The sequence below is a fragment of the Streptomyces sp. NPDC002324 genome (assembly GCF_053593335.1).
Genome location: NZ_JBSFCF010000053.1, coordinates 1 through 56,134 on the forward strand (window position 1 = coordinate 1; position 56,134 = coordinate 56,134).

Here is a 56,134-nt window from a genome sequence, read left to right on the forward strand (position 1 = left end):
GGCGAGGAGGGTGGCGGGGACAACGGCCGTGTGACTGGTGGCGGCCGCGCAGGCGGCGCAGGCGTCGGCGAGACGCCAGGTGCGGCCGCTGCGGTTGCGGGTGCGGGGAAGGAGCACCGGTCCTGCACAGCCGCGGTGGCGGGGATGCCACTGGCAGCCGCGTGCCCTGCACCGGCAGGTGCGCGGATGCTCCGGCAGAGCGTCGGTCAAGGACGGCATTCCCCGTGACTGAACGGCATGTGCCTGGTCGCCGGTGGCCACGGGCACCCCGCGCGGGCCGGTCGCGGCGGAGCTTTCCTCACTGGTCAAGGGGGTGGGACTTCGGACATTGCACGGAGAGGGCCGCGATGTCGTCGTCCAGCCTTCCGCCGCTGAAGCGGAGCAGGTCCTGGTGAAGTCGGTCGAGCAGTCCGTGGGGTGACACCGGGTTCTGCTGCCGCATCCAGTCCTGCAGTGGAAAGAACTCGCCGGCGTAGTCCCGGGTCTCCGTCACGCCGTCGGTGTAGAGCAGGAGCTGGTCGCCCGGGGCGAAGGGCACGGTGTCGGTGCGGTAGTTGTCTTTGACGAGTGCCGCGAGGTTGAGAGGTGGCGAGGTTTCGCTGGGCTCCAGGACGTGCATCTCGCCTTGGTGCACGAGAAGCGGTGGGGGGTGCCCGCAGTTGAGGAGCTTGACGTGGCCGCCGCCGCGCGGGATCTCGGCGAGCAGAGCGGTGGCGAATCGCTCCGGAAGGTCCTGGGAGGGGTAGGCGGCGCTGTGGCGGCCGATGCTGATCTCCAGGCGCTGGATGACGCCCGTCAGGTCGGGTTCGTCGTGTGCGGCCTCCCGGAAGCAGCTGATCAGCGCAGAGGCCGCCCCCACTGCGGACATGCCCTTGCCCCGTACGTCTCCCAGGAGCAGCCGGACGCCGTGAGGTGTCTCGGCCGCCTCGTAGAAGTCGCCGCCGATCCGGGCCTGGGCCTGCGCCGCGACGTACAGCGATTCGATCTCGAGCCCTCCGAGGCGGCTCGGCAACGGTCGCAACAGGACTTGCTGGGCAGTGTCGGCCACGAGCCGGATCTGGAGAAGTGCCTCCTCCCGCCGGAGCCGGACATGGCTCGCGTATGCGGCCGCCAGGGTGACGGCGGCGATTGCGGCCGCCGTGTAGGGAGTCCCCAGGTCGGTGTAGACGAGGCCCAGGCCGAGCATGATCAGCGCGCAGAACACGCCCAGGAGGATCGTGGGGAGCACGGGCCACATCGAGGCGGCCAGAGCGGGCGCGGCAGGCAGGAGGCGGCTGATGGCGATGTCCCTCGGTGTCGCGAACGCCAGCGCGCCGATGAGGATGGTGAGGATCACCGGTGACAGCCGGACAGCGTCCCATCGGTCATCGGGTGGACGACGGCGTCGCTGTCGCCTCAAAGTAGGCACGAATGAATCGTAACTACAGCAAAGCGGTCATAGGGGCAGGCGCGTGGGCTCGGGCGAGGCTGTACAACCCTCCCCGATGCGCGCCCCGCCGAGTGGTTCACGCCCGGCTCAATGCCATGATCGCCGGACGGAGTGCCCCAGCAGCGGGGAGACCTGGTACAGGCGACCCGCCCACGTGAGGACGCCGGGAACGCCCGCCTGGAGCAGGAGAACGCGCAGCTGCGGCAGGCCGTCGACTCCTACGCGACGGTTGACCAGGGCCATCGTTGTCCTTGTCGCGAGATACCAGCTCCCGCCGGCCGCCGGATTCGACGTGCTGCGTGAGGTGTCCCAGCACACCAACACCCAGCTGCACACGGTGGCTGGACGGTGATCGCCTGGGCGCTGGGGGAGCCGCCGCCGGAGCCGATGGGGCGGGAGCTGGACGCGGCCGTGCAGCGGCGCTCACGCCGGCGGAATGCCCCGGACGCGGAAGCCGGGTAGAGCGCGCGGCCGGGGCGTGGATCAGGGGGCCAGGGCCGGTTCGACGGTGGGACGGCAGCCGATGACCTGGTCGAGGCCGACGAGCTCGAGGATCCGCAGCATCGAGGCCTGGGACCACCTGACTGAGGCGGGCGGAGGAAAGGGCGAGTTGCCCTGGCGAGCCTCCCTCGATATTGCCGGACGAGGGCGCATCGATGAGGAACACGGTGATCAGCAGAGGGACTCCGGATTCTTGAGCGGCCGGTTGCCGTGCGGGAGGGGGCGTTGCCGGTCCGGGCGAGTGCGGTGTACGCGGCCCAGGCGTCCAGGAAGGGCGGGACGACCGTTCGGCGGGGGCCGACGGCGGTGAGCAGGAGGGCGGACCGGACGTCGGCGGGTGGGGCGGCGGGGAAGGCGGACAGGAGCAGCGCGACGGCGCCGGCCACGAACGGGGCGGCCGCGCTCGTGCCGGTGACGGCCAGCGGGCGGCCGTCGACGCCGAGGCCGACGATTCCCTCGCCCGGAGCACCGAGGCCGCGTGCGCCGATCGAACCGCCCAGATTGGAGAGGTTCATCGGCCGGCCCCGCCGGTCGTACGCGACCACGGGGACGGTCCACGGGTGGCGGGTGAGGACGGAGGTGCCGACCGCGCCCTGGTTCCCGGCGGCCACGATCGTGATCACGCCCCGGTTGGCCGCGTGTTCGAGCGCCCACTCCAGCTCGCGGTGGTCCGTGCTGGAGGGGCGGTCGGGCGCGACGCTCAGGTTCAGCACCCGGGCGCCGGCGTCGACGCACTCGACGATGGCGGCCGCGAGGTCCTCCGGCCGCGCGGCCGGGGTGACCGGGACGGCGGGGGCGGCGGGTCGGCCGGTGACGCGGCCCGCCGCGAAGATGGGGCGCAGCAGGAAGGTGCAGCCCGGACAGATGCCGGGCGGCCGCGAGGTCCGGCCGGCGCCGAGGAGTCCGACGACGTAGGTGCCGTGGCGGCAGGACGCGTCGTCGCCCGTCGGGCGGCAGGGATCGTCACCCTGCCCGCCCTGGTCGCCGGCCCCGCCTGGCAGCACGCGCAGGTGTCCGCCGGCGAGTCCCGGGTGGCCGAGGGCGACGAGGCCGTCGACCACCGCCACGACGATATCCGGCCGGCCGGCGCCGCGCGCCATCAGGCGCGCGAGCCCGGTCTGTTCCAGCGGTTCGGCCATCGCACCGCCCTCGGTGTGTCGTCATCCTCGGGCCGTCCAGGCCGTCCTCACCAGACGTTCACGGCGACGCGACGCGTGAACGGTCCGTCGGAGCCGGGATTGTTGCACTCATGACGGCAGTCCTTCAGGCACTCCTGGCACCGGAAGCCGTAGGGGTTGCCACGGCACGCCGAGCGGCAGATGAAGGGGCACTCCACCATGCTGCAGAATCCCGCCGAATCGTCCTGCGGGATGACGGCGGACAGGCGGCCGGCACGGCCACCGCCGGATGTCCGATAGTGTCCGCCGGTCCGCTGGAGCGCCGATTCGGCGGTGAAGCCCGGAACGCTCATCTCTCACACCTCCTTGGTCCCGCGCAGGTCGGGCGGCACGGATCAACGGTCGTAGTAGGGAGCGAGCTTGTTCACCAGGAACGGGAAGACTTCGGTCACGTCCACCCGGACGAAGAACTTCTCGGTCACGTCCGTCTGGCGGCCCGTGTAGGAGAGCACGACGTCGAGGACCCGGCGGGCACCGCTCAGCCGGGACTCGCGGAAGACGACCCCGCTGAGGCTCGCGTCGGCGGCGAACGCCTCCACCGTCTTCTCATAGATGCGGGGGTACCGGACCGCGAGGTAGTTGATGGCGCGGTGCTCGTCGGTGTCGCCCGCGTTGTCCCCCAACTGCATGACACGGCGCAACAGTTCGTTGGACGAGCGGGTGAACCACTCGTCGCTCGTCCCCTCCGGCTTGCCGATCTCCGCGATCAGTTCGTCGCTTGTGAAGGAGTAGACCTGCTCGAAGGCCACGACCGGGAGGGTCAGGCCGTTGCAGAGCGACGGCGGGGCGAGTGGCCCCCGGTGTCCGATGACCACATCCAGGTCGGTGCCCTTGGGTTCGGGGCGGACGGCTTCGACGAGCCGGTCGAAGTCCACCGGATCCCGCGGCCGGAGGATGTACGTCTCCATGCCCTGGACGCTCAGCACGTAGCACAACTGCCGTGCGAGGTAACGGTTCTCCGGCCGCGCGATGGCCGCGCAGACGGCTTGCCGGTCCGTCAGGTTCGCGTTCGCGGACCGGGCCACCGCCTGGGCGACCTCCTTCTCGACCGCCAGGCTCGGGAACCGGAAGTCGACCTGGCCGAGCACGTACACGTAGTTGTTGGCGGTGTCCGGTGCGACCTGCTCCGTCCGCGCGGCCCCGCATTCGGCACAGGCCGGGACGATGGCGGCGTCGGCGGCGGCCAGCGCGAGGACCGGGCTCGGATGCACTGGGTGTCCCTGGGCGATCGGCGAGTCCGTCGCGGGACCGGTCCCGGGACCGGTCGGGAGGTCCGCCGGGAGACCTGTCGGGGGACTTGTCGGGAGGTCCGCCGCGGATTCCGTCGGGTGGTCCATGGGTGACTCCTTGTGCCTTGCGGGGCTCGTGCCGTACGTGCCGTGGGCCTCACGATCGGTGACCGCGCCCCGTCGAGAACACCAGCCATCGGTTGAGCGCGGCCGCGCGTTGTTCGCAGCCGCCGCGGGGCTTCCTCACTCCCATCGTGCTCGTCACGCGCTTGACGGCGTCCCCGAGACCGATGATGGACTCATCCGTGACGAAGCCGGGAAGGCGCACCCGGTGCGGGCGGTGTTCGCCGGCCCGGGCGGTGCGTCCTGCTTCTCACCCTCGGTCATCCTTCTCACCCCTCGGGTGGCGGGCGGTCGCGGCCCGCGGCAGCCCGGCCGGGAGAACTGCCGGAAACGACCGGGTAGCAACCGGAGATCCGGGAACGGACAGTGACGAACAGTGGTGGGGGATGGGCAGTTGGGCACGAGGACTCACACACACTGCGCTGATTCCAGACTGCGCCAGCCCGCTCCGTCGTGCACCTTGGCGCGCGCACCCTGCGCGTAACCTGGACAGTGAGGGCTGCTCGCTCGGGGGCGTCGGCCGACCTGCGGTCGGCGCGGCCTGCTCGTCCGGATCACCCTGACGGGAGCGACACCATGACCATCCCCGGTTTCCACGCCGAGGCGGCCGTCCGCCGGATCTCCGGCCGGTACACGACAGGCCGGCCCACTCGGAGCCTGCGCCGCGCCGCCGCCGAGCGGATCGTGCCTAGCTTCACCGAGGAGGAGCGTCAACAGCTGATCTTCTGCAACCAGCGCGTGGACAACTGCCTGCGCGACTGCGAACCCCTGGCGGACAACTTCTACGAGTGGCAGCGGTGCAGCCAGGCCTGCTGGGAGTACTACGACCAATGCGTCGCCGATCCGCCGCTCGAATGGTAGGCGCCCGTCGCACCCGCGTCATGGCGGGGCCGGCAGTCCGGCCGCGGCCCTGACGATGGTGTTCAAGCTGGTGGAGTCCGCGCAGGACCGCTGGCGCGGACCTACCGGAGCCCACCTGGTCACGCTGGCTCCGTTCCGGCGCCAAGTTCGAGAACGGCGTCCTGGTCGAACGCGAGGAGGTCGCCGCAGCCTGACCATGCGTCAACCGATTCACGACTATTGACAACTGCTCGACAGGCGGCCGTGCAACGGTACTTCGGCTTCGCAGGCACCGGCTGGGGGCCGTGGACGGCAGTGTCGATCTGCTGATCGGCGCCTGCACCATGGAGGCCGAGCCGTTCATGGGCTCGCCCGTCTTCTCCCGCCGTTTCGAGACTCTGGCCCGCCAGGCGACGGGCGAGCGCGCCTGGGACCGCCTCCTGAAGGTCTACGAGGACACATCACTGCCCGGGCATGCCACCCTCAACGACGTGCTCAGCGGCTGGTTCGTCGTGATGCCCTCGGTGTGGCTGGCCGAGTACGCCCACCGGGCCGGAGCCCGGGTGTGGCAGTACACCTTCGACTACGCGCAGGCCGGCCCCTTCGGGGCCACGCACGGCAGCGACGTCCAGTTCACCTTCGGCAACTGGGGCCAGGGCGACTTCACAGGGGCCGCGCCGGCCGACCTGCCGACGGCCCAGGCCCTGTCGGCGAAGATGGTGGACTCCTTCGCCTCGTTCGCCCACCACGGATCGCCCGCGACCCGGACGCTGCCGCACTGGCCGGCCTTCACCCCTCGCGGCCGGGCGTGCCTGTCGTTCGATGTGGAGCCGCGTCTGGTCCGGGACCGGCTCGCCGACGCGCGGCGCGAGGCGTGGGACGGGGTCGATCCCTTCGCCGTCTGCTGACACCTGATGCTGCTGTGGGAGCCGTCGTCCGTTGCGTGACGGCGGCTCCCATGCCGTTATCGGGCGACATAGCCGCCGTCGACGGGGAGGGCGACACCGACGACGAAGCTCGCTCCGGGGCTGCACAGCCACAGGACGGACTGGGCGATCTCCTCGGTCGTACCGAGCCGGTTGATGGGCTGGTTGGCCTCGGCTTCGGCACGGTCGAGTTCCCCCTTGGTGATCATGTCGCGGACCATGGGGGTGTCGATGGTGCCGGGGCAGACGGCGTTGACGCGGATGCCTCGCGGGGCGTATTCCAGGGCGGCGCTGGTGGTCAGGCCGATCACGCCGTGCTTGGAGGCGTGGTAGGAGGCGCGGCCGGGGAGGCCGACCAGGCCCCCGAGCGAGGAGCAGTTGACGATGGCGCCGCTGCCCTGGGCGCGCATGTGGCGCAGTTCGTGCTTCATGCAGGCCCACACGCCGCGGAGGTTGATGGCGTTGACGCGGTCGAACCGTTCGGCGGGTTCGTCGGCGGCGTCGCTGGGCGGGATCTGGATGCCGGCGTTGTTGTAGGCCATGTCCAGGCGGCCGAACGTCTCGACGGTCCGGTCGACCGCGGCGGCGACCTGTTCTTCGTCGCTGACGTCGCAGGTGAGGGCGAGGGCTCGGTGGCCGGAGCCGGTGAGTTCCTTCACGGCCGTGCTCAGGGCCGCTTCGTCGATGTCGGTGAGGGCGACGGCGGCCCCGTATTCGGCGAAGGCGCGGGCGGTGGCCAGGCCCATGCCGGAGCCGGCTCCGGTGACGAGGGCGACCTGGCCGGTGAAGTCGTAGGTGGGGTTCACGTGTTCTCTCCCGTTGAGGGTGGGCCGGGTCAGGAGGCGGCTTCGATGGTGACCTTGGTGGCGGTGGCGAGGGGTTCGCTGTCACCGTTCACGCGCCCGAGGATGATCAGGCCGGCGTCGCTGGAGCCGCTGCCTCGGTAGAAGAGGGCCAGGTTCCCCCAGGGCGCGTAGTACGCCAGGTCACCGGGCTCGGCTTCGGCGGCGTCCGGGGCGCCGGAGGTGGACAGCCGACGGGGAAGGTCGGCGGTCTTCTCGGTCTCGTGGAAGTCGCTCAGGTCCAGGGTGAGCGGGAGCAGGTCGGCGAAGTCGCGGGCCGTGGCGCTGTCGTTGAGGGTGGCGTCGACCCGGTGGCCGTCGATGGTGAGCCGAATCTTCATGGCGGTGTTCCTGTCGCCAGGGGGTGAGGCCGGTGCGGTGGCAGTCGGCGTTCGCTGTGTCGCGGAAGCGGAGGGCGGGGAAGACGGAGAGGGTGGTGGCTCGTCGGTACAGGCGGTCGCCGCCAGCAGCAAGGCGGCCGGCACGGCGCGGGCCAGTCTGGAGCGGGTGGTCGCAGTCACGGCATCGTCCAGGGGTTCGGCGTAGTAGCGGTGGCCGTCTCGCTCGGTGTGGATGTCGTACAGGCGTCGTGCCAGGGCCTCGGGGCTGCTGTGCTCGGCGTCCGGCCGGATCGCGCCGGGGACGATCAGCTGCGCGGCGTGGATGTTCTCCGGGGCGAGGGTGTGGTGGAGCATGCGGACGTACGCGCTCTCGGCCGCGAAGGCGACAGAGGTGCCGGCCCGATCGGGGTGCGAGCGTACGGCGCTGCCGCCGTTGACGAACAGCAGGGTGCCGCGGCCCAGGGCGCGCATCCCGGGCAGGACCGCGTGCACCGCGGTGACCGGGCCCTTGACCGAGAAGGCGAGGGGCGCGTCGAGGTCGTCCGCGCTCGTGTCGAGGACCGGCTTCATGAAGTCGGCGCGGGGCACGGGGCTGTACTGGAGGATCTCGATCGGTCCGAGGGCCTTCGCGGCCGCGTACAGAGCGGCGTCCAGGGACTCGAGGTCGAGGACGTCGGCGGTGAAGCCGCGGGCCTGGATGCCGTCGCGGGTGAGGTCAGCGGTCAGCACGTCCAGTTTCTCGGTGCCACGGGAGATCAGGGCGACCGTGTGGCCGGCGGATCCGAAGCGGCGGGCGGTGGCGAGTCCCAGACCGGGGCCGGCCCCGACGAGGGCGAAGGTCGTCATGTGAGTCCTTGTCCGAGGCAGGAGTGGTAGGTGGTCGGCCGGCTGTCCATGACCGGCGCCGGGTGCGGGGCCGTCAGCGGTCGGGGCGTGTGGCCCTGCCGACGGGGCGCTCGGGAGCGCCGCGCGGGCGGGTCGACGACGAGCGTCAGTCCGCGTGGCGACGGCGGGTCCGGCGCGGCTGCTCCGTGTCGAGCCTGCCATGCGGCGGGAAAGGCGAAAAGCGGAGAAAGACATCCGGGGAGAGGCTCATCCTGGGAGGAAACTCTCCCTCCTTCCTCACCGGCATCGGTGTCATGCTCGGCGGTGTGACCAGCAATGTTCCCCTCAACGAACTGGGAGAGTTCCTCAAGAAGCGCCGCGCCGAACTGAGCCCGCGCACCGTCGGTCTGCCCGACACCGGTCGGACCCGCCGGGTGGCCGGGCTGCGCCGCGAGGAGGTCGCCCAGCTCGCCAGTATCAGCACCGACTACTACACCCGACTCGAACAGGGCCGTATGCAAGCCTCCGCGCCCGTTCTGGACATCCTCGCCCGAGTACTCCGCCTGGACGACGACGAGCGCGGTTACCTGTTCCAGCTCGCCGGCAAGACCACCACTCGGCCTCGGAGCCGAGGCCGGCAGAGGGTCCAGCCGCAGTTGCAGCGGGTGCTGGACGATCTCACCGCGACCCCGGCCATCGTGCAGGGGCGGCGCGGGGACGTCCTGGCCTGGAACGCGCTGGCGGCCGCGCTGGTCACCGACTTCGCCCGCATCCCGGAGAAGCACCGCAACTACCCTCGGCTCATCTTCACGGATCCGGCCATGCGCACCCTGTACGCGGACTGGCAGGCCTCCGCGCAGATCGCCGTGGCGCAGGTGCGCATGGAAGCGGCCCGGTACCCCGAGGACCCCCGCCTGATCGAACTGGTCGGCGAACTGTCCCTGCGCGACAAGCAGTTCGCCCAGTGGTGGGGTGATCACCGGGTCGCGGCCCGCACCGTGGGCACGAAGACCCTCAACCACCCGGTGGTCGGCGAACTCGTCCTGGACTGGGACACCCTCACCGCCAGCACCGACCCCGACCAGCACCTGACCGTCTGGACCGCCGCCCCCGGCTCCCCCACCCACGAGCGGCTGCGCATCCTCGCCTCCTGGGCCGCCGAGCACAACGTGCCCGCCTCGCCGCCTCCCTCCTGACCACGCGCACCGTGTCCGCAGAGCGGCGGACGGGGTCACGCCCCGGGTCTGGACGGGTGACGACGCGGTCGCGATCGGCTCTCTGCCGCGGTGATGCGGGCGGGGCGCGGGTTCCGCGCTCCGCTCCACCGTCGGCAACCGTCTACCCTCCGATCGCGGACATCGGCCGGTCCGGCTGGACGAACATCGGGTCGTCCAGGCCCGCGCCCGCCTTCTTGCCCCACATCGCCAGCCGCCAGATGTGGGCGATCTCCTCGTCACCGGCGCCGGAGCGGAGTGCCGCGCGGAGGTCGGTCTCCTCGCGGGCGAACAGGCAGGTCCGGATCTGGCCGTCGGCCGTCAGGCGGGTGCGGTCGCAGGCCGCGCAGAAGGGGCGGGTGACCGAGGCGATGACGCCGACCACGTGCGGGCCGCCGTCGACGATCCAGCGCTCCGCCGGAGCCGAGCCGCGTTTCTCGGTGCCCTCCTCCGTCAGGTCGAAGCGGGTGCGCAGGGAGGTCAGGATGTCCTCGGCGGTGATCATGCCGTCGCGCTTCCAGCCGTGCTGGGCGTCCAGTGGCATCTGCTCGATGAAGCGCAGTTCGTAGTCGTGCTCCATCGCCCAGGTCAGGAGGTCCGGGGCCTCGTCGTCGTTGAGGCCCGGCATGAGGACGGAGTTCACCTTGACCGGGGTCAGGTCCGCGCTGTGGGCGGCGTGCAGGCCCTCCATGACGTCCCGGTGCCGGTCCCTGCGGGTGAGGGTCTTGAAGACGTCGGGGCGCAGGGTGTCCAGGGAGACGTTGACCCGGTCCAGGCCCGCCGCCTTCAGCGTGGGCGCGGTGCGCTCGAGGCCGATGCCGTTGGTCGTCAGGGATATCCGGGGGCGCGGGCTCAGGGCGGCGGCGCGTTCGATGATGCCTGCCAGGCCGGGGCGGAGGAGCGGCTCACCGCCGGTGAAGCGGATCTCGTCGACGTCCAGGGAAGCGACCGCGATGTCGTCAGGCGGACGATCTCGTCGTCGGTCAACAGGTCGGGCTTGGCCAGCCACCGCAGGCCTTCCCCGGGCATGCAGTACGTGCAGCGCAGGTTGCACCGGTCGGTCAGCGAGACACGCAGGTCGGTGGCCACTCGGTCGTGGGTGTCGATGAGCACGTGGTTCCTGTTCCGCTCACGCCTTCAAGGGCACGTCCGAAGCAACCGCCCCGGAAACGCGGTGGATCGGACCGGTGACCCGGCTCAGGGGCAGGCCGGTGCTCCGGTTGGCGTGGGCGATGATCTCGGCAGTGATGGAGATGGCCGTCTCCTCGGGTGTGCGGGCGCCGAGGTCGAGGCCGATCGGGGAGCGCAGCCGAATCAACTTCCCCTCGGTGACACCGACTTCGCGCAGACGGTTCAGGCGTTCGTCGTGGGTGCGGCGGGAGCCCATGGCGCCGACGTAGCCGACCGGCAGGTCGAGGGCGAGCCGCAGCAGCGGGATGTCGAACTTGGCGTCGTGGGTCAGTACGCAGACCGCCGTCCGGCCGTCCACGGCCGTCTGTGCCAGGTAGCGGTGGGGCCAGTCGACGATCACCTCGTCGGCGTGCGGGAAGCGGGCTTCGGTGGCGAAGACGGGGCGGGCGTCGCAGACGGTGACGTGGTAGCCGAGGAACCGGCCGGCCTGGGCGAGAGCGGCGGCGAAGTCGATGGCACCGAAGATCAGCATGCGGGGGCGGGTGGCCGCCGCGTGCACGAGGACGGAGAGCTGCTCGGGGCAGGTGTCGGCGTCTCCGCCGAGGGAGAGGAGCGCGGTGCGTCCGGAGCGGAGTTGGGCGGTGGCCCGGTCCGCCACTGCCCGGCCGGTCGGCCCGTCGCCGAGTGTGCGGTCGGCGATCCAGCTGTCGCCGAGCACGCTCAAGGTGGCGCCGAGCAGTTGTTCGGCCCCTTCCACGACCTGGGCGACGGCGGCGGGCCGGCCCTCGACCGCTTCGGCGAGTGCCGCGCCGAGATGCGGCTGGGCGGCGGGGTCGATGCGCTGGACGAGGACGTCGAGTTCGCCGCCGCAGGTCAGTCCCACGGCGAAGGCGTCGTCGTCGGAGTAGCCGAACCAGGCCCGCTGGGCCGGCCCTTGGTCGCGCAGCACCTGCCGGCACAGCTCGTACACGGCGCCCTCGACGCAGCCGCCGGAGATGCTGCCGACGGCGTTGCCGTCCTCGTCCACCGCCACCGACGTACCGATGGGGAGGGGTGCGCTGCCGGTGACGTCGACGACGGTGGCCAGGGCGAAGGGGCGTTCGTCGCGGCACCAGCGGTGCAGTGTGTCCGCGATGTTCAGCATGGGGGGCTCCAGAGCAGACGATCGCTGTCGTAGAAGGTGAACGGGCCGCCGCCGCGCCGATAGGGGTGCGTATGCGCGGCGGCGGCCCGGGAGGACCCGGCAGCCGTACGGGGGGTTCGGCTGCCGGACCCGGCTATGGAGATGGCGGTGTCAGAGCAACGCCTCCGCGGTGATGGGGAGTTGGCGGATCCGGCGGCCTGTGGCGTTGAAGACCGCGTTGCCGATCGCGGCCGCCACGCCCACCTGGACGACCTCGCCGAGTCCCTTGACGCCCAGCAGGTTGCCGGCGTTGTCCTCGCCGTCCAGGTAGATCGCCTTGATCTCGGGGACGTCGGCGTTCACGGGTACGAGGTAGTCGGCGAGGCTGGCGTTCACGATCCGTCCGTCGCGGTGGTCGGTGACCGTCTCCTCCAACAGCGCCTGGCCGATGCCGCCCACGATGCCGCCGACCGCCTGGCTGTCGGCGAGCTTGGGGCTGATGATCCGTCCCGCGTCGTACACGCCGAGCATCCTGCGCACCCGCACCAGCCCCAGGTCCGCGTCCACCGAGACCTCGGCGAAGGTCGCGCTGTAGGCGAAGTAGGCGGAGCGCTCGGAGCCAGGTCCCTCGTAGGAACCGTTCGCCTCCAGGTGGGAGCGGTCGTTGCGAGCCAGCAGGCTCTTGTACGTCTCCCCGCGCGTCGTGTTGTTCCGGTCGTGCAGCCGGCCGTTGCGCACGACGACGTCGTCCGCGTTCACGCCGTACAGCGGCGACTCGCGGTCCTCCACCGCCAGCTTGATCGCCTGCTGCCGCACCTTGTTGCAGGCGTCGACGACAGCCGAGCCGACACTGGCCATGGTCGACGAACCGCCGTGCGGCGAGGTGAACGGATACTCCGAGTCACCCAGCCGGAACGTGACCGTGCGCATGGTCAGCCCGAGGGCGTCCGCGGCGACCTGGGTCTGGGACGTGTACGTGCCCGGCCCCATGTCGGTGGTGGCCGCGTCCACGACCGCCGTGCCGTCGGCGTCCAACCGCGCCCTGGCCTGCCCCGGATACCGTCCGCAGTCGTAGGCCCCGGCGGCCATGCCCAGGCCGATCAGCAGGTTTCCCTCCCGTGTGGAGCGCGGCTCGGGGTTACGGCGGTCCCAGCCGAACTCGCGGGCGCCGACCGTGTAGCACTCGCGAAGGCGCCGGGTGGAGAACGGCTCGTCGGTCGACTCGTCCTCGGCCGGTTCGTTGCGCTGGCGCAGCTCGATCGGATCGATGCCGAGTTCGTGCGCGAGCTCGTCCATCGCCGACTCGATCGCGAACGAAGCGGGGGCGAAACCGGGCCCGCGCATCCAGATCGGAGTGTTCACGTCCAACGGCACCTGCCGGTACGCCTGGCGGACGTCGGGCATGCTGTACATCATCTGGCCCGTGCCCAGGGCGGCCTCGAAGAACGTCTCGTACGACGAGGTCTCGTGGTCGATGTCGTGGATCGCGGCGTTCAACTTGCCGCGCCGGTCGCTGCCGAGGCGCAGCCGGTACTCGTAGGCCGGCCGGAAGCCGGTGCCGAAGTACATCTGCTTGCGCGACAGCACCAGCTTCACCGGGCGTCGCGTCACCCGCGCGGCCAGCGCGGCGACGATCGTGTGCGGCCAGCAGCGCAGTCCGCTGCCGAAGCCGCCGCCGACGAACGGGTTGATGACCCGCACCGCGTCCGTCGGCAGGTCGAAGACCGCGGCGATCTCGTCGCGCGTGCCCATCACCCACTGCGTCTTGTCCCACACCGTCAGCCGGTTGCCCTCCCAGCGGGCGACGGTGGCGTGCGGCTCCATCGGGTTGTGATGGTTGCGGGCCAGTTCGTACTTCAGGTCCAGCCGTACGGCCGAGGAGCGCAGCCCCGCTTCCGCGTCCCCGCGCGTATAGGGCGTCGGCTCGCCCGGCTTGGCCTTGGTGATGTCGGTCGAGGGCTTTTCGGCGTCGTAGCGGACCTTGACCAGGCCGGCGCCGTGCTGGGCGGCCTCCAGGGTGGTGGCCACCACGACGGCGACCGGCTGGCCGTGGAAGAGCACCTGGTCGTCCTGGAAGACCCGGAGCCTGCGCCCTTGCGGGTTGTTGGAGCCGGTGTTGTCGCGGTAGGGCAGTTTCGGGGCGTTGCCGTGGTGGATCACCCGCAGCACGCCCCTGTGTTTCTCGGCTGCGCGTGTGTCGATGGACCTGATGCGGCCACGCCCGATGCTCGCGTCGACGATGACGGCGTGGACGACGCCGTCGAGGTCGTGTTCGGCGGCGTACTCCGCCTTGCCGGTGACCTTGAGCCGGCCGTCCACCCGGGACAGCGGAGCGCCTACGGCTGCCTGCGGCTGACGGCTCATTCCATTTCTCCTACGGTGCGCAGCTGACGTTCGACGGTCCGCTTCAGGAGCTCGACCTTGAACCGGTTGTGCTGAAGGGGGCGGGCGCCGTCGGCCGCGCGGCTCGCGGCCTCGGCCCACAGGCGGTCCGAGGGGCGCTCGCCGATCAGGGCCTCTTCGACGTCGGACAGCTTCCACGGCACCGTGGCCACACCGCCGGCGGCGACCTTCGCCTCCCGGATCACCCCGCCGCGCACATGCAGGGCGACGGCCGCCGAGGCGAGACCGAAGGAGTAGGACTGCCGGTCACGGAGCTTCAGGTAGGCCGACTTCAGCGGACGCGCGTACGCCGGTATCTCGACCGCTGTGATCAACTCGCCCTTTTTGATGGCCTGTTCGCGATGCGGGGTGCTCCCGGGACGGAGCAGGAAGTCGGCGAAGGGGAGGCTGCGCTTCTTGCCGTCCGGAGCCTGGAGGTGGACGCTCGCCTCCAGGGCGGTGAGGGCGACGGCGAAGTCGGAGGCGTGCACGGCCACGCAGTGGTCCGAGCCGCCGAGGATCGCGTGGCCTCGGTTGTAGCCGTTCAGCGCGGCACAACCGGATCCGGGCTCGCGCTTGTTGCAGTCGGCGGTCACGTCCCGGAAGTAGGTGCAGCGGGTGCGCTGCATGATGTTGCCGCCGATGGTGGCCATGTTGCGCAGCTGGGCCGAGGCTCCCCGCAGCGCCTGGGCGGCCACCGGGAAGAGACTGTTCAGCTTGGGGTCGGCGGTGGCCACGGCCATCGGGACCAGGGCGCCGATGCGGATGCCCCCGCCCGCGGTGGCGGTGATCTCGCTCAGGGGCAGGGCGCTGATGTCGACGAGTGTCTCGGGGGTTTCGACGGTCTCGCGCATCAGGTCGACCAGTGTGGTGCCGCCTGCGATGTAGCGGCCACCGCGTCGGCCGGCGTCCAGGGCTTCCCGGACGCTGCTGACGCGGGTGTAGGAGAAGGGATGCATGGGGGCCGCTCCTTACTTCCGGGCGGCGGTCTGCTCGACCGCGCGCACGATCTTGACGTAGCAGCCACAGCGGCAGACGTTGCCGCTCATGTACTCCCGGATCTCCTCCGGCGAGTTGGTTTGGCCCTCCTGGATGCAGCCGACCCCGGACATGATCTGGCCGGGCGTGCAGTACCCGCACTGGAAGGCGTCCTCGTCGATGAACGCCTGCTGCAACGGGTGTAGTTCGTCGCCCTTGGCCAGGCCCTCGATGGTGGTGACCTCGGCGCCCTCCAGCCGTACGGCCAGTGTCAGGCACGAGTTGACCCGCTGTCCGTCGACCAGCACGGTGCACGCGCCACAGGCTCCGGCGTTGCAGCCCTTCTTGGAGCCGGTCAGGTCGAGGTGCTCACGCAGCAGGTCCAGCAGCGAGGTCCGGTTGTCCACCGTCACCGTCCGCCGGGTGCCGTTGACCGTCAGGGACACACGGCTGGCGGGCGCGGCCCCGGCTGCGGACGCCTCCTGGGAGGCTGCCAGGAACGTTCCTCCGGCCACCACGACACCGCCCACCGCGGCGCTGGTGGCGATGAAGGTGCGCCGCTTGGGCCCCGATGTGGACTCACTGGCTCCGGTGGGGGGAGAGACAGCAGATTCAGGGAGTTCAGAGGACATAGGTACGCCTTTGCATCACGGGCGGATCAGCCGCGCACATCAGCGGGGACAATGCACGGGATCAACACCACCGCGGGAACCGGGCAACCGCACACCTCGACAGGCGGCTGGTCAGGCGCGAAGTCTTGCACCGCCGACTCCCCCCATGACAGGGAGAGTTTTATCCCCCCTTGTTTACCCTTTGACTTTGCCTTGGTTTTTTCGTTGTAAGGAGGCGATAAGCGAGCCTGCTCCTGCCAGAAACAGGACCACTGTCGCCACGTATGCCGCCCCCGCCGCCGAGGCCCCGCTGGAACGGACCACCATCGAGCGCCGCGAGGTCGGCGAGCACGAGGTTCTGATCGACATCAAGTTCGCGGGCATATGCCACTCCGTCGGCAGCTGCCCCACATCGGCACCGTTGCCGGGAAATCAGGAGCGCACCATGACCGAACTCGACATGGCCGAGCCGGCGTTCAACGGATTCGTCGGGCAGTGGACGGAAGGCACCACCGCCGGTCGACGCGCTCCCCTGCTGCGCCGCCATAACTCGGGGGCTCCACCGTCGCGGACGACCGACCCGTGCGGATGATGCCGGTGCCTCGGCCGAGACGACGTCGGCACCGGCGGGAACGGTGATCAAGCCAGGCCGGTCGAACAACCTGACCACCCGCCAGCGGGCGGCCTCGGTCTCGCCCGGATGCAGGCGCATCGGCAACCTGCCTCCGGAGGCGAGGAGGCGGGTCCGGCCTGCCCGGACGGTCCACCGGTCGCCTGCCCCCATGGCCGTCCAGCCAGAGCAGGAACAGGCACCGAGAACCGTCAGGCAGAGCTGCCGCTGGTCGTGTGGCTGGGGTCGGCGGCCCAGGACGCCAGCATGCGCAGGCTGTCGTAGGTGGGCGTGCCGGTTTCGGCGGTCCAGACGATGATCTGCAGGTCGGGGTCGGCGGCCCAGGTGACGGCGTTCCAGTCGAGATGCAGATCCCCGGCCACGGGGTGGCGCAGGTGCTTGGTCCCGGTGTCCCGGACGGCGACGTTGTGGGCGCCCCACCACTCGCGGAACTGCTTGTCGCGGGCCGAAAGCTCGTCCACCAGAGCGGTCAGCTGCGGGTCCCCGGGGTTGTTCGCGTTGTGCATCCGCATCTGGGCGATGGCCAGCCGGGTGACGCCCTCCCAGTCCGCGTACAGCTCGCGCATCGTGGGATCGGTGATGAGCAGCCTGATGAAGTAGCGCTGCTTCTCCGGGATCTTTCCGAAGTCGGTGATCAGGGCCGCGCCCATGGCGTTCCAGGCCACGATCTCGGTGCGCGGTCCGATCACGAAGGCGGGGGTGTGCGCCATGTCGTCGAGCATGCGCTGCAGCAGCACCTGTGCCTTGGGGCGGGGCTGCCGACGGGGAGGACGGAATTCGTCCCTGGCCGCGAGCTCGTACAGGTAGGCACGCTGGTCGTCGTCCAGGCGCAGCACCCGGGCCAGGGAGTCCAGTACGGACTGCGAGGGCTGGATACGGCCCTGTTCGAGGCGGGCGTAGTAGTCGGTGCTGATGGCCGCCAGTACGGCGATCTCCTCACGGCGCAGGCCCGCGACGCGACGCGGGCCGCCGTCGGGCAGGCCGACGGCGGCCGGGTCGAGTTCGGCCCGGCGCGCCTTGAGGAATTCCCCCAGATCATGGCGGTGAGGATCGCGGTTCATGCCCTCACCCTTGCATCGGCGAGCAGTGTTGTCAGGGGGAGAGTTTTCTCCCTGGAAGCTCTTACTGCCCAGGTGACACGTGACCTGCGGCCGTCACCAGGAGGGTTCAGCGGACGCGGCTCCACTTCCCGTGGAGCTGGACGAATTCTCCGCCGATGACGGAGCTTGCCATGCACGTGCCCTCGGTGTAGTCCTCGATGTGGGTGACGTGGTCACCGGCGTCGGGCTCGGTCCAGCGCACCACGTACAGGCCGTCGCGGAGCTGGGTGGTGGTGTACTCCATCGTCTGCTTCCGCCCCTTGATGGCACCGCCGGTCACCTCGAAGCTGACCTGGGTCGCCGAGTCGAAGGTGATCTCCACCGTGAAGTGGCCGAGCGGCGTGTCCGTGCCGAGGTCCGCCAGCCAGGTCTGCCCCACGCTGGGAAGGGTCGCGTTGCTGTCCATCAGTACTGCCTCTTTCTGTGTTCTGTGACGGTTTTCCGTGTCGGTGCCGGGCGTCAGCCCAGCGCCTTGACGACTTCCCGCGCGAGCGGGACGGCGGAGGCCGGGTTCTGGCCGGTGATGAGGGTGCGGTCCACCTCGAGGTGGGGGGCGAAGTTCTCCTCACCCTTGCGGTAGTCCGCGCCGACGTCCGTGACGAGACGGTCCTGGAGCAGCCACTTCGCACGGTCGGCGAGGCCGTTCTGGATCTCCTCGGAGTTGGACAGTCCGGTCAGGCGGTAGCCGTGGAACGGGGACTTGCCGTCGGCGTCCACCGTGGACAGCAGCGCAGCCGGGCCGTGGCACACCAGCGAAACGATCTTGCCGGAGGCGAGCCAGTCGCTCAGCAGCTTGCCGGCCGCGGGGTCGTCGGACAGGTCTTCCATCGGCCCCCAGCCGCCGGGGACGAAGACGGCGTCGTAGTCGTCGATCCTGACGTCCTCGACGCGGATCGGGTTCGACAGTTCGGTCGCTTCGCGCAGGGCGGTCCTCATCTGCTCGGCGCCCTCTTCGCCGCCGTTGAAGTCGGGGGTCAGGCTCAGTGCGTCGGCGGTCGGCGGGACGCCGCCCGGGGTGGCCGCGGCGATCTCGTAGCCGGCCTCCTTGAAGACGCCGTACGGACCGATGGCCTCCTCGGCCCAGAAGCCGGACGGCTGCTCGAAGCCGTCGGCCAGGGTCCAGTGGTCGGCGGCGGTGATGAGGAAGAGGATCTTCGCCATGGGGTGCTCCGTGGGGTGAGTGCGGGCGGTCAGTTGTTCGCGGCCTGCTGGACGACGTGGCTGTCGGCGGCCTGGATCAGGTGGGTGAGCTTGCCGTCGCCCACCGTCCACAGGTGGATGAAGCGGGCGTCCGACTCCTCGCCGGACTTGGACACGGCGTGGTAGTGGCCTCGGACGAAGACGTGGTCGTCGGCGTCGTAGAAGTCCTCGGCCACCGCGCCGAAGGAGGTGAAGTTGGGCGCGAGCCGGCCGAAGAAGTCGGCCCCGGCGCTGGCCCAGGTCTTGTAGACGCCGCCGTAGGGGAAGCCGGGAGTGATGTCCCAGACGATGTCGGGGTGGATGACCTCGGCGACCACGTCCGGGGCCATGCCGGAGTCGTAGAGCCGACGGACGAGAGCGAGGTTCGGGGAATCGGACATGGTGCTGCTCCTTTTCAGGTCAGGCTGCGGGTGCAGTTCTTGGGTTTAGGCGGCGAGGGCGGCGCGGCCGGCGCGGAAGAACGCGGTCTGCTGCGCGACCCGGGCGCCGAGGCCCTCGGCGGTGGCGATGTCGGATTTGTGGACCGCCTCCGGGCCGGCATCGATCGGAGTCTGCGCGCCCGCACCGACGAAGTAGCCCAGACGGTTGACGTCGTCCTCGCTGCCCTCGGTGGAGGCCCAGCCCGGCTGCACGCCGAGGCTGACCCAGTGCATGCCGTGCTGGGCGGCCATGGTGAAGAAGTAGCCCAGGGTCGAGGACTTGTCGCCGTTCTTGGCACCGGAGTTGGTGAAGCCGGCGGCGATCTTGTCGGCCCATGTCTGGGTGTACCAGCGCTTGCTGCTGGCCTCGGCGAAGGCGTGGAAGGCGGCGGAGGCGGTGCCCATGTAGGTGGGGGCACCGAAGATGATCGCATCGGCGGCGTCCAGCTGCGCCCACTGCTCGTCGGTGATCTTGTCCACAGGGACGGAGACCACCTCGGCACCGGCTTCCGCGGCACCGCGCGCAACGGCCTCGGCGATGACAGCGGTGTGGCCGTAACCCGAATGGAACGCGACGGCGACGGTGGGGCGAGAGGTGGAGGACATGAGGGTATTGCTCCTGGAAAATGCTGGTGCGAATCGTGCTCTGGAAGCATGGCACGGAATTCAGCGGCGAAGGTAGGAAGGATTTCTCCCTGGTCAGAATCTGCTCCAGGCCGGGAAGGAACACGCAGAGTGGCATGCCGGAGAATGCAGACGCTATTCCCACGGGGAATCTCCTGCCATTCCCCGTACCGGCACGTAAGGGAGGACGCAGCCGTCAGTCGACGGTGTCGGACACCGAATCGTCCCGCCGGGTCGCCGCCCAGGAGGAGAGGAAACGCAGACCCTCGTAGGCGCGCGAGTCGGGCTCGGCGCTCCAGACGATGAACCGCTGGTCGGGGTCGGCCCCGCAGGCAAGGGCGTCCCAGGCGAGGGTGAGGTCACCGGCGACCGGGTGGACGAAGACCTTGGTGCCTCCGCTCCGGGGCGCCACATGGCGGCCTCCCCACCACTGGCGGAACTGGTCGTCCTGCACCGACAACTCTCCGACGAGGGCGGTCAGCGTCCGGTCTCCGGGGCAGGCCGCGGCCTGCTGTCGCAACACCGCCACGGCGTTGCGGGCCGATGTCTCCCAGTCGGCGAACAGCGTCCTCATGGCCGGGTCGCTGAAGAGCAGCCGGATGTAGTTGCGCTGTCGCTTGGGGACCTGCGCGAAATCGGTGTTGAACAGGGCGGCGGCCATCGGATTCCACGCCAGGATGTCCAGGTGCCGGTCCAGGATCATGCCGGGGGCCAGGCTGAGCTCGTTCAGCACGGTACGCAACCGGGGGTTCGCCTTCCGCGGAGGCCGCCGCCGAGCCCCACCGGCGGCCTCCCTGCCGGCCAGCTCGAACACATAGTCCCGCTGGTCGTCACTCAGGTGCAGGACCCGAACCAGCTCGGACAGCACGCACGCGGAGGGGGTCATACGGCCCTGCTCCAGGCGGGTGTAGTAGTTGGTGCTGACGGCGGCCAGCACGGCCACCTCGTCCCGGCGCAGGCCGGCCACGCGCCTTCGCCGGTCGGTTTCGGGCAGACCGACCGTACGGGGGCTGAGCTCAGCCCGGCGGGCCTTGAGGAATTGGCCCAGCTCCTTACGGTGCGCACTGCTGTTCATACTGGCCAGTGTGCGCCGTCCGCCACTTCGCCGGGTAGGAAGGTTTTATCCCTGGATACTTCTGCCCCGGGGTGGAATTCTCCTGTCTACGGGCCCTGCGGGCGCTGACGGAGTCAGGAAATCGGCAATGGCTTTCACAGGCCGTCGACCCCATTGACCGTCGTCGAGGAAACCGGATATTTCCGGGTGACATCGCTGCCCCGGCATCAGCACTACAGCGACACACGAAGAGAATCACGATGGAACTCCTGAAGCGGCACCGACCGGCAAGGGTCCACTCCCTGCACGAATAGCCCACCCTCGCCCGAGCCACCCCTATCCGAGAAGCGCATCAGGAGAAGAGACATGCGAGCAACCGTGATCCACGCCCCCGGTGACATCCGGGTGGAAGACGCCCCCGAGCCCACGATCATCGAGCCGACGGATGCCATCATCCGTACGGTCGCCACCTGTGTGTGCGGCTCGGACCTGTGGCCCTACCGTGGCGCGGAGCCCGTCACCGAACCCCACCCCATGGGCCACGAGTACGTCGGCATCGTCGAGGAGGTCGGCAGCGGAGTCACCAACGTCCAGCCCGGCCAGTTCGTGGTCGGCTCCTTCGCCACCTCGGACAACACCTGCGCGAACTGCCTGAACGGCTGGCAGTCCAACTGCCTGCACCGCGAGTTCATGAGCACCTGCCAGGCCGACTACGTCCGCATCCCCAACGCCCACGGCACCCTGGTGGCCACCGACGAGCACCCCGGCGCCGAGTTCGTCCCCGGCCTGCTCGCCGTCTCCGACGTCATGGGCACCGGCTGGTGGGCCGCCCTCGCCGCCGAGGTCGAGCCCGGCTCCACCGCCGTCGTCGTCGGTGACGGCGCGGTCGGCCTGTGCGGCGTCATCGCCGCCAAGGAGCTCGGCGCCGAACGGATCATCGCGATGAGCCGCCACGAGTCACGCCAGAAGCTGGCCCTGGAGTTCGGCGCCACCGACATCGTCACCGAACGCGGCGACGAAGGCATCGCCCGCGTCAAGGACCTCACCGACGGCATCGGCGCCGACAGCGTCCTGGAATGCGTCGGCACCGCCGAGTCCATGCGCCAGGCCCTGCACTCCACCCGCCCCGGCGGCAACGTCGGCTTCGTCGGCGTCCCGCACGAGGTGACGGTCGACGGCCAGGAGCTGTTCTTCTCCCACGTCGGCCTGCGCGGCGGCCCCGCCCCTGTGCGCCGCTACCTGCCCGACCTGATCGACCGCGTCCTGTCGGGCCACATCGACCCGGGCAAGGTCTTCGACCTCATCCTGCCCCTGGACCAGGTCGCCGAGGGTTACAAGGCGATGGACGAACGCCGCGCCATCAAGACCCTCCTGACGCCCTGAACGTCGCCCCGTGGGCGTGAGCTGCCCCAACCGCGCCCACGCCCACGAGAGCACACCCACCGCACGGTCGTCACCGCACGGCTGTGACCGCACGGTTGTCGAGGAGGCAAACCCGTGACGACCTGGACGAACGACGAGCTGACCCGAATCGGGCACGCCGAGGAGCTTCGGATGGCTCCCTCGCGCGGCGACGGAACGCCGCGCACACCCGTGCCGATCTGGGTCGTCCGGGACGGCGACGACCTCTACGTCCGCTCCTTCCGCGGCAGCGCCGGCGCCTGGTACCGCGCGGCCCGGGCGAGCCACGAGGGCCGTATCCGCTCCGGGGGCGTCGACAAGGACGTCACCCTCGTCGAGGTCACCGACCCCGGCGTCAACGACCGTATCGACGCCGCCTACCGCACCAAGTACGGCCGATACGGCGCGAGTTACGTCGATCCCATGGTGGCCTCGCGGGACACCACCCTGAAGCTCGTACCCCGCTGAACAGCAACCCTTTCACCCCTTCAGGAGAAACACCTTGCTCGGTCTCGAACTCGTCGTGGTCCTGGGCGTGGCCGTGCTGGTGGGCAACGCCGTCGGACAGCGCCTCGGCATCGCACCGCCCATCGTCCTGCTCGTGACGGGTGTGCTCCTGGGGTTCGTTCCGGCAGTGCGGGAAGCACAACTTCCCCCGGAGGTCGTGCTGTTGCTCTTCCTTCCGGTGCTGCTGTACTGGGAGAGCCTGACCACCTCCCTGCGGGAGATCCGCACCAACCTGCGCGGCATCCTGCAGCTGAGCACCGTACTCGTCATCCTCACGGCCTGGGCCGTCGCGGCTGCCGGGCATGCCCTCGGCCTGCCGTGGGGACCGGCGTGGGTGCTCGGCGCGGCCATGGCACCCACGGACGCGACGGCGGTCGGCGTCCTCGCCCGCGCCCTGCCACGCCGTCAGGTCACCGTGCTGCGCGCGGAGAGCCTGGTCAACGACGGCACGGCCCTGGTCATCTACGGTCTGGCCGTCGGCATCACGGTCGGCGAGGAGCACCTGAGCATCCCGCACGTCGGAGGGCTGTTCCTGCTCGCGTACGGCGGCGGAGCGGCGGTGGGCGTGGCGGTCGCGTGGGTCAACATGAACCTGCGGCGCCGCCTGACAGACCCCCTGCTCGGCAACCTGGTCATGATCCTGGCGCCCTTCACCGCGTACCTGCTCGCCGAACTCATCGAAGCCTCCGGCGTCCTCGCGGTGGTCGTCAGCGGCCTGATCATGTCCCAGGTCGCCCCGCGCATCATCCAGGCCGAACACCGCACGCAGGCACTGGCGTTCTGGCCGCTGGCCACCTTCATCATCAACGGGGCGCTGTTCGTCCTGGTCGGGGTCGAGCTCCAGTACGCGGTCCGTGACCTCGACCGTGCCGATCTCCGGGACGCGCTGATCGCGGTCGGCGCGATCTGCGTGGTGCTCGTCGCCGTGCGCTTCGCGTTCCTGTACACGTCCACCTACCTGGTCCGCGCGCTCGACCGCAGTCCCCGGCAACGCATGCTCCGCGTCGGTCACCGGACCCGGGTGGTCAGTGGGCTGGCCGGCTTCCGGGGCGCGGTCTCGCTCGCGATGGTGCTCTCGGTTCCGCAGATACTCGATTCGGGCGAGCCGTTCCCCGACCGCAGCTTCATCGTCTTCGTCACCTCCGGCGTCATCCTGGTGACGCTGGTGGTGCAAGGGCTGCTGCTGCCGGTGGCGGTGCGCTGGGCGAAGCTGCCACCCGACACCTCGGTCGACGAGGAACACGACCTCGCCGAGACCACCGCCATCGAAGAGGCGATCGAGGCGCTGCCCCGGCTCGTCGCCGACCTGCGCAGCGATCCGAAGATCGTCGCGTGGCTGCGGCAGGAGTACGAGGCCCACCTGGCGTCCGTCCGGGCCCGCAGCGTGGGCGCCCACGACGACCCCGCGGTGCTCCAGCACCAGGACTACCTCGCACTGCGCCTGGCCCTCATCGCCAACAAACGCGCCACCGTCGTACGGCTGCGCGACGAGCGCCAGATCGACGACACCGTACTGCGCCGCCTGCAGGCCGCCCTCGACAGCGAAGAGATCCGCCTGTCGGGCGGCGCGGCGGGCGAATGACCATCCCTGAGGAAGGACTTTCCATGAAGGCCATAGGCCTGACTGAATTCGGCGGGCCCGACGTACTGCGGGTCCTGGATCTTCCGGTCCCCGAGGCCGGGCCGCGCGAGATCCTGATCCGGGTACACGCGGCGACGGTCAACCCCGTCGACACGTTGGTGCGCCGCGGAATCGCCTTCGTCTCCGACGCGGAACCGCCCTACGTGCCGGGGATGGAGGCGGCCGGCGTGGTCGAGCAGATCGGCGAGGGAACCGGCACCGATCTCACCGTCGGCGACCACGTCATGGCTGTCGTGGTGGTCTCCGGGACGCACGGCGCCTACGCCGAGTATCTGGTCGTCCCGGCCGAGTCGGTGGTCCGCGTACCGACGGGCGCCACCGACATCGAGGCCGCCACGCTGCCGATGAACGGTCTGACAGCCCGAATGGCGCTGGACCTCCTCGAACTTCCAGCGGGCGCCACCATCGCGGTCACCGGAGCGGCCGGCGCGGTCGGCGGCTACGCCGTCCAGCTGGCCAAGGCTGACGGGTTGCGGGTGGTCGCCGACGCGGCGCCGAAGGACTGGCAACTGGTGGAGGAACTCGGCGCCGACGTGGTCCTGCCGCGCGGCGACGCGTTCCCGGAACTGGTGCGCAGGGAGATACCCGACGGTGTCGACGGGCTCGTCGACACCGCGGGCGTCGCCGGCCTCGCCATCCGCGCGGTCCGGGACGGCGGCCGGATGGCGTCGTCGGTCGGTGGCGTCCAGGTGACCGCCGAACGCGGCATCGAGACCCGCAACACGTTCGTGCCGCAATACGCACGCGAACACGCCAAGCTCGACCGTCTACGCGAACTTGCGGAGAAGGGCGGCATCACCCCGCGGGTCGCTCGGACCTTGCCGGCCGAGCAGGCCACCGAAGCACACCGACTGCTTGAGGCCGGCGGCCTCCGGGGACGAGTAGTGCTCACCTTCTGAGAGAGTCAGCCGCCAGGACTCACTGATAACAGCCCAGCACGCACCGCAGTTGGCTTACTTGCCAACACTCAGAGAGGGGAATCGGCGCCGAGGCAGACACGGTGCACGGCGGACACAACCAGGCGTTTTCCGTGATCGCAGGAGCAGCCTCCACGTCGTTTGTCGACCAGGATGCTGCTGCTGGTCCCCTCGAAGCCGGATGCCTTTCACTCAGCCACGCCTTCACCACGCTCGGGGACACCCGCCGCGCGAACGAGAGCCAGGAGCGTGCTTTGGAGCTGTCCGCGCCGACCAGCACCATGACGCGCACCCTGCCGAACATCGACGCGGCGGCGTGCTCCCATCACGACGGCGACACCGGGCAGGCGTGCCGTCGTACGGTCAACACCCTGACAGCGCTGCCCGCGGAGTACCGCACCGGCCTGGTCCGCCGCCGCGCCCTGGACCTCTACGAGGCGATCCCCGCCCAGCACCACCGCGAGCGCGCTGTACGGGAACTGTGCGACGTCGTGGCCGGCTGACAACGACTACGCCCACAGCGGGCGGGCCAGGCCGGTCCCGCCGCAGTGACAGCAGTCGCCCTCCTCGGGCCGCTCGATCGGTGCGGCTGTCGGCTATCCGATCGTGTGGGGGAGGACCTGGATGGAGGAGGCCACGTCGTTGCAACCGTTGCCCGGTTGAAGCTGATGGACATGTCGGGCAGGAGGGCCACGGGCACTCCCTTGAGTCGTAATCGGGGTAGATCCGGACGAGGAAACGGCTGTTGTTGACGGGGGAGCTGGTGACATCGTTGAAGTTGTAGTCGCTGAGGTTGGTGATGTCCTCGGTGTTCCGCAGGAGGCGGGAAGCGGTACACCGTCTGGGAAACCCTTAAGGCATCCCCGTCTCGATGGCCGGCCTCAACCCGATGGTCGCCGGGATGGTCCGGCTGGACCCCGTCTACACCCCGGCCCACCTCCGCGACTGCGGCTACGCTGCCGCCGTGACCGCCGTGACCGCCGTGACCGCCGTGACCGCCGTGACCGCCGAGGTCAGCCGAGCCGCACCGGCCGCGGGCGCCACGGAGGTCGTGCTGTTCACGGACGCGGGCAACCCCACCAGCAACGCCCTCTATCAGCGTCTCGGCTACCGCCGGATCACCGATCGGCTCCCATACGACTTCGCCTACGCCGAGCCGAAAGCCAACCAGGAACGCGGAACACGACAGGCACAGCCAACATCACACTGACTGACTGTCTCCGACCTGGGCATACGCCATCTCCTTGAGTGGTTGTGCGGGCCGGTTTGCGCCGCTGTTGACCGCTGCTTTCCGCTCTTGAGGGCACGCTATGGGCACGAAGCACCGAGGAGGATCCGTGGCCTGCCCTGTAGCCCCGGCAGGCATGCGGGGAGGGCATTGCTGAGGTACGCCGTGATGCGGCGTTGCGGCATCACATGTCCGGCCCGGGAGCCCCAGCACGAGACGCTGCCGGGGAGGTGCGGTCTGCTCGGCGCCAAGGGATACCGGAGCCGCGCCTGCGTCGGAGGTGTCAAGTTCCCTTCAGCTCATCGGGGTCCAGCGGCACGTCATCGAGGATCTCCGCCGTCCAGGTCTCGGGTCCATGCCCTCAGCCCGTGGGTGAACGGTCCGCCATGACGACTCATTCTTGTTGCCGGCGTACGCGGCGCGGTCTACCGGCCGAGGAGCTGGCTGTCACCTCAGTTGCACCCAGGCGACCCGCTGCGGTGCTCCAGCAGCTGGAGTGAGAAGTCGAGTGCGCGGTCGGCCCGTTCCTGGTCTCCGGACACCAGGAGATCGAGCTGAAGTCCCCGTACTTGGGCGAGCAGGAGGGTGGCCAGGGCAGAGGCTTCCTCGGGGGGCCGTCCGTCCTGCGTGAGCCGGTCGGTGAGGACGTCGACCCAGCCGCCGATGATCGACTGCGCCAGGTCCCGGTCACCTTCGGGCTTCCAGCCGTGCCGGCCGACCAGCTCGAACAGCAGGAGGAACTGCCTCTGCTCGTGCGGCTCGCACAGTCGCTGCCATACGGCCTTGATCAGCTCGGCCGTGGAGCACGCCCCGTGGTACTCCGGGGCGGAGGTCAGCTGCTCGGCCAGGTCGGTGCGGATCTTGTCCAGGACTTCCAGGATCAGCTCTTCCTTGGACGAGAAGTGCCGCAGCAGCGTGGCGTGGGTTACGCCGAGAGCCTGGGCCATCGGGCGCAGTGACAGGTCACTGACGCCGTGCTCCAGAACGTACTCGGTGGCCGCCGCCAGCAGTTCCGGCCTGCGGTGCTGGAAGCGAAGCGTCCGCCCGTCCACCCGTGGAGTGCTCAACGCTACCGTGCCTCACTCTCTGCCAGATGAAAATAAGCGTACCATTTGGTTGTCCTAACCGATTGGTACTGCTAATTTCTCGTTCATCGGGCCTCTGCCCCTCCGCAATGTCACTCCTTGGCGCGCGACACCCCCGCGACAAGGACCGAAGAGCCAGACCGGCCGAGCTTCCCCGCCGCCGTAGGCCTCCTCCTCCCCTCCCCTTCTCCTGAGCGATTGAAGGACCACGATGACAGCTCAGCAGCCGCAGACTCTTGCCGAGATCGGCCTTTTCACCGGTGTGCCGCAGCACGAGAACTTCTGCCGGATCAAGGACCTGGCGGACACCCGCGAGATGGCGCCCGCGCCGAAGCCGCACCCCTGGCCACTGGGCGAGGCGACGACCCTGCCCGCCACTTACCGGTTCGACGACGCCGTCCGGTCGACCGAGGAATTCCTGGCGGACACGGACACGTCGGCGCTGCTCGTGCTGATCGACGGCGAGATCCGCTACGAGCGGTACCTGCTCACAGGAGGCCCGGACGTGCCGTGGCTGTCCATGTCCGTGGCCAAGAGCTTCATCTCCGCCCTCGTCGGCATCGCCGTCGAGGAGGGCCATATCCGCAGCATCGACGAGCCGATCAGCGTTTACGTCCCCGTCCGGCCCGGCTCCGCCTACGACGGCATCGCGATCCGGGACGTGCTGCAGATGTCGTCCGGTGCCCGCTGGAACGAGGACTACAACGACCCGGCCTCGGACATCTGGCTGCTCAGCATGGCCACGTTGGGCATCGACGGCACACTCGACGACTTCGTCGCGAACATGGCACGCGAGAGCGAGCCCGGCACCGTCTGTCGCTACAACTCCGGCGAGACCCAGGTGTTGGGCGCGCTCGTGGCCCGGGCGACCGGCCGCACGGTTGCCGACTACATGCGGGTGAAGCTGTGCGAGCCGCTCGGCATGGCCTCACCCGGCCGCTGGGTCCTCGACCCGGCCGGGACGGAGATGGCGTACGGCGGGCTCAACCTCACCGCGCGCGACTACGCCCGGATCGGCGAGCTGTACCGCAACGGTGGTGTGTGGCAGGGCGAGCAGGTCGTGCCCGCGCAATGGGTGCGCGACTCCGTGACCGTCGCCGCCCCGCACCTGGAGCCCGGCTGCCCGATCGTCGGCGGCCACCGGCTCGGCCTGGGCTACGGCTACCAGTGGTGGATCCCGGACGGAGACCGCGGTGAGTTCAGCGCCATCGGTGTCTACAACCAGTTCGTCTACGTCGACCCGACCGCCCGCACCACCATCGTCAAGCTGTCGGCCAACCGCAGGTACGGCACTTCCACGGAGGAGTCCACCAACCGCGAGATGGAAACCGTCGCCTTCCTGCGCGCGATCGCCCAGCACGACCACTGAGGCGGCGCAGTCACCCGGGCCAACGGCGTCCGCGGGTGGCCGCCCGTGTCCCGCGCCGGCCGAGAAGGCCGGGCTGACGACGGACAGACGAAATCCTCTTCAGCCGCCACCCGGCCGTCCTCACCGGTCAGGAAGAGGGTGGTGTTCCGCGTCTGCGCCGGCGGAACTGAAGGCGGAACGCGCAGCCCCTGCCAGACGTCCTCGGGCAGGACGAGGGTCTGGCCGGGGATGAGCGAGGCAGGCAGTGCGGGCTGTGTAACGGCTACAGGAGACGGTCCTTCCGACGTCTCTTGCTTCCAAACGGCGAACGGCTTGATCCGGATGGTCGCCTGGGCCTGAGGCCGGGGCCGCGCTTCAGCGAGGCAGCATGACCTCAACCTGCCCCCGGATGTCCTGCACGATCTCCTCGACGCTCGAGGCGATGTTCACGCTCACCGCCATGCTGAGGAACATCACGGCGGACACGATGTGTGCCAGCGTCGCGGCGTCGCCCTGTGCGACCCGCTCGTCTCGGCGCAGCACGGCGGCGACGGCCTCCTCGGTCTGCGCGACGATGGCGAGTGCCGCGCCGTGCCGGGGCTCCTCGGGGTCGCCGAAGACCATCTCTCGCAGGTAGGTGCGTCCGTTGTCGACCTGGACGCGGTTGCACTCGACGATCGGCCGGACGATCGCCAGCACCGCGTCCAGCACGCCTGGGACGGTCTCGGCGTCCGCCCGGCCCCGCTCAAGTGCTTCGACGTACTTGGCGTTCTGGACAAGGAGGAGGAGCTCGCCCTTGGTCTTGGCATAGAGGAACAGGGTCCCGGTGCCGATGTCGGCCTTGTCAGCGATCTGCTGGGTCGTGACCTCGTCCACGCCGTGTGCGGCGAACAGTTCACTGGCGGCAGCGACGATGCGGTCGAGTTTTTCTTGCTTGTTCCGCTCGCGCCGTCCGACCGACTGGGAGGCGACAGACATGGGTGGTGTCCTCGTGCGTTTGTGCCGCCCCTCTCGGTTGCGGCGGGTGGGCTGGGTCAGCTGTTGCCGATGACGGCCTTGCCGCGGATGCCGCCCTGGGACAGGGACTGCAGCGCCTGGGGGGTCTGGTCGAAGCCGAACACCTTTCCCACGACCGGGCGCACCGCGCCCTGGTCGATGAGGGTGGTTATCCGGCGGAGCTGGTCGCCGCTGGCGCGCATGAGCATGAACTCGTACGTCACGCCGAGCTTCTTCGCCTGCTTGCGGATCTTGCGGCTCAGGACGGCGACCCCCAGGCGCAGCAGCGGGTTGAGGCCGGCCTCGCGCGCGAAAGTGGGCTCCGGGGGACCAGCGATCTCGATGGCTTTGCCGCCGGGCTTGAGCACCCGCAGGGACTTCTCGAGGGTCTCCCCGCCGAGGCTGTCCAGCACCAGGTCGTAGCCGGTCAGGAGCTGTTCGAAGTCCTGGGTGCGGTAATCGATCACCGTGTCCGCGCCGAGCGCGCGCACGAAGTCCGCGTTGGAAGCGCCGGCGGTCGTGGCGACGTGCGCACCGAGGTGCGCGGCGAGCTGGATCGCGATCGAACCGACTCCGCCGGCGCCGGCATGAATGAGAACCTTCTGCCCGGGCCGCACCTTCCCGCGTTCCACCAGCGCCTGCCACGCCGTGAGCGCCACCAGCGGCAGCGAGCCGGCCTCATTCATGCTGATCGAGGCGGGCTTGAGCGCCAGGTCGCCCTCCGCGACGGCGATGCGTTCGGCGAACGTGCCGATGCGGTCCTGGTCGGGCCGACCGTAGACCTCGTCTCCGGGCTTGAAGCCGCGAACCGCCGTCCCGACGCCGATGACAGTGCCCGCGACATCGTTGCCCAGGATCAGCGGCAGCTTGTAGGGCAGGATCTGCTTCAACTCACCGGCGCGGATCTTCTCGTCCAGCTGATTCAGCCCGGCAGCCTCCACCCGGACGAGCACGTCGTGCTCCCCCACGGTGGGCTCGGGGACGTCCGCCTCCTGCAGCGGCTCCTTGTACTTGGTGATGACGAACGCTCGCATGGGGCGTTACTCCTTGTTCTCATCCTGTTTATCCAGGCGTGAGGCCAGATCGGCCAATTCGGCGTGGCATGGGGCCTCGCCTCACTCACTCAACCCGAGTGCACTCAAGTATGAGTCTGCTCAGAATTGTTCAACCGAGGGCGTCCTGGGCCCGCAGCGCGCCCTCCCCGGTGCCACGTACCGGCCGCGAGCACCCGCCGGCAGCAGCAGGCCCCGGCCACCACCGAAGACGCCCCTCCGGCGCGAGCCGCAGCCCTGCCTCCGCCCCCGTGCGAGCTGCCCCGGCCGTCACGGAAGCACCCCCGCGAGCCGCAGCCCCGCCCCTCCGAAGCCCCGAGCCGCAGTTCCGTCCTGTCCGGCCGTGCCCGAAGGTCCGCCCCGTCCCGTTCGGCCGCGCCCGGAGCCCTGGGACCGGTCGGTCCCGGGGCTCCAGTCCCGCTCCACCTGCCCGCAGCCGACCCGGCCGGGTCGGCCGGCGTCAGGCGACGCTCAGGACGATCTTCCCGGTGGTGCGGCCCTGCTCGCCGATCTCGTGCGCCTTCGCGGCCTCGGCCAGCGGGACGACGGTCTCGACCACGGGCGTGAGCGCGCCCTGCTCGGCCAGGGCGGTGATCTCGCGCAGGCCCAGGTGGTCGGGCTCGACCAGGATCCACACCGCCCGCACGTGGTCGGGGACGTCGGCGGGGACGTCGTCGGGGCCGGGCAGGGTGATGAGCCGGCCGCCCGGGCGCAGTACCGTCAGGGACCGCTCGGCGTTCTGGCCGCCGAGCCCGTCCAGCACCACGTCCACGTCCCCGACGGCGTCCTCGAAGCGGACCGTGCGGTAGTCGATCACCTCGTCCGCGCCCAACTGCCGCAGCAGATCGTGCTTGCCGGCACTCGCCGTGCCGATGACGTACGCGCCGCGGGCCTTGGCGATCTGCACGGCCAGGTGGCCGACCCCGCCGGCCGCCGCGTGCACCAGCACCCGCTCACCGGAGCGCACCCCGGCGGTGTCCACCAGGGCCTGCCAGGCGGTCAGCGCGGCCAGCGGCAGCGCCGCCGCCTGCACGTGGGTGAGGTTCGCCGGCTTGGGTGCGAGGTGGCGGGCCGGGGCGACGACGTACTCGGCGTAGGCGCCGGCCTGCCGCGGGAACAGCGGCATGCCGTACACCTCGTCCCCGGGGCGGAACATCCCCACGCCCGGTCCGACGGCCTCCACGGTGCCGGAGACGTCCCAGCCGACCGCCGGGACCTCGCCCCACTCGATCAGGGCCCCGCTGGCCCGGGTCTTGAAGTCCACCGGGTTCACACCGGCCGCGTGGACCCGCACCAGGACCTCGTTCAGTCCCGGCTCGGGCCGGGCGACCTCACGCTCCACGAGCACTTCCGGTCCGCCCCACCGCTCCACGACCACCGCACGCATGCTGTCCGCCTCACTCTTTTCCGTCTTGATCGGATTCCGGCCGCCCGGGTCCTTCCCGGTGCGACGCAGTCCACGATCCGGCACCCGCCCCCACCATGGTGTTGGCCGTCTGGCCACTATGTGACAGGATCTGGCCATGAGTGAGACGCAGTGGCCGTGCACCGACCCCCGCCCCGACCCGAGCGCCGACGCGGCCGGGCGGCACCGCATCGCCGTCCTCGCCCTGCCTGGCGTCCCGCCCTTCGAACTCGGCATCCCCTCCCGCGTCTTCGGCAGCGTCCTGGACGCCGGCTCACGCCCGCTGTACGAGGTCACCGTCTGCACCGCCGACGGCGCCCCGGTCCTCAGTGACGCCGGGTTCACCGTGCAGCCCGCGGCCGGTCCCGAGGCCCTGGCCGCCGCGGACACCGTGATCGTCCCGCCCACGCACGCCATGCCCGAGCTGGGCCGCGGCGGCCCGCTGCCGCCCGAGGTCACCGCGGCCATCGCCGGCATCCGGCCCGGCACCCGCCTGGTGTCCATCTGCACCGGCTCCTACGTCCTGGCCGCCGCGGGCCTCCTCGACGGCCGGCCCGCCACCACCCACTGGAACCTCGCCCCCGAGTTCCGCCGCGCATACCCCCGCGTCAAGGTCGACGAGGAGGTCCTCTTCGTCGACGACGGCGACGTCCTGACCTCCGCGGGCGTCGCCGCCGGCATCGACCTGTGCCTGCACATGATCCGCCGCGACCACGGCGCCGCCGCCGCCAACCGCGCCGCCCGCGCGTGCGTCGTCCCGCCCTGGCGGGACGGCGGCCAGGCCCAGTACATCGACCGCCCGGTGCCCGAACCCACCGTCGCCACCACCACCGCCACCCGCGCCTGGGCCCTGGAACACCTCGGCGAACCCCTCTCCCTGAACCGCCTGGCCGAACACGCCCGGATGAGCCTGCGCTCCTTCACCCGCCGCTTCCGCGACGAGGTCGGCATGACCCCCGTGCAGTGGCTCACCGCGCAACGCCTGGAACTGGCCAAGCAGTTGCTGGAGACCACCGACCTGTCCATCGACCTGGTCGCCCACCGCTGTGGCTTCGGCTCCGCCAACTCCCTGCGCGCCCACATGCGCACGGCCTTCGGTGTCTCACCCGCCTCCTACCGCCGCACCTTCCATACCGACGACCTGGTGGAAGCGGGCGTCTGAGGACACATCAGCGCCGCACGTACCCGCTCCGTGGGCCGGCCGGGATCCGACTGATCATCCGCTGACGGCCTGCCACTCGGTCGGGTGAAGACACGGCAGCGGCGGAACCTACCCAGGGACGCCGGGGTAGTGCCGTACACGGACCCGATCCACGAGACGCACGTGAGCGAGCCGGGCCTGCTCGTCGTCGACGTCGCGGCCGCCGCCGACGCCACCGCGCTCGCTTTCCAGTAGCTGCTTGCCGACCGGTGGGCGACGGCCACAGCGGAGCAGACGACGCGGGATGCCGGGCAGCCCGGCGTACGGCTGCGCTGCTACCTGGACCTGCGCCAGCAGCTTCCCGCGGCCGCTGTGGCCGGCCCGACCATGGAGCCGACCACGGCCCGGCCCTGACTCGTGACAGGCGCCGCCTTCGCCGAACAGCGGCACCTCCTGGACGTCGACGTCGCCGCTGATGCGGTGCGGGCGGGCCGGGTGCCGCCACCGTCCGGCGCTGTCGCGGGCGACGTCGACTTCCATCACGACATTCGGCTGCACCAGGACGGCATCGATCGCCCGCGTACACGGCGAGTTGGGCGCGGTAGCCGTCCCACTTCGGTTATGCGCTGTTGAGCTGTCCGCGGGATGCGTGTGCCCGAGGGGCAGCCATTCCTGATCAGGCCGGTCGGCATGTACGACGTCGAGTCGAACCGGTACTTCTCGGTGTGGCCGGCGTCGTCGCCGTGGAACACACAGGCCGCGCACCCCGGGATCTTCCTTCAGCGGGGCGGGGCGGACGTTCCCCGGACGACGAGACGGGGGGTGATGACTTGTTCCCCGGCGGGGATCTCCGCGCCCTCCAGGCGTGCGACGGCCCGGCCGACGGCGAGCTCGGCGAGGCGTGCGATGTCCTGTCCGACGGTGGTGAGGTTGATGTGGGCCAGGCGGGCCAGATGGCTGTCGTCGAACCCGACGACGGAGATGTCGCCGGGGACCGCGACGCCGGAGCGGAGGAAGAGGTCGAGTACGCCTGTCGCGCAGCGGTCGTTGAAGGCCAGTACGGCGGTGGGGCGCGGGCGGGTGGCCGACAGGGTTCGGGCGGCCTCGGCGCCTTCCTCCTCAGTGAGACCGCCGGGGAGAATGCGGATGTATTCGCCCAGGCCGTGGCGGTTCATGGCGGTGCGGTAGCCGCGGCGCCGGTCGGCTGCGCCCGGTGCCCGGCCGCCGTCGATGTGGGCGATGTCGCGGTGGCCCAGAGCGACGAGGTGGTCCACCGCCTGGCCGGCTCCCTCGTCGTCGGCGGTCCGTACGACCTCCAGGCCCGGGACGGACGGCCGCAGCCGGCGGGCCACGGAGACGACCGGCAGTTGCCCGGCGAGTTCCGCCAGCCGCGCGGCGGGGGCCTGCGGGCCGAGCAGGATCAGCGCCTCGCAGCGGTCGTCGAGCAATGTCTCGACGGCGCGCTGCTCGCCGCGCCCGGCGGCCACGGCACTCAGCGCGATCTGGTACCCGGCCGGTTCGGCCGCCGCGTAGATGCCCTCCACCAGGTCGGAGTGGAACGGATGCTGGAGGCCGAACTGCACCCCGAGCAGATGGGAGCGGTGGCTGCGGAGCAGCCGGGCCCGGGCGTCGGGCCGGTAACCGATCTCCCGCGCGGCCTGAAGGACGCGCTCGCGGGTGGCCTCGCCGGCCCCCTTCGCGCCGCGCATCACGATGGAGACCAGCGCCGTGGACACCCCTGCCCGTGACGCCACGTCGGCGAGCGTCGGTCGCTTTCCGTTGGGGACCGCTGGGGTCGCCGGCAAGCTGTCCTCCCTGGTCGGAGTCGTCTCCTACGGAGTCGACTATAGAACGTTCTAGCTTTCACGGGCCACCGGAGCCTTGACAGGGGAGGGCGACAGCTGGCGTACTGCTGCTCCACGGAGTTCTAGAACGTTCTAGTTTCTTGAACGTTCTAGTCCGAAAGTCGCGGAGAGAGGTACGTGGCGATGTACACACTGGCGGCCTGCGCCGAGATGGTCTTCCTGGATCTGCCGATCGAGGAGCGGGCACGGCGCATCCATGACGCCGGTTTCCAGGTCGAGATCTGGGACTGGACCCGGCACGACCTTGCCGCCCTGGCCCGGACCCCGGCCGACTTCTCCTCCATGACCGGATACATCCGCGGCAGTCTGACCGACGAGGAGGGTGCGGCCGAACTCCTGAGCACCGCCGAGGAGTCGCTCAAGGCGGCCGAGCAACTGGGCTGCCCTCGCCTGAACCTGCACGGCACCGGACTGGACGGTCAGGGCCTGCCTGTGGTGCCGGTGACCGGCGAGGCCACCGGAGAGATGTGGATCGCCGCCCACCGCACGCTCACCCGCCTCGCCGAGCTGGGCGAGAGCGCCGGGGTCGTCTTCACCCTGGAGAACCTCAACACCGCCGTCGACCACCCCGGGGTGCCGTTCGCGACGGCCGCCGACACCCTGGCCCTGGTCGCGGCCGTGGACCGGCCCGGGCTGCGGATGAATCTGGACCTCTACCACGCCCAGATCGGCGAGGGGAATCTGATCGAGCTGGTCCGCAGGGCCCATGCCCTGGGCCTGATCGGCGAGATCCAGGTGGCTGACGTCCCCGGCCGCCGCGAACCCGGAACCGGGGAGATCAACTACCCCGCCGTCGCCCGCGCCCTGGTGGACCTCGGCTACGAGGGCACGGTGGCGATGGAGGCGTGGGCCTCCGGCGACAGCGAGCTCGCTCTGGAGCGCTTCCGCTCCGCCTTCACCGTCTGACTGTCTCCACAGCCTCTACCTACCCTGACGACGACGTACGGAGCACCCGCATGACCACCCAGCAGCCTCTCGCCGTCGGCCTCCTCGGCGCCGGACGGATGGGTTCGTTCCACGCCGAGACCCTCGCCCACCGCCTCCCGGGCGTCCGGCTCGCCGCCATCGCCGACCCCACCCCGGGCGCCGCGCGGAGCCTGGGCGACCGGCTCGGCTGCGCCACCGCCTACACCGACATCGGTGAACTGCTCGCCGACCCGCACATCGACGCGGTGGTGATCGCCACCCCGGCCCGTACCCACGCCGACCTGGTCGAGGCCGCCGCCCAGGCGGGCAAGGCGGTCTACTGCGAGAAGCCGATGGCGGTCACCCTCGCCGAGGCCGACCGCGCCATCGCGGCCGCCGCGGATGCGGGCGTGCCCCTCCAGGTGGGCTTCAACCGCCGCTACGACGCGGGCTTCAGGGCCGCCCACGAGAAGATCGCCGCCGGCGCCATCGGCACACCGCAGCTGTTGCGCTCGCTCACCCGCGACCCCGCTCTGGCTGACCCGGCCCGCATACCGCCGTGGACGATCTTCCTGGAGACCCTCATCCATGACTTCGACGTCCTGCGCCACCTCAATCCCGGTGCCGAACCCGTCGAGGTCTTCGCCATGGCGGACGCCCTGATCCGCCCCGACTTCAAGGACCGCGGCCTGCTCGACACCGCCGTCGTCACCGTCCGCTTCGACAACGGCGCCCTCGCCACCGCCGAGGCCAGCTTCCAGGCCGTCTACGGCTACGACGTACGCGCCGAGGTCCTCGGCTCGGCCGGGATGCTCACCATGGGCGACGTCCGCCGCACCCACCTGACCGCATACGGCCCGGACGGCGTCGCCGCCGAGTGCGTCACCTACGACCAGCACCTCTTCCACGACGCCTATGTGGCCGAACTCGCCGACTTCACCGACAGCGTCCGCACCGAGCGCACCCCCTCCGCCACCGGCGAGGACGCACGCGCTGCCCTGGCCATCGCCCTAGCCGCCATCCAGTCCGTCACCACCGGCGGTCCCGTCCGCGTCGACAAGCTCCAAGACCTTTGAAACACGGGTCTTCGGCCGCAGCGCGGACCCCGGCGCCGTGCGACAAGTACGGGGTGACGGCCAGGTCAGTCCAACATGCGACACCCCCGCTGCTCGAGTGCGGCGGGGGTGTCGGTGCCTAGTAGACGTCTGAAGAGGGTGAGCCGACGGACAGGGCAATGACGGAGGCGATCAGTCCAACGTCGTTGGTGACCGCCGGGCCGCTCACGCTGGGCGACGTGTCTGCACCGAAACTTCACCACTATGTGCCTCAGAGCTACCTGGCACGATTCGGGCGAGGCGACATGGTGAGGGCGAGGGTGAGGCGCCGGTGCCCGCCGAAGACGCACCTCGCCAACGTCAAGAACGTCGCTGCCGAGACCGGCTTCTACACGATCACGGACGACAACGGCATGCCCTCCACGGCCATCGAGCACGAGCTCAGCGGCCTGGAAGGGCGAGGTCTTGGCGCCCTGGGCCGAATGGACGAGACGGGAATGACTCCGGTCGTCGGTACCGACGACCGCGAGCTGCTGTGCCTCTGCCTGGCCGTGCAGATGGCCAGGACACCGCGGAAGCGCGCGGGTCCGCTCTTCGGGCGGAACGTCACCGCATACGCGAACGGCCGGGAGGTCGACGTGGCGCTGATGACCGAGTACCTCACGCGCAAGCATTTCGGTCACCCGCCACGGGCAGCCGAAGCCCAGGGTGCCTGGGACTACTACCACGGCATGCGGGCGTTGAACGGGGGCAACGACCCCACCCACGACGAAGCGGTCGCCGTGACGCTCAGCTCGGTCCGGGTGTGCATCCCGCAGTACCGTGCCCGGCACTGGCGGCTCGAGACCTGCCGCAAGCCGATCTTCCTCACCTCCGACGCGCCCCTGGTGCTCTGGCGCCCGGAAACTCCGGAGGACGCCTATCGACGGTTCGGCCTGGAGGATGGGCCGGCAGCGCTCGGTCAGCGGCCACCAGGGCGCCTACGACAAGCGGGAGATCGTGAACGCGATCCTCTACCAGGGGCGGACCGGCTGTCAGTGGGCCTATCTCCCGCACGACCTGCCGCAGAAGAGCGCGACGTACTACTACTTCGCCGCCTGGCGGGACGACGGAACCGACCAGCTCATCCATGAACTCCTGCGCTGCCAGGTCCGTGAACGCGCCCGCCGATCAGAGGACCCGACCCTGGTGGTCCTGGACACCCGGAGTGTCCATGCGGCCGCCGGGGCCCCCGCCTCCACGAGTGGCCACGATCCGGCCAAGCGGGTGCCCGGCCGCAAACGGGGACTGGCCGTGGACGTCCTCGGCCTGGTCATCGCGGTCGTCGTCCTCGCCGCGAACACCCACGACAACGCCGCGGGCCTCATCCTGCTGGACCAGGTCGCCGAGCACGCCGGCAACACCGTCCGCGAAGCGCTGGCCGACCAGGGCTTCAAGAACCAGGTCGTCAAACACGGCGCCGGCCTGGGCATCGACGTCGAGATCGTCCAACGCAACCCGCAGGACAAGGGGTTCGTGCCACAGCCGAAGCGGTGGAGGGTCGAGCAGACCTACGGGATTCTGATACTGCACCGGCGCCTGGTCCGCGACTACGAGCACCGCCCCTCCTCCTCCGCCTCCCGCGTCTACCGGGCGATGACCCACGTCATGACCCGACGCCTCAACGGCGCGAACACCCCCACCTGGCGCACGGCGCAGGCGGTGGCAGCGTGAACATCCGGCCCCTGCTCGATGCCCTGGACCTCCAGGAAGAAGCCGCCCGGGCCCTGGCCGACGACCTTCGTGCGCAGATCGGCGACCTGCAGACCCGGTTGCGGGAGGCCGAGGCGCACCTGGAGCACCTCACGATCACCCGCACTTCCGTCACCGGCTCCCCATGTCCCCGCTCGAGCTGCCCGAGCACCCGGACCACCCCCGCATCCTCGCCGCGTTCAACCAGGCAACCGAGCCGCTACGGGCCAAGGACGTCTGCGAAGCCCTCGGCCACGAACTGCTGCCGAAGAACGTCGAAGGCACCCACGCCAAGCTGAAACGCCTGGTCAAACTCGGGATCCTCACCGAGGCCGACACTGGCAACTTCGCCCAGGAAGCCATAACCGACACAACCTCCACCAGCGACTTGCTCCCACCCCAGCAAGAAACGGACACCACCTTACGAACCACCCACTCAGAGCGGCACCCGGTTCATCCGCGGCCTGTAGGCAGCACAGCGCACCGGAAGCGTTGATCCCGTACGACGACTGCTCCTCGCACACATGAAGTCCCAGGCGCGTGCGGCGGGGCTAGACCGCGCGCGGGTGGTGTCCCACCCGCCCGTCGAGGGGCCCCACCGCACCTGGGCGCGCATCCCACCGGGACCGTGTCCGCGCATCCGCCTGCGGTGGCGTGGGACCGGACCGAGCCGGAGTGGCATCCGATAGGGCCGGCCGAACGCGACGGGGCAGTGGAGGCTCCCGCTCCCGCGACCGCGCGGCCTGCGCACAGAAACCCGTGTCGGGTAACGGCCTGTCCCGGACGGGTGCCCCGGTTCCCGCTGAGGGGCGATCCCAGGGGTACCCCGCTCGGTATGACTGTCTACGGATTGCATGCCTCGCACGAACAGATCCCGCCGGCGGATCTGCTCGACGCCGTGGTGCACGCGGAACGCGCGGGATTCACCGCCGCCATGTGCTCGGACCACTTCTCGCCGTGGAGCGTCCGGCAAGGGGAGTCCGGATTCGCCTGGTCGTGGCTCGGTGCCGCCCTCCAGGCCACCGATCAACTGCCTTTCGGCGTGGTGAACGCCCCCGGCCAGCGCTACCACCCGGCGGTCATCGCCCAGGCCGTCGCCAGCCTCGCGTCCATGTACCCGGGCAGGTTCTGGGTGGCGCTCGGCAGCGGTGAGGCTTCCAACGAGCACATCACGGGCACCGGATGGCCCCGCAAGGACATCCGCAACGCACGACTGCGGGAGTCCGTCGACGTCATCCGCGCCCTGCTGCACGGGGAGGAGGTCAGCCACGACGGACTGGTCACCGTGGACCGGGCCCGGCTGTGGACGCTGCCGCCCGCCGTGCCGCCGTTGATCGGTGCCGCGTGCAGCACCGCCACCGCGGCCTGGTGCGCCGAGTGGGCGGACGGCCTGATCACCGTCAACGCGCCGACGGAGAAGCTGCGGGAGATCACCGGTGCGTACCGCGACGCGGGCGGCCGCGGCCCCCTTCACCTCCAGGTCCACCTGAGCTGGGCGCCCGACGAGGACGAGGCCCTCGCCCTGGCCCACGACCAGTGGCGCAGCAACGTCCACGCACCTCCGGTGAGTTGGGACCTGGACTCCACGGAACTCTTCGACATCGTCAGTGAGCACATCACGCCCGAACAGGTGGCGCGCACGGTCAACGTCTCGTCCGACCTCGGCCGGCACACCGCCTGGCTGCAGGAGTACGCCGAACTCGGCTTCGACACGGTGATGCTGCACCACGTGGGCCGCGAACAGGGCGCGTTCATCGACGCGTTCGCGGCCGAGGTCCTGCCGCGACTCGACATCACCCGCCCCCTCCCCGCCACGGCGAAGGAGTACCGATGCGTCTGACCCGCACGTCCGACCTGTGGTGGAAGAACGCGGTGGTGTACTGCCTGGACGTCGAGACGTACCAGGACGGCAACGGGGACGGGATCGGCGACTTCGTGGGCCTCACGCAGCGCATCGACCATCTGGTGCGCCTCGGCGTGACCTGTGTGTGGCTGATGCCATTCTACCCCACGCAGGAGCGCGACGACGGCTACGACATCACGGACTTCTATGGAGTCGACCCCCGCCTCGGCACCCTCGGTGACTTCACGGAATTCGTCCGCACCGCCCGTGACCGCGGCATCCGTGTGATCGCCGACCTCGTCGTCAACCACACCTCCGAGGAACACCCCTGGTTCGAGGACGCCCGTTCCAGCCGGGACTCCGCCCACCGCGACTGGTACGTGTGGCAGGACGAGCCCCCGGAGGACGGCCCCGAGGGCGTGGTCTTCCCGGACGCCGAGGACAGCCTGTGGGAGTACGACGAGGGCAGCGGCCAGTACTACCTGCACCGCTTCTACAAACAGCAGCCCGACCTGAACGTCGCCAACCCCGCGGTGCGCGACGAGATAGCCCGCGTCATGGGCTTCTGGACGCAGCTCGGCCTGTCCGGCTTCCGCGTCGACGCGGTGCCCTTCCTTCTGGAGACGAACGGGCAGGACGACGCCGGCGCACTGCCGGACCCGCACGAATACCTCGCCGACCTGCGCGCCTTCCTCGGCCGCCGCAACGGTGGGTCGGTCCTCCTCGGCGAGGTCAATCTGCCCTACGACGGCCTCGCCCGCTTCTTCGGCGATCCCGCCTCCGACCGCGGCGACGAACTCACCATGTGCTTCGACTTCGTCGGGATGCAGCAGATGTACCTGTCAATGGCACGCGAGGACGCCGGCCCCCTGGCCGCCGCGCTGCGGGACCGCCCCGCCGCCCCTCGGGACGCCCACTGGGCCACGTTCGTGCGCAACCACGACGAACTCACCCTCGACAAGCTGAGTGACGACGAACGCGCCGAGGTCTTCGCGGCCTTCGGCCCCGACAAAGACATGCAGCTCTACGACCGCGGACTGCGCCGCAGGCTGCCGCCCATGGTCGACGGCGACCGCCGCCGGATCGAACTGGCCTACAGCCTGCTCTTCACCCTGCCCGGCACCCCCGTCCTGTTCTACGGCGAGGAGATCGGCATGGGGGAGAACCTGGCCGTCGAAGGACGCCAGGCCGTCCGGACGCCCATGCAGTGGACAACGCAGGACGGCGCCGGGTTCTCCACGGCAGAGCCGGACGCCTTCCCCAGTCCGCTGCCGGACGGCGCGTTCGGACCGCAGAAGGTGAACGTGTACGAGCAGAGCCGCGACCCCGGCTCGCTGCTGAGCCGCATCCGGCTGTTCATCGAGCGCTACCGGGAGGCTCCCGAGCTGGCCTGGGGCGACTACCGCCTCCTCGAAACGGGGGAGCGCGCCGTCCTGGCGCATGTCGGCTGCACCACCGACGGCCGCGTCCTGGCGGTGCACAACTTCGCGGGCGAGCCCGTCACCGTACGGCTGAGGCTGTCCGAGGCCGGCCCGGGGGAGCGGCTGACGGATCTCCTCGACGAAGGGCACAGGGGTCTCACGGTGGCCGACGACGGGTTGCTCCCCGTCGAACTGCCCGCCTACGGGTACCGGTGGCTGCGCCTCGGGACTTCCGCGGACGACCCCGAAAGGGTCGCGTCCGACTGACACCGGCCCCGCCGGGAAGCCTCCTGAGGTGATCGAGGACTCCCGGCGGCCGGCCGTTCCCGGCCGTGAGCCCGACAGCACAGCACAGCACGACCAGGCCGAACGCTCAGCTCAACACAGGGAGAAGCAGGTGGACTCAGCCCGTACCCGCACCTGGTGGCGTGACGCCGTCATCTACCAGGTGTACCTGCGCAGCTTCGCCGACGGGAACGGCGACGGGACCGGTGACATCGCCGGACTGCGCCGACGCCTGCCCCACCTGTCCGGGCTGGGCGTCGACGCGCTGTGGATCACCCCCTGGTATCCGTCCCCGATGGCGGACGGGGGCTACGACGTCGCCGACTACCGGGACATCGACCCGGTCTTCGGCACGCTCGACGACGCCCAGGCCCTGCTCGACGAGGTGCACCGGCACGGGCTGCGCCTGATCATCGACATCGTGCCCAACCACACCTCGACCGCGCACGCCTGGTTCCGCCGTGCCCTTGCCGAGGGGCCCGGCTCCGCCGCCCGAGACCGGTACATCTTCCGCCCCGGACGCGGACCCCGGGGCGATGAGCCTCCCAACGACTGGCGCAGCGTCTTCGGCGGGTCCGCCTGGGCCCGTATCCCGGAGCCCGACGGCTCGCCGGGGCCGTGGTACCTGCACCTGTTCGCCCCGGAGCAGCCCGACCTCAACTGGGACCATCCGGAGGTCCGCGCCGAGTTCGAGTCGGTCCTGCGCTTCTGGTTCGACCGGGGTGTGGACGGCGTGCGTATCGACGTCGCCCACGGCCTGGTCAAGGCTCCGGGCCTGCCCGACCTCGGCTCGCTGGACGGCAAGCTGCTGGAGGGGGCCAGCCGCGAGGGGCACCCCCACTGGGACCGCGAGGAGGTCCACGAGATCTTCCAGGGCTGGCGGGCCGTCGCCGACACCTATGACGAGCCCCGCGTGTTCGTCGCGGAGGCGTGGACGGGCGCGCCCGAACGGCTCGCCCGCTACGTCCGTCCGGACGAGCTCCACACCGCCTTCAACTTCGACTACCTCATGACGCCGTGGCGCCCGCAACGGCTGCGACACGTGATCGACCTGTCCCTGAGCGCGCTGGGCCAGGTCGCCGCCCCCGCCACGTGGGTGCTCTCCAACCACGACGTGGCCCGCCACGTCTCCCGCTACGCGCGACCGCAGCCGGACGGGCCGTTGCGCTCGCTGTCCGACCTCACGGGCCCCGCGGACCTGGACCTGGGTACGAAGCGCGCCCGTGCCGCCGCGCTCCTCACCCTGGCACTGCCCGGCAGCGCGTACCTCTACCAGGGCGAGGAACTGGGGCTGTGGGAGGTCGAGGACCTGCCGGAGGACCTCCTCCAGGACCCCACGTGGCACCGTTCCGGCCACACCGACCGGGGCCGCGACGGCTGCCGGGTCCCCCTGCCGTGGCACGGTGAGACGCCGCCCTTCGGCTTCGGACCCGAAGGCGGCCCGGCCCGGACATGGCTGCCGCAGCCGGAGGCGTGGAAGGCGCTGACCGTGGCGGCCGAGGAAGGTGACCCGTCCTCGATGCTGGAGCTGTACCGGGCGGCACTGCGGATCCGCCGTGCCGAGCCCGCGCTCGGAGAAGGGACCCTCGCCTGGCAGAGCGCTCCCGGGGGCCAACTGCTCGATTTCCGCCGCGACCCTGGCTTCCGTTGCATCGTCAACTTCTCCGAGGAGCCGGCGGTCCTCCCCGACCACCGCGGTGTGCTCCTGGCCAGCGGCCCTCTGGCGGACGGACGGCTCCCGTGCGACACGGCGGTGTGGCTGACGGTCTGACAGCGGGTGCGCGCCGCGGCAGATGCGAGGACCGGCACCGCACGCCGTACGGCCTGCCTGGTGACGCGGGTTGAACGGCCACGGCCGCCTGCCCGTGATGTCCCCGATTCCCGCCTCACGTTGACACTGGGCGGGACGCGGGTGCCCGGCAAGCTCGCCGGGCACGTTTCACCGGCGCTGCGCCCGGGATCAGTGAGGTGTGTGCGCGGTTTTCTGGCCGCTCGGGCAGCCGGCACCGCCGATGCAGTAGGCGTTGAGGTGGCGCTGTCACATTGGTTGACCGGGTGGGATGATCTTCTGGTTGGATCGCGCTGGAGGGGGCTGTTCGTGGGGGCCGTGTCGCTGTCGTACAAGGGGCACCGGTACCCGATCGAGGTCATCTCCCACTGTGTGGCTGTACTTCCGCTTCCCGCTGTCGTTCCGCGAGGTCGAGGGGCTCAGCTCGAGCGGGGGATCGTCGTCTCGTACGGGACGGTGCGCCGTTGGTGCGCCAAGTTCGGGCAGCGGTACGCGGGCGTGCTGCGCCGGCGGCAGCCCCGGCCGGGTGACAAGTGGCATCTGGACGAGGTCTTCATCAAAATCAACGGCGAGCAGCGGTACCTGTGGCGGGCCGTCGACCAGGACGGCAACGTTCTCGACATCCTCGTGCAGGACCGCCGGGACAAGGCCGCGGCCAGGCGCTTCTTCCGCAGGCTGATGAAGAAGAGCCGAACGGTGCCACGGGCGATCGTCACCGACAAGCTCCGCTCCTACGGCGCGGCCCACCGCGAGGTCATGCCCTGCGTCGAGCACCGGCAGTCGAAGTACCTGAACAACCGGGCGGAGAGCAGCCACCAGCCCACCAGGCAGCGCGAACGGGCGCTGAAAGGCTTCCGCTCGGTGGACGGAACACAGCGGTTTCTGTCCGCGTTCAGCGGCATCTCGCCCCACTTCCGGCCCCGCCGCCATCTGATGCCCGCATCCCACTATCGAGCCGAGATGACCGTCCGCTTCGCGATCTGGGAACAGATCACCGGAGCCGCCGGCCTGCCCACCACGCGATGAGCACACAGCCGGAATCCGACTCCTCCACGCCCCGTCACACCGTCAGACACCTCCACATCCAACAACGTGACAACGCCGTAGTGGCTTGTCGCGGTTCCTCGACCGGGTAATCGACGTGCTGTTCGGCGGTCAGCAGACACCACGTTGATCTCCGGCGAGCCGCTCGCCTGCCGCCTGCGCGTCCTCAGTACCGAGGAAGGCACACCGCGGGGCACAAGGCCCAGCGGCAGGCCGCCCGGGTGGGTCCACAGCGCACGCTGGGCCTACGATGACGCGGGCGACGGGCGGGCGAGCCGCCCCCGGGGGAAGGCGGACGCACATGGAGTTCAACGGAGGCGGACCCGTAACGCAGCCACCCCTTTCGGCGACACCGCCCACGCCACTGGGCCGTGGGCTGGGTTCGCTGCCGTGGTTGGTGACTGTCAACGGCGTGCTGTGGCTGCTCCTGCTGCCTGCCATCGCGGCCATCATCGGCGACGGGATCGCGACGGTGACCGCCGAGCAGAAGTTGACCTTATTCATCGGTACCGTCGTCGTGATCGGTGGGGCCGCCCTGGTCAACGCGCTGTTCTCGCTGGCCATGGGGCGGGCGCTCGCGCTCGTCGAAGGGCCGAAGGCGGCGCGGGCCTTTATGTCGGGCGGGCTGCTGCAGTTCACCTCGGCCGCGACCGGGATGCTTGCGTTCGGTCGGTGGGAGACATGGTCGGACGAGACGACACAGCTCACCATCGGCGGGCTGGCCACCGCCTGGCTGGCTTACAGTTACGGCCACATCCAGCAGGCCCGTGCCGCCCGGCAAATCGCGCCCAAAGCGTGGCTGTGGCATGCCGTGACGCCTGCCGTCGGCCTCCTCGGGGTGCCCGTCGTCGCCTTCGAGCCCGACCTCGACGAGTACGGCGCGGCCGGGATCGCGCTCGCCATTGCCCCGGTCGTGTGCGGTCTGGCGTTCCCGATCGTCATCGGGGTGGTGTGGCTGCGGTACGGCGCGGGTCTGCGGCGGATCGTCAGCAGTGGCGGGGGCCGGGTCCCGACCGGGCAGGGAGCCCGCGCCGGAAATGTCACGGCGAGACCGCCCTTGCCCGGACAGGCTCCTTTTGCGCCCTCGTTGCCAGGACAGGAACCGGCCGGACAGACCTGGCCGCCGCAAGAGCCGCAAGGGCACGCTCCGCAAGGCGGCTAACGGGCTCGTGCAAGGTTGGCGGTGAAGCGTCGAGGGCTTGATCGTTGATCATGGTCATGTGGTGGGGAATGCAACTCGCGCAGTGCTCGTCAGCAACCGGCGGATCGCGGGCCTGACGGCCGACGTGATCGGTGAACTCGTCGCGGAGATCGGCCCGTTGTGGCACGAGTGTCACCAGGCCAGGCTCGTCTCCCGGTCACGGAAGCGGGCCGTAGGCGCTGGTGCGAAGCACAGCTGGTGTTCGTCGACCGGCTGCTGGCCACCCTGGTCCATCTCGTCATGGGGCCACCCACGACGTGCTGGCCTGCTGGTTCGGCGTGGATCGCTCGACCATCCCCGGGCGATCAGTGAGGTGCGGCCCCTGCTCGCCGAGCGTGGGTGCACCATCAGCCTTGACGTGCGGCTGCGAAGCCCGGCCGAGGTCGTCGACCATCTCAAGGACAAGCAGAACGCCGTCAAATCCATGGTGGTCACGGACGAGGACGGACGGCACTGTCACGTTGGCTGACCGGTGGGATGACCTTCGGGTCGATCAGGCTGGGAGGGGTCGTTCGTGGGGGGGTGCGTCGCTGTCGTACAAAGGGCACCGGGTCCCGTCGAGGTGATCTCCCACTGTGTGTGGCTGTACTTCCGTTTCCCGCTGTCGTTTCGCGAGGTCGAGGAGCTGATGCTTGAGCGCGGCGTGACCGTCTCTTATTGGGACGGTGCGGCGGTGGTGTGGCAAGTTCGGTCAGCAGTACGCCAACGCGCTGCGCCGCCGACAGCCTCGGCCGGGGGACAAGTGGCACCTGGACGAGGTCTTCGTCCGGATCAATAGGGTTGCCGTCCTGGTCGACGACCCGCCACAGGTACTTCTGTTCAGGGCCGCGGGTGGTTGTCACCGACCAGCTCTGCTCCTACGGCGGTGCCCACCGCGAGGTCATGCCCTGCGTCGAGCACCGGCAGTCGAAGTACCTGAACAACCGGGCGGAGAGCAGCCACCGGCCGACCCGGCAGCGTGAACGGGCGATGAAGGGTTTCCGCTCCGTGGGCGGGGCCCAGCGGTTGCTGTCCGCGTTCAGCGGCATCTCGCCCCACTTCCGGCCCCGCCGCCATCTGATGCCCGCCCACGACCACCGAGCCGAGATGGCCGTCCGCTTCGCCATCTGGGAGCAGATCACCGGCGTCGCCGGCCTTGCCACCGCGCAGTGAGCACACAGACCGAACCGGGCTCCACCACACCACGACGCACCATCAGACAGCCACCCACCCAACCACGTGACAGCGCCATGGCTGCGGCTGCCGGCCCTGCACGACATCGATGACCTGACCGACGCCGAGCCGGACACCATGCGCTTCCGCCTCTACCACCTGCCCGCACGCCTCGCCGACCACGCCCGCCGCCGATGGCTGCGGATCGAGCGGACCTGGCCCTGGGCGACAGCGTTCACCACCTGCTGGCAGCGCCTGACCGCCCTGCCGAACGTCACCTGAGGCCTCGCCCACCAGCCCTGTCGAGACAGGGGAAGGAGTACGCCCGCACCACCTCCGGGTGCCGTGGAACCGCGGCGCAGCCGCAGCGACACGCGAAGGACTCATCCGCGATCAAGCGGGACAAACGGGGCGAACCGGCATCCCAGTCACGCACTCACGACCGCTGACGAATCGAGGCTAACCGCCGGCAAGGTCGATCGCGGATACCGTGCCGTCGCCGCGGTTGGCGACATAGACGCGGTTGCTGTGGGGTTCGAAGGCCAGTCCCTGTGGGCGGGAGCCGACAGGGATCCTATCGATCACGCTGGCGGAGCCGGGATCGATCACCCTCACCAAGCCATCGGGGTGGGTGACGTAGACGCCACCATGGGCATCAACCGCCACACCGGTCGGGCTCGCGCCGACGTCGATATTGGCGACGCCGCCGGTCGCCATATCGATCACCGACACCGTCCTGAAGCCCGAGTTGGCGACATACACGCGCCGCTTCTGGGAATCGATCGCAATGCCCGTGGGGCGCACCCCGACGGGGATGCTCATGACCCCGGGGGGCGTGGTCGTGGCATCGATCACCGACACCTCGTTGTGGTCGGGTCGCGTGACAAAGACGCGATGACTTACGGGATCAACCGCCACACCGAGAGGGCCCCTGACTTCAAAGAAGTCAGGGAACAGCACGGGGGGATCGCTGCTGATTTTGATCATCAACACCCTGTCAAGACTGCGGTTGGCCACGTAGGCGCGACCCATGAGGTGATCGACCGCCAGCCTCAGCCTGTCGGGTGGCGGGGGGCCCGCGCCTCCGAGGCCGATAGTGGCAACGAGGGCGTGGAATCTGTCGAACGCCGACACGGTGTGAGTGCCGCCGTTTGCGACATAAACGCCGAATTGAGGATCGGTTGCCACGCTTTCCGGGTTGAACCCGACGTTGAGGGTAGCGCTCACCGTGTTCGTGTCGGATCTGATTACTGATACGGTGTTGGCGCCACTATTGGTGACGAAGACATGGTCATGAACGTCCACCGCCACACTGACCGGCTTCGGCCCCACGGGGATCGTGGCTACGGCGCCCAGTTTTCCAGTGTTGGATGTTTTCATCGGTACATGGCTTTCGTTGGGCCACCCGTCATCCTTGAGGTGGCTGTCTCGACAGGATCGGCACGCGTGACGGATCAGCCACCTGTGGAACCCACTGCCGTCTGCCAGTCGTATGGCGTGACGAAGGCACGGTAAGGCTTGTTGTTGTCCCGCCACGATTTGTGAGGATCGACGTAGGCGTCATAGTGCCAGCCGTCTTCACATGTCGTTTCGCTGAGAATGATCCTCTTGTCGGTCCAGTTCTGCCCCGCTACTGCACGGTCCATGGTGTAGCAGGACCCCGCATAGGGGTAGTTCACCGTATGCGCCGTCTCAGCGCCGGAGTAATAGTCCTTGTTGATGTAGTAGAAGTAGCAGGGTCCGGACGTTGGGCAGAGTGCTTGACGGGGGGCCTGCTGGGCAGTTGCCACACCGCCCATTCCTGCCGTGAGACATAGGGCGAACGCCCACACAGCTGTTGTCCTGCGGATCGACATGGCGCGCTCCTTTCTTTTCCCGAGGGTAGGCAAGCGCTAACCGCCCGGCCCTCGGGGTGGGGTAATTCCGTACCACTTACCCGACGATTAAGGGCGGGACTCCGAACTCCTCGCGGAGCAGCTGGCGGAAGGCTCGGTAGTGGCGGACCGCCTCGTTCACATTGCCCTGCGCGAGATGCGTGGCAACTGCCCTGAATCACAGTGACGCTCTGAGTAGGACAGATGCGTCCGAGACCAGCCATCGGATTCTTGCGTCAGCGTTCATCTGCGGAGGCTGCATAGTTTCTCGGATCCCCTATTGCGGATCTCGAGGGTCTCCACGGCAGGGTCGCCCAAGCGGTAACTGGGGGGAGCCCGGAGAGTACATTCGAAGATTTGACCGTCCATCACAGATCCCCTAGTAGAGAGCTGGATGAGGACCCATCGGTTTTCGCTTGCGTGGGTGACGAACCACCTCCATTGTTTCGCTGCGTCCACTCGTACGCCACTGGAGTGAAAGCAACCAGTTCGATGAGCAACAATTGAATATTGCAGCTCAAGTCATGGCCCGTTGTGCGCCTGACGGCAGCCGATCAGCCCAAGTAGCCCTGGATCGTGAGATGCGAGCAGGGCGGCCTGTTGACCGATGTCGGGAAGACCACAGGGGAACGGGGCTGGCACCAGGCTTCCCGGAGAGGTGTCCTCGGACGATAAGCCAGCCTCAGTCGAGGCGGCCCGCTTCCAGCGTCGCCGCGAGGCCCCGTTTGCCAATCAGCCGGATGGGAATCGAGGAGCGGTTCGAGCGGACCGGAATCTGGCCGTAGCGGTCAACCTTCGGGGTGAAGATCCTCCCGGTCTCGAACGGCTCCTCGGGAAGCGGCATCAGCAGCGGCTGTTCGAGCGCGAAGTCCTCGGCGATGGTCCTGGACCAGGGGCCGATCCGGCGGGCGTCGTCCTGACGGTCCCACTGCTCGCCCATCTCGTTCAGCTCAGGAATCTGAGTTCGGCGAGGCGAGGGCGGGGCAACGGCCGTGCTGGGATGGAATGTTACGGATGTGCGAGCCGAGTCGGCCTGTTCGATGGTTCCCGGCAGGACCACCACACGTGCTCCATCGGGAGGACTCGATGCCTACCGGCCCTGTGCCGCGCCCCGAGTCGGACGACTCAGGGTCGGACGAAGCCGCTCCGCCAGGCCGGCTCACTTCCACCCTAAAGTCACCGGCATTGGGTCTAGGTTCCGTGCCGGCCGTCCCCTTGTCCGCGCCGCTGCTGCCGCCCGGCACCGCGCTGATCCCGGCCGGACCGCCGAGCACCGACCCGGTGGCCGTCGCCTGGCTGCCGGCGGACCACACGCCGCCACCAGCCGGCGTCCGCCGGACGACCTCGCCGAGATCGTCCGCCTCTACGGCCTACGGCCGTGGATCGGGCAGAGCTGCAACAGATCAAGGACGAACTCGGCTGGGCCGATTTCCAGGTCCGCTCCGACCGCGCCATCCGCCGCCACCAGGTCCTGGTCAACTACGCCTTCGCCCTCTGCTGGGACCAGTGGTTCGCCCCACCCGGGCCCCTGGACGCCAGCGCGCCGGACCCTTGCCCCGATGATGACGAGGGGCCAGAGAGGGGGACCAGCCGAACCCCAACTGCCCTGCTGGTCCGCGGCATGACGTTCGGTCTGTGCTTGGCTCACCCTGCCACCACCCTGAACCGATGGTGGCGATCCTGGAGGGGCGCAGACCCACCCGCCGAGCTCCAGGCCCTGATCGACGCGGTCACCACCGGACACGGCCTTGACCTCTACCTCCGGATTTAACGAACTACTGGTAAGCGCTGCTCCAGATGCAAGAGCACGGGATGCGCATGGTACGGGCACCTGCCAGCCCGGAAGGTGATCACCAATGCTGCACAGGACATGGTGCCGGGGCAGAGATAGATTGGGAGAAGAAGGATGTTCGGCCGACCCGGAACTCTTCTGACCGATTCGGCAGGGCGGAATTTCATGCGGCCGGTCAGTGACCGCCGATGGGGGAAGCGTCTCGTTGCCCGGCCCTGACTCCAGGGATCGATGCATTATGTCGGACGTAAAAGTCATGTGGACTGGGCTTGAGTGCCAAATTCGTCAGGAAGCGGAAGACGAGGTCTTCGGCACGGTCCAGCTGATAGCGGGCACGAATCCGCAGCCCGTGATCAAGTTCCCGGACAGCGGCAATGGGAAGTACGTCTTCGGGCCCCCGGGCCTGCGGATGGTCGCTGTCCAGCAGCCGCTCTACACCGGCCCCGCGCAGGATCTCACGGTGTCCGCGACGTTGGTGGAATTCGACTCCGGCGACGTGACGGAGGAGAAGAAGGCCATAGCGGAAGCCGTGTCCAAGGCAGCTACCGCCCCCGTCGCCGTCTTCGCGGGGGGCGGAGTGGCCACCGTAGCAGCACCCTTGATCGGGCTCCTGTCCGAGGCTATCGTCGATCTCATCGCGGACCTGTTCGGTGTCAAGGACGATCCCTACAACCCGGGGGCGATCGCCCTGTCCAAGGATCAGCTCCTGTCCGCGAACTCCCGCCGCCAGATCCGAACCCGACCTGACGACCCGCGGACACTGCAGTTCACCGACACCATCGTTCTCACCGGCGTGGACGACGCCGGTGATATCGGGAAGTACGTCTTCTACCTGGACGTCCAGACCGCAGTGCCCGGATCGGGTACGTCGGACGGCGTCGGCACTCCCACGGTGCGCCAGGGTTCTCAGGGAGAGGCGGTACGCAAGCTCCAGCGACTGCTGAACGGGCACGTACCCGATCTGCCCTCCCTGGCTGTCGACGGAAGCTTCGGGCCCGTGACGGATGCCCGGGTACGCGAGTACCAGCGACGCGTCGAGATCATTGTCGATGGCATTGTCGGCCCCCAGACCTGGGGCATGCTGACGGACGGTGAGCTGGCGCAGGAGGCCTCCGCCGGTACACCCACCCTGCAGCAGGGCTCGCACGGCCCTGCTGTACGGAAGCTGCAGCGGCTGCTGAACGATCACCTGCCCGATTTGCAGCTTGCCGTCGACGGCCGATTCGGCCCGGTCACGGACGGCCGCGTGCGCAAATTCCAGCAGCGCTTCGCCATCGTGGTCGACGGCATCGTCGGGCCGCAGACCTGGGGGCACCTCACGCAGTAAGAGGCCCTCAGCCACCCGGGAGACCGCCTATACATGACCAACTTCTCTGCCCGACAGCGTGTGTGTACGCACGTACCCGCCCCTGCCCCGGCCCTGGTGTAGGGCGGGGTGGGGGTCGGGTCAGGTGGGCAGGAATCCGGTGGCCGCCTGAAGGCCCTGCACGGTGGTGAAGGAGACCTCATCGGTGAGGGGCTTCATCGCCTGCCTCCAGCCCAGATCGGCTTGGGTGACCAGGCCGGCCGGCGGCAGGATCACCGCTATCCGCGAGGCGGTGGTGTAGCCGTCGCGGGTGAAGAAGTGCCTCTTGTCGTGCTCGTGGCGCAGGGGTCAGTGCGACGAAACCCGCATTGCGGAAGTCTTGCTCTGCACGGTGCCTGAGACGGCTTGCGATACTGCGGCCGCGGTAGTTGTGGAACGCCGCGTAATTCCCCAGTCGGAACTTGGGTCTGTCAAACGAGCGGACCTGTCTCACATTCGGTGGTGACGGAGAGTTGTAAGGGTCGTTGACGTTCATCTGATGGGTGTCAACGAGCTTGTGCAGAAGGTGTTTTGGGGTCGGTCCCCACTGGTCATGGGGGATGTGGTCGACGAGGGTGAGCGGCTCGTGGTGCGGGCCCGGACGCCGCGGTCTGCCCGGTGTGCGGGGCCTCGTCGGGACGGGTGCACGGCTATCACTGGCGGACGGTGGCCGACGTTCCGGTCGACGGGCGACGGGTGGTGGTCCGTGTGCGGGTGCGGCGTCTGGTGTGTCCCACGCGAGGTTGCCGCCACACCTTCCGCGAACAGGTGCCCTGGGTGCTGGAGCGATACCAGCGACGCACCGCTCGTCTGACCAGGCAGGTCAAGGCCGTGGTCAAAGAGTTGGCGGGCCGGGCGGGCTCACGTTTGGCGGCGATACTCGCGGTGGGCCTGTCCCGTCACACGGCCCTGCGCACCCTGCTGCGCATCCCGTTGCCCACCGGGCGGGTGCCCCGTGTGATCGGCGTCGACGATTTCGCCCTGCGTCGGCGGCACCGCTATGCCACCGTGGTGATCGACGCCGAGACCCATGAACGGATCGACGTGCTGCCCGACCGCACGGCCGACACGCTGGAAGCGTGGCTGCGTCGGCATCCGGGCATCGAGGTCGTGTGCCGCGACGGCTCAGCCACCTACGCCGAGGCCATCCGCCGTGCTCTGCCTGACGTGGTGCAAGTCGGTGATCGCCAGCATTTATGGAAGAACCTGCGCGAAGCCGCCCTGAGTGGGGTGAAGGCACACAGTGCCTGCTGGGCTACCGTACTGGATGCGCCGATCTACGACGGGCCCCGCGCTCAGACCGCCCTTGAACGCTGGCATCAGGTTCATGGCCTGCTCGACCAGGGCGTGGGCCTGCTCGATGCGCCCGCCGCCTGCAACTGGCCCTGAACACCGTCAAACGCTTCGCCCGAGCCGACCGGCCCTAGCGCATGCTCCGCGTCCCCAAGTACCGTGCCAGCCTGGTCGATCCCTACCGCGAGCACCCGCGCAAGCGCCGAAGTTAAGACCCCGGCGTCCCCGTCCAGCACCTCTTCGAAGAGATCAAGACCCTGGGCTTCACAGGCTGCCTGAACCTTCTGCACAAGGACATCAACCAAGGCCGCGCGGACGCCGACCGCAGCCATATCTCGCCACGCCGGCTCGCCCGGATGCTGCTGACCAGACCCGACAACCTCAAGCCCGAGCAGCACGAACTCCTGGCCAAGCTCACCGCCGCCTGCCCCGAGATGACCCAACTGGCCGCAAGGGCGAGGAGCGGTTCACGGCGGGCGGCGCGCAGCGGGCCCAGGTCGTGCAGGCGCAGCCTTCCCGCAGCTGTCTGAGCGGCCCGCAAGGCGAAGGACCGGCCCCGGCGGACGAGCCGGGGCCGGTCCTTCGCCTGGGGGACGCCCCAGGGCTGAACGTCAGCCCATGCGCAGTGGCGCCGTCGCGAACTCCGTCATCCCCTCCACGAAGGAAGCGTCGGTGTGCTGCTGCCCGCCGGCCCCTGACCAAGACCGCCTCTGCACGTGCTCGGTGAGCAGCTACGGACGGCTGCTCGGCACCCTTCCTTGGGGTTCTCCGAGAGGCGCAGGTGGTCGATTCGGCCAGTGTCCACAGAAGCTGGCCTGATCAAGAGCCCCATGGGGCCGGAGCGCCCGAGGCGCGTTGTTAGGGTCGGTGCTGACCGGATCATGGCAAGGGCGAGCGGGGGGGGATCATGCGATCGCGTACGGCAGTTGCCGGGGCACTGGTGCTGACGGTGTTGACAGGCTGCTCGGGCTCCACGTCGGACTCCGAATCGGCCAAGCACAGCAACCCGGACCCGCTTGATCGCGCGGAGCCGCTGGGTAAGCTGAGCGTGCCAGCGGCCTACGACGCGGCGAAGGGCTGGGACGAGAAGCTGGCGTGGGTTCCGGGGTCGGTGACGACCCTGCCGGTGACGACCGTCCCGGGCACGCAGACGGTCGCGGTGATGCAGGTGGCCTCCGACGGCTACACCGTCACCGCACGGGCAGGCAGCAGCGGCAAGGTCGCCTGGAGGTCCGCGCCGTGGAACCCGCCCACCCCCGTCGAGGGTGCACAGGGCGACACCGGCCAGACCGCCGAGATCCCCGATGTGATCGGCTTCGAGCAGGACGGCAAGCGCTACGTGATCACGTACGCGCACGGCATGCGCGACAAGGACGATCTCCACGAGGGCGTCGAGGTGGTACGCCTGGCCCTCTACCCGGCCGACGCGTCCGGCTCTGCGGCCAAGCCGGTGCGGGAGATCGACGTCCCCGTCTCCGCCGATCCCGGCGAAATCCGCGTGCAGGCAGCGGGCGGACGGCTGCTGGTCGCCTGGGGAGAGGACGGTGCGTTCCCGCGCTCGTCGGCTGCAGTAGATGCCGCCACGGGCAAGACCACCGTCTACAAGGACGCCAACCAGCTCTTGCCGCAGTGCGAGCAGGCGATCACCTGCAACAGCAGCCGCGTCATGGCCGCCACCCCCGACGGTCCGCTGGTCGGCATGGGCGGCGGAGGCTTCGGCATTCCCGGCCGGTGGTTCAGCGACTCGATCCGGCCCAAGCAGGTCACCGCTACCACCGGCATTCTCGACTCCTGGAACGGCACCGTCTACGGCGCCGCACGGGGGCACGTCCTGGCGGGCTGGAACACCGGCGGCAAGTACGGCCGTGATGACAACGCCGTCTGGTCCGTGCACGATTTGGCAACCGGCACGCTCGCCGCCCAGGTCGTCTGCGACTACGACATCCCCGACGAGACCAGCTCCAGCCGCGACTTCCCCGTCATCACCTCGCCTGACGGACGCTACCTGGCCGCCGGCCCCCTCGCGTTCGACTTGCAGGCCAAGAGGGGCATCTGTCTCCAGGGAGACGGGAACCGCAAGACCATCGTCCTGGCCTCCATCCGCGACGACGGCAC

51 protein-coding genes and 9 pseudogenes (1 of these 60 cut by a window edge) are annotated in these 56,134 nt (G+C 69.7%); 32 read left to right on the forward strand and 28 right to left on the reverse strand.

Annotation, left to right across the window (positions count from 1 at the left end; translation table 11 throughout):
* Both ACWCRJ_RS40160 and ACWCRJ_RS40165 read right to left on the reverse strand, forming a co-directional pair.
* Positions 1-204, reverse strand: a pseudogene (locus tag ACWCRJ_RS40160) (hypothetical protein); the annotation flags it as partial.
* Positions 205-298: 94 nt separating this feature from the next.
* A complete protein-coding gene (locus ACWCRJ_RS40165; protein ID WP_450943935.1) occupies positions 299-1,336 on the reverse strand; it encodes a PP2C family protein-serine/threonine phosphatase in 1,038 nt (345 codons plus the stop codon).
* Positions 1,337-1,484: 148 nt separating this feature from the next.
* Here ACWCRJ_RS40165 and ACWCRJ_RS40170 point away from each other — a divergent pair.
* Positions 1,485-1,718: pseudogene (locus ACWCRJ_RS40170) on the forward strand (hypothetical protein); the annotation flags it as partial.
* On the opposite strand, the gene ACWCRJ_RS40175 reads toward ACWCRJ_RS40170, so the two are convergent.
* Genes ACWCRJ_RS40175 through ACWCRJ_RS40185 form a run of 3 tightly spaced genes read right to left on the reverse strand, consistent with a single transcriptional unit; the run spans position 1,648 to position 4,319 of the window.
* On the reverse strand, positions 1,648-3,069 hold the full coding sequence (locus tag ACWCRJ_RS40175) for a S8 family serine peptidase (RefSeq protein ID WP_450943936.1): 1,422 nt from the start codon (positions 3,067-3,069) through the stop codon (positions 1,648-1,650). The pseudogene ACWCRJ_RS40170 and the gene ACWCRJ_RS40175 sit on opposite strands and share 71 nt — an antisense overlap.
* A 47-nt stretch (positions 3,070-3,116) precedes the next feature.
* Positions 3,117-3,401, reverse strand: coding sequence for a hypothetical protein (locus ACWCRJ_RS40180; protein ID WP_069774475.1), 285 nt, complete (start codon positions 3,399-3,401; stop codon positions 3,117-3,119).
* Between the two features lie 42 nt (positions 3,402-3,443).
* Entirely contained in the window at positions 3,444-4,319 is an 876-nt protein-coding gene (locus ACWCRJ_RS40185) for a cyanobactin maturation protease PatG family protein (protein ID WP_450943937.1), read from the reverse strand.
* Positions 4,320-5,036: 717 nt separating this feature from the next.
* Between ACWCRJ_RS40185 and ACWCRJ_RS40190 the strand changes: the two genes are divergently transcribed.
* The 3 genes and pseudogenes from ACWCRJ_RS40190 to ACWCRJ_RS40200 all read left to right on the forward strand — a co-directional run bounded on the left by ACWCRJ_RS40190 (position 5,037) and on the right by ACWCRJ_RS40200 (position 6,208).
* On the forward strand, positions 5,037-5,321 hold the full coding sequence (locus ACWCRJ_RS40190; protein ID WP_319770496.1) for a hypothetical protein: 285 nt from the start codon (positions 5,037-5,039) through the stop codon (positions 5,319-5,321).
* Between the two features lie 25 nt (positions 5,322-5,346).
* Positions 5,347-5,515 (forward strand): annotated as a pseudogene (locus ACWCRJ_RS40195) (IS256 family transposase); the annotation flags it as partial.
* Between the two features lie 90 nt (positions 5,516-5,605).
* Complete coding sequence (locus ACWCRJ_RS40200; RefSeq protein WP_450943938.1) at positions 5,606-6,208, forward strand: carboxylesterase family protein; 603 nt, start codon at positions 5,606-5,608, stop codon at positions 6,206-6,208.
* Positions 6,209-6,264: 56 nt separating this feature from the next.
* Here the strand turns inward: ACWCRJ_RS40200 and ACWCRJ_RS40205 are convergent, their stop codons facing one another.
* From ACWCRJ_RS40205 to ACWCRJ_RS40215, 3 genes and pseudogenes are all read right to left on the reverse strand, one after another.
* Complete coding sequence (locus ACWCRJ_RS40205; protein WP_450943939.1) at positions 6,265-7,032, reverse strand: SDR family NAD(P)-dependent oxidoreductase; 768 nt, start codon at positions 7,030-7,032, stop codon at positions 6,265-6,267.
* A 29-nt stretch (positions 7,033-7,061) separates the two neighbouring features.
* Complete coding sequence (locus ACWCRJ_RS40210; RefSeq protein ID WP_450943981.1) at positions 7,062-7,409, reverse strand: cyclophilin-like fold protein; 348 nt, start codon at positions 7,407-7,409, stop codon at positions 7,062-7,064.
* Between the two features lie 186 nt (positions 7,410-7,595).
* Positions 7,596-8,255: pseudogene (locus tag ACWCRJ_RS40215) on the reverse strand (SDR family NAD(P)-dependent oxidoreductase); the annotation flags it as partial.
* A 293-nt stretch (positions 8,256-8,548) separates the two neighbouring features.
* Here ACWCRJ_RS40215 and ACWCRJ_RS40220 point away from each other — a divergent pair.
* Positions 8,549-9,430 carry a helix-turn-helix domain-containing protein gene (locus ACWCRJ_RS40220; protein ID WP_450943940.1) on the forward strand — a complete coding sequence of 294 codons (882 nt, stop codon included), beginning with the start codon at positions 8,549-8,551 and terminating at the stop codon, positions 9,428-9,430.
* A gap of 142 nt (positions 9,431-9,572) precedes the next feature.
* Here the strand turns inward: ACWCRJ_RS40220 and moaA are convergent.
* The 5 genes and pseudogenes from moaA to ACWCRJ_RS40245 all read right to left on the reverse strand — a co-directional run bounded on the left by moaA (position 9,573) and on the right by ACWCRJ_RS40245 (position 15,694).
* Positions 9,573-10,561: pseudogene (gene moaA / locus ACWCRJ_RS40225) on the reverse strand (GTP 3',8-cyclase MoaA).
* Positions 10,562-10,577: 16 nt separating this feature from the next.
* Positions 10,578-11,723: an XdhC family protein gene (locus ACWCRJ_RS40230; RefSeq protein ID WP_450943941.1), complete on the reverse strand. Its 1,146-nt coding sequence runs from the start codon at positions 11,721-11,723 to the stop codon at positions 10,578-10,580.
* A gap of 150 nt (positions 11,724-11,873) precedes the next feature.
* The gene (locus ACWCRJ_RS40235) at positions 11,874-14,066 is read right to left on the reverse strand and encodes a xanthine dehydrogenase family protein molybdopterin-binding subunit (protein WP_450943942.1); all 2,193 of its coding nucleotides are present in this window, start codon (positions 14,064-14,066) and stop codon (positions 11,874-11,876) included.
* Positions 14,063-15,043, reverse strand: a complete 981-nt coding sequence (locus tag ACWCRJ_RS40240; protein WP_450943943.1) for an FAD binding domain-containing protein — start codon at positions 15,041-15,043, stop codon at positions 14,063-14,065. The genes ACWCRJ_RS40235 and ACWCRJ_RS40240 overlap by 4 nt, the downstream gene beginning before the upstream one ends.
* Positions 15,044-15,055: 12 nt before the next feature.
* Positions 15,056-15,694, reverse strand: a complete 639-nt coding sequence (locus tag ACWCRJ_RS40245) for a (2Fe-2S)-binding protein (protein ID WP_450943944.1) — start codon at positions 15,692-15,694, stop codon at positions 15,056-15,058.
* A 424-nt stretch (positions 15,695-16,118) separates the two neighbouring features.
* Here ACWCRJ_RS40245 and ACWCRJ_RS40250 point away from each other — a divergent pair, with 424 nt between their 5' ends.
* Entirely contained in the window at positions 16,119-16,265 is a 147-nt protein-coding gene (locus tag ACWCRJ_RS40250; protein WP_450943984.1) for a hypothetical protein, read from the forward strand.
* 230 nt (positions 16,266-16,495) lie between these two features.
* Here the strand turns inward: ACWCRJ_RS40250 and ACWCRJ_RS40255 are convergent, their stop codons facing one another.
* The 6 genes from ACWCRJ_RS40255 to ACWCRJ_RS40280 form a co-directional block, all read right to left on the reverse strand.
* A complete protein-coding gene (locus ACWCRJ_RS40255) occupies positions 16,496-17,365 on the reverse strand; it encodes a helix-turn-helix transcriptional regulator (protein WP_450943945.1) in 870 nt (289 codons plus the stop codon).
* Between the two features lie 106 nt (positions 17,366-17,471).
* A complete protein-coding gene (locus ACWCRJ_RS40260) occupies positions 17,472-17,810 on the reverse strand; it encodes a MoaF-related domain-containing protein (protein ID WP_450943946.1) in 339 nt (112 codons plus the stop codon).
* Positions 17,811-17,863: 53 nt separating this feature from the next.
* Positions 17,864-18,565, reverse strand: coding sequence for a type 1 glutamine amidotransferase domain-containing protein (locus tag ACWCRJ_RS40265; protein WP_450943947.1), 702 nt, complete (start codon positions 18,563-18,565; stop codon positions 17,864-17,866).
* Between the two features lie 29 nt (positions 18,566-18,594).
* Positions 18,595-18,984 carry a nuclear transport factor 2 family protein gene (locus tag ACWCRJ_RS40270; RefSeq protein WP_450943948.1) on the reverse strand — a complete coding sequence of 130 codons (390 nt, stop codon included), beginning with the start codon at positions 18,982-18,984 and terminating at the stop codon, positions 18,595-18,597.
* A gap of 45 nt (positions 18,985-19,029) precedes the next feature.
* Positions 19,030-19,629, reverse strand: a complete 600-nt coding sequence (locus ACWCRJ_RS40275; RefSeq protein ID WP_450943949.1) for a flavodoxin family protein — start codon at positions 19,627-19,629, stop codon at positions 19,030-19,032.
* A 214-nt stretch (positions 19,630-19,843) separates the two neighbouring features.
* Positions 19,844-20,722, reverse strand: coding sequence for a helix-turn-helix domain-containing protein (locus tag ACWCRJ_RS40280; RefSeq protein WP_450943950.1), 879 nt, complete (start codon positions 20,720-20,722; stop codon positions 19,844-19,846).
* Positions 20,723-21,067: 345 nt separating this feature from the next.
* Here ACWCRJ_RS40280 and ACWCRJ_RS40285 point away from each other — a divergent pair, with 345 nt between their 5' ends.
* The 6 genes from ACWCRJ_RS40285 to ACWCRJ_RS40310 all read left to right on the forward strand — a co-directional run bounded on the left by ACWCRJ_RS40285 (position 21,068) and on the right by ACWCRJ_RS40310 (position 26,378).
* On the forward strand, positions 21,068-22,084 hold the full coding sequence (locus tag ACWCRJ_RS40285; protein WP_450943951.1) for a zinc-dependent alcohol dehydrogenase family protein: 1,017 nt from the start codon (positions 21,068-21,070) through the stop codon (positions 22,082-22,084).
* Positions 22,085-22,198: 114 nt separating this feature from the next.
* Entirely contained in the window at positions 22,199-22,570 is a 372-nt protein-coding gene (locus tag ACWCRJ_RS40290; protein ID WP_450943952.1) for a DUF2255 family protein, read from the forward strand.
* Between the two features lie 34 nt (positions 22,571-22,604).
* Positions 22,605-24,191 (forward strand): Na+/H+ antiporter, encoded by a 1,587-nt coding sequence (locus ACWCRJ_RS40295; protein ID WP_450943953.1) that lies wholly within the window; start codon positions 22,605-22,607, stop codon positions 24,189-24,191.
* A gap of 23 nt (positions 24,192-24,214) precedes the next feature.
* A complete protein-coding gene (locus ACWCRJ_RS40300; RefSeq protein WP_450943954.1) occupies positions 24,215-25,150 on the forward strand; it encodes an NADP-dependent oxidoreductase in 936 nt (311 codons plus the stop codon).
* Between the two features lie 131 nt (positions 25,151-25,281).
* Positions 25,282-25,671 (forward strand): hypothetical protein, encoded by a 390-nt coding sequence (locus ACWCRJ_RS40305; protein WP_450943955.1) that lies wholly within the window; start codon positions 25,282-25,284, stop codon positions 25,669-25,671.
* A 368-nt stretch (positions 25,672-26,039) separates the two neighbouring features.
* Positions 26,040-26,378, forward strand: a complete 339-nt coding sequence (locus tag ACWCRJ_RS40310; protein ID WP_450943956.1) for a GNAT family N-acetyltransferase — start codon at positions 26,040-26,042, stop codon at positions 26,376-26,378.
* A 470-nt stretch (positions 26,379-26,848) separates the two neighbouring features.
* Here the strand turns inward: ACWCRJ_RS40310 and ACWCRJ_RS40315 are convergent, their stop codons facing one another.
* Entirely contained in the window at positions 26,849-27,463 is a 615-nt protein-coding gene (locus ACWCRJ_RS40315) for a TetR/AcrR family transcriptional regulator (protein WP_450943957.1), read from the reverse strand.
* A gap of 229 nt (positions 27,464-27,692) precedes the next feature.
* Between ACWCRJ_RS40315 and ACWCRJ_RS40320 the strand changes: the two genes are divergently transcribed.
* Entirely contained in the window at positions 27,693-28,850 is a 1,158-nt protein-coding gene (locus tag ACWCRJ_RS40320) for a serine hydrolase domain-containing protein (protein WP_450943958.1), read from the forward strand.
* A gap of 354 nt (positions 28,851-29,204) precedes the next feature.
* Here ACWCRJ_RS40320 and ACWCRJ_RS40325 read toward each other — a convergent pair whose 3' ends face one another.
* The 3 genes from ACWCRJ_RS40325 to ACWCRJ_RS40335 form a co-directional block, all read right to left on the reverse strand.
* Entirely contained in the window at positions 29,205-29,807 is a 603-nt protein-coding gene (locus ACWCRJ_RS40325) for a TetR/AcrR family transcriptional regulator (protein ID WP_450943959.1), read from the reverse strand.
* 56 nt (positions 29,808-29,863) lie between these two features.
* Positions 29,864-30,859 carry an NADP-dependent oxidoreductase gene (locus tag ACWCRJ_RS40330; protein ID WP_450943960.1) on the reverse strand — a complete coding sequence of 332 codons (996 nt, stop codon included), beginning with the start codon at positions 30,857-30,859 and terminating at the stop codon, positions 29,864-29,866.
* 478 nt (positions 30,860-31,337) lie between these two features.
* Positions 31,338-32,264 carry an NADP-dependent oxidoreductase gene (locus tag ACWCRJ_RS40335; protein WP_450943961.1) on the reverse strand — a complete coding sequence of 309 codons (927 nt, stop codon included), beginning with the start codon at positions 32,262-32,264 and terminating at the stop codon, positions 31,338-31,340.
* 136 nt (positions 32,265-32,400) lie between these two features.
* Here ACWCRJ_RS40335 and ACWCRJ_RS40340 point away from each other — a divergent pair, with 136 nt between their 5' ends.
* Positions 32,401-33,444, forward strand: a complete 1,044-nt coding sequence (locus ACWCRJ_RS40340; protein ID WP_450943962.1) for a GlxA family transcriptional regulator — start codon at positions 32,401-32,403, stop codon at positions 33,442-33,444.
* 162 nt (positions 33,445-33,606) lie between these two features.
* Positions 33,607-33,678 carry a DUF6207 family protein gene (locus tag ACWCRJ_RS40345; protein ID WP_450943982.1) on the forward strand — a complete coding sequence of 24 codons (72 nt, stop codon included), beginning with the start codon at positions 33,607-33,609 and terminating at the stop codon, positions 33,676-33,678.
* A gap of 524 nt (positions 33,679-34,202) precedes the next feature.
* On the opposite strand, the gene ACWCRJ_RS40350 is transcribed toward ACWCRJ_RS40345, so the two are convergent.
* Positions 34,203-35,228 (reverse strand): LacI family DNA-binding transcriptional regulator, encoded by a 1,026-nt coding sequence (locus tag ACWCRJ_RS40350; protein WP_450943963.1) that lies wholly within the window; start codon positions 35,226-35,228, stop codon positions 34,203-34,205.
* Positions 35,229-35,411: 183 nt separating this feature from the next.
* Between ACWCRJ_RS40350 and ACWCRJ_RS40355 the strand changes: the two genes are divergently transcribed.
* The 13 genes and pseudogenes from ACWCRJ_RS40355 to ACWCRJ_RS40415 all read left to right on the forward strand — a co-directional run bounded on the left by ACWCRJ_RS40355 (position 35,412) and on the right by ACWCRJ_RS40415 (position 47,997).
* Positions 35,412-36,194, forward strand: coding sequence for a TIM barrel protein (locus ACWCRJ_RS40355; protein ID WP_450943983.1), 783 nt, complete (start codon positions 35,412-35,414; stop codon positions 36,192-36,194).
* A 50-nt stretch (positions 36,195-36,244) separates the two neighbouring features.
* A complete protein-coding gene (locus ACWCRJ_RS40360) occupies positions 36,245-37,270 on the forward strand; it encodes a Gfo/Idh/MocA family oxidoreductase (RefSeq protein WP_450943964.1) in 1,026 nt (341 codons plus the stop codon).
* 284 nt (positions 37,271-37,554) lie between these two features.
* Positions 37,555-38,106 (forward strand): annotated as a pseudogene (locus ACWCRJ_RS40365) (DUF4238 domain-containing protein); the annotation flags it as partial.
* An 85-nt stretch (positions 38,107-38,191) separates the two neighbouring features.
* Complete coding sequence (locus ACWCRJ_RS40370; RefSeq protein ID WP_450943965.1) at positions 38,192-38,962, forward strand: IS5 family transposase; 771 nt, start codon at positions 38,192-38,194, stop codon at positions 38,960-38,962.
* A 163-nt stretch (positions 38,963-39,125) separates the two neighbouring features.
* Positions 39,126-39,476, forward strand: coding sequence for a hypothetical protein (locus ACWCRJ_RS40375; RefSeq protein WP_450943966.1), 351 nt, complete (start codon positions 39,126-39,128; stop codon positions 39,474-39,476).
* Positions 39,477-39,815: 339 nt separating this feature from the next.
* The gene (locus ACWCRJ_RS40380) at positions 39,816-40,820 is read left to right on the forward strand and encodes a TIGR03885 family FMN-dependent LLM class oxidoreductase (protein ID WP_450943967.1); all 1,005 of its coding nucleotides are present in this window, start codon (positions 39,816-39,818) and stop codon (positions 40,818-40,820) included.
* Positions 40,811-42,511 carry an alpha-amylase family protein gene (locus tag ACWCRJ_RS40385; protein WP_450943968.1) on the forward strand — a complete coding sequence of 567 codons (1,701 nt, stop codon included), beginning with the start codon at positions 40,811-40,813 and terminating at the stop codon, positions 42,509-42,511. Before ACWCRJ_RS40380 ends, ACWCRJ_RS40385 begins: the two co-directional genes overlap by 10 nt.
* A gap of 130 nt (positions 42,512-42,641) precedes the next feature.
* Entirely contained in the window at positions 42,642-44,300 is a 1,659-nt protein-coding gene (locus ACWCRJ_RS40390; protein ID WP_450943969.1) for a glycoside hydrolase family 13 protein, read from the forward strand.
* A 327-nt stretch (positions 44,301-44,627) separates the two neighbouring features.
* Positions 44,628-45,344, forward strand: a complete 717-nt coding sequence (locus tag ACWCRJ_RS40395) for an IS6 family transposase (protein ID WP_450943970.1) — start codon at positions 44,628-44,630, stop codon at positions 45,342-45,344.
* A 412-nt stretch (positions 45,345-45,756) separates the two neighbouring features.
* A complete protein-coding gene (locus ACWCRJ_RS40400; RefSeq protein ID WP_450943971.1) occupies positions 45,757-46,524 on the forward strand; it encodes a hypothetical protein in 768 nt (255 codons plus the stop codon).
* Positions 46,525-46,561: 37 nt separating this feature from the next.
* Positions 46,562-47,032 (forward strand): hypothetical protein, encoded by a 471-nt coding sequence (locus tag ACWCRJ_RS40405; RefSeq protein ID WP_450943972.1) that lies wholly within the window; start codon positions 46,562-46,564, stop codon positions 47,030-47,032.
* Between the two features lie 61 nt (positions 47,033-47,093).
* Positions 47,094-47,715, forward strand: a pseudogene (locus ACWCRJ_RS40410) (IS6 family transposase).
* A gap of 66 nt (positions 47,716-47,781) precedes the next feature.
* Positions 47,782-47,997, forward strand: coding sequence for a hypothetical protein (locus ACWCRJ_RS40415; protein ID WP_450943973.1), 216 nt, complete (start codon positions 47,782-47,784; stop codon positions 47,995-47,997).
* A 177-nt stretch (positions 47,998-48,174) separates the two neighbouring features.
* Here ACWCRJ_RS40415 and ACWCRJ_RS40420 read toward each other — a convergent pair whose 3' ends face one another.
* The 3 genes from ACWCRJ_RS40420 to ACWCRJ_RS40430 form a co-directional block, all read right to left on the reverse strand.
* Positions 48,175-49,095, reverse strand: a complete 921-nt coding sequence (locus tag ACWCRJ_RS40420; RefSeq protein WP_450943974.1) for a YncE family protein — start codon at positions 49,093-49,095, stop codon at positions 48,175-48,177.
* 74 nt (positions 49,096-49,169) lie between these two features.
* Positions 49,170-49,571, reverse strand: a complete 402-nt coding sequence (locus ACWCRJ_RS40425) for a hypothetical protein (RefSeq protein ID WP_450943975.1) — start codon at positions 49,569-49,571, stop codon at positions 49,170-49,172.
* A gap of 700 nt (positions 49,572-50,271) precedes the next feature.
* Positions 50,272-50,652 carry a hypothetical protein gene (locus ACWCRJ_RS40430; protein WP_450943985.1) on the reverse strand — a complete coding sequence of 127 codons (381 nt, stop codon included), beginning with the start codon at positions 50,650-50,652 and terminating at the stop codon, positions 50,272-50,274.
* Between the two features lie 244 nt (positions 50,653-50,896).
* On the opposite strand from ACWCRJ_RS40430, the pseudogene ACWCRJ_RS40435 reads away from it, so the two are divergent.
* Together ACWCRJ_RS40435 and ACWCRJ_RS40440 are read left to right on the forward strand one after the other, a co-directional pair.
* Positions 50,897-51,341: pseudogene (locus ACWCRJ_RS40435) on the forward strand (IS701 family transposase); the annotation flags it as partial.
* A 278-nt stretch (positions 51,342-51,619) separates the two neighbouring features.
* Positions 51,620-52,708 (forward strand): peptidoglycan-binding domain-containing protein, encoded by a 1,089-nt coding sequence (locus ACWCRJ_RS40440; protein WP_450943976.1) that lies wholly within the window; start codon positions 51,620-51,622, stop codon positions 52,706-52,708.
* Positions 52,709-52,828: 120 nt separating this feature from the next.
* On the opposite strand, the gene ACWCRJ_RS40445 is transcribed toward ACWCRJ_RS40440, so the two are convergent.
* The gene (locus tag ACWCRJ_RS40445) at positions 52,829-52,963 is read right to left on the reverse strand and encodes a hypothetical protein (RefSeq protein ID WP_450943977.1); all 135 of its coding nucleotides are present in this window, start codon (positions 52,961-52,963) and stop codon (positions 52,829-52,831) included.
* A gap of 262 nt (positions 52,964-53,225) precedes the next feature.
* Between ACWCRJ_RS40445 and ACWCRJ_RS40450 the strand changes: the two are divergent.
* Together ACWCRJ_RS40450 and ACWCRJ_RS40455 are read left to right on the forward strand one after the other, a co-directional pair.
* Positions 53,226-54,483, forward strand: a pseudogene (locus ACWCRJ_RS40450) (ISL3 family transposase); the annotation flags it as partial.
* 584 nt (positions 54,484-55,067) lie between these two features.
* On the forward strand, positions 55,068-56,134 hold the 5' portion of the coding sequence (locus ACWCRJ_RS40455; protein WP_450943978.1) for a hypothetical protein. It continues 208 nt past the right edge of the window; only the first 1,067 of its 1,275 coding nucleotides appear in the window; the start codon lies at positions 55,068-55,070; its stop codon lies beyond the right edge, outside the window.

Excerpts from the sequence above, each read along its gene's own strand:
- ACWCRJ_RS40265 (WP_450943947.1), bottom strand. The coding sequence starts at position 18,565 with ATGGCGAAGATCCTCTTCCTCATCACCGCCGCCGACCACTGGACCCTG.
- ACWCRJ_RS40360 (WP_450943964.1), top strand. The coding sequence starts at position 36,245 with ATGACCACCCAGCAGCCTCTCGCCGTCGGCCTCCTCGGCGCCGGACGG.
- ACWCRJ_RS40380 (WP_450943967.1), top strand. The coding sequence starts at position 39,816 with ATGACTGTCTACGGATTGCATGCCTCGCACGAACAGATCCCGCCGGCG.
- ACWCRJ_RS40270 (WP_450943948.1), bottom strand. The coding sequence starts at position 18,984 with ATGTCCGATTCCCCGAACCTCGCTCTCGTCCGTCGGCTCTACGACTCC.
- ACWCRJ_RS40260 (WP_450943946.1), bottom strand. The coding sequence starts at position 17,810 with ATGGACAGCAACGCGACCCTTCCCAGCGTGGGGCAGACCTGGCTGGCG.
- ACWCRJ_RS40190 (WP_319770496.1), top strand. The coding sequence starts at position 5,037 with ATGACCATCCCCGGTTTCCACGCCGAGGCGGCCGTCCGCCGGATCTCC.
- ACWCRJ_RS40275 (WP_450943949.1), bottom strand. The coding sequence starts at position 19,629 with ATGTCCTCCACCTCTCGCCCCACCGTCGCCGTCGCGTTCCATTCGGGT.
- ACWCRJ_RS40235 (WP_450943942.1), bottom strand. The coding sequence starts at position 14,066 with ATGAGCCGTCAGCCGCAGGCAGCCGTAGGCGCTCCGCTGTCCCGGGTG.
- ACWCRJ_RS40440 (WP_450943976.1), top strand. The coding sequence starts at position 51,620 with ATGTCGGACGTAAAAGTCATGTGGACTGGGCTTGAGTGCCAAATTCGT.
- ACWCRJ_RS40420 (WP_450943974.1), bottom strand. The coding sequence starts at position 49,095 with ATGAAAACATCCAACACTGGAAAACTGGGCGCCGTAGCCACGATCCCC.
- ACWCRJ_RS40285 (WP_450943951.1), top strand. The coding sequence starts at position 21,068 with ATGCGAGCAACCGTGATCCACGCCCCCGGTGACATCCGGGTGGAAGAC.
- ACWCRJ_RS40385 (WP_450943968.1), top strand. The coding sequence starts at position 40,811 with ATGCGTCTGACCCGCACGTCCGACCTGTGGTGGAAGAACGCGGTGGTG.
- ACWCRJ_RS40310 (WP_450943956.1), top strand. The coding sequence starts at position 26,040 with ATGGCCGGCCTCAACCCGATGGTCGCCGGGATGGTCCGGCTGGACCCC.
- ACWCRJ_RS40300 (WP_450943954.1), top strand. The coding sequence starts at position 24,215 with ATGAAGGCCATAGGCCTGACTGAATTCGGCGGGCCCGACGTACTGCGG.
- ACWCRJ_RS40210 (WP_450943981.1), bottom strand. The coding sequence starts at position 7,409 with ATGAAGATTCGGCTCACCATCGACGGCCACCGGGTCGACGCCACCCTC.
- ACWCRJ_RS40175 (WP_450943936.1), bottom strand. The coding sequence starts at position 3,069 with ATGGCCGAACCGCTGGAACAGACCGGGCTCGCGCGCCTGATGGCGCGC.
- ACWCRJ_RS40320 (WP_450943958.1), top strand. The coding sequence starts at position 27,693 with ATGACAGCTCAGCAGCCGCAGACTCTTGCCGAGATCGGCCTTTTCACC.
- ACWCRJ_RS40330 (WP_450943960.1), bottom strand. The coding sequence starts at position 30,859 with ATGCGAGCGTTCGTCATCACCAAGTACAAGGAGCCGCTGCAGGAGGCG.
- ACWCRJ_RS40325 (WP_450943959.1), bottom strand. The coding sequence starts at position 29,807 with ATGTCTGTCGCCTCCCAGTCGGTCGGACGGCGCGAGCGGAACAAGCAA.
- ACWCRJ_RS40375 (WP_450943966.1), top strand. The coding sequence starts at position 39,126 with ATGTCCCCGCTCGAGCTGCCCGAGCACCCGGACCACCCCCGCATCCTC.
- ACWCRJ_RS40245 (WP_450943944.1), bottom strand. The coding sequence starts at position 15,694 with ATGTCCTCTGAACTCCCTGAATCTGCTGTCTCTCCCCCCACCGGAGCC.
- ACWCRJ_RS40370 (WP_450943965.1), top strand. The coding sequence starts at position 38,192 with ATGGGCCGGCAGCGCTCGGTCAGCGGCCACCAGGGCGCCTACGACAAG.
- ACWCRJ_RS40355 (WP_450943983.1), top strand. The coding sequence starts at position 35,412 with ATGTACACACTGGCGGCCTGCGCCGAGATGGTCTTCCTGGATCTGCCG.
- ACWCRJ_RS40340 (WP_450943962.1), top strand. The coding sequence starts at position 32,401 with ATGAGTGAGACGCAGTGGCCGTGCACCGACCCCCGCCCCGACCCGAGC.
- ACWCRJ_RS40240 (WP_450943943.1), bottom strand. The coding sequence starts at position 15,043 with ATGCATCCCTTCTCCTACACCCGCGTCAGCAGCGTCCGGGAAGCCCTG.
- ACWCRJ_RS40280 (WP_450943950.1), bottom strand. The coding sequence starts at position 20,722 with ATGAACAGCAGTGCGCACCGTAAGGAGCTGGGCCAATTCCTCAAGGCC.
- ACWCRJ_RS40250 (WP_450943984.1), top strand. The coding sequence starts at position 16,119 with ATGACCGAACTCGACATGGCCGAGCCGGCGTTCAACGGATTCGTCGGG.
- ACWCRJ_RS40255 (WP_450943945.1), bottom strand. The coding sequence starts at position 17,365 with ATGAACCGCGATCCTCACCGCCATGATCTGGGGGAATTCCTCAAGGCG.
- ACWCRJ_RS40180 (WP_069774475.1), bottom strand. The coding sequence starts at position 3,401 with ATGAGCGTTCCGGGCTTCACCGCCGAATCGGCGCTCCAGCGGACCGGC.
- ACWCRJ_RS40335 (WP_450943961.1), bottom strand. The coding sequence starts at position 32,264 with ATGCGTGCGGTGGTCGTGGAGCGGTGGGGCGGACCGGAAGTGCTCGTG.
- ACWCRJ_RS40425 (WP_450943975.1), bottom strand. The coding sequence starts at position 49,571 with ATGTCGATCCGCAGGACAACAGCTGTGTGGGCGTTCGCCCTATGTCTC.
- ACWCRJ_RS40220 (WP_450943940.1), top strand. The coding sequence starts at position 8,549 with ATGCTCGGCGGTGTGACCAGCAATGTTCCCCTCAACGAACTGGGAGAG.
- ACWCRJ_RS40230 (WP_450943941.1), bottom strand. The coding sequence starts at position 11,723 with ATGCTGAACATCGCGGACACACTGCACCGCTGGTGCCGCGACGAACGC.